The organism is Stenotrophomonas sp. DDT-1 (assembly GCF_001580555.1).
Lineage (GTDB): Bacteria > Pseudomonadota > Gammaproteobacteria > Xanthomonadales > Xanthomonadaceae > Stenotrophomonas > Stenotrophomonas sepilia.
In genome coordinates, this window is the sequence record NZ_LEKR01000025.1 from 1 (window position 1) to 56713 (window position 56713).

Here is a 56713-nt window from a genome sequence, read left to right on the forward strand (position 1 = left end):
GTGCAGGCCGCCGCGTTCTACCAGGGCCAGATGCTGGCCGCGAAGCCGACCATCGCCACGTTCACCGCGCAGTCGCTGCTCAGCCGCCGCAGCGATGCGTTGCTCAGCTGCGTGGGCAAGAAGGGGCTGGTGCTGCGCCTGGAAGACGACGGCCCGCGCGAGGGAACGCGTGCGGTGTTCAACGTCGACATCTTCCAGCCGTGCTGGCGCTGGCCGCAGGCGCAGCTGGACGGCATCGGCAGCGTGGAGGTCCGCGCGGGGCGTATTCCGTACTACTTCCAGCTGGCCCACGACGAGCCCAAGCGTCGCTTCGAAAAAGCGAGGCGCGCGCATGGCGAAATGCAGGTGCGTCACGGCGATTGCAGCGGCAAGGTGCTGGCTGAAGTACCGCTGCCGGCCACGCCCGATGCCGATGGCTTCGTGACCCTGCGTGCGGCGCTGCCGAAGGGCACGCAGGGCACGGGTGACCTGTGCATCAACTTCACCGGCGATACGCGCCCGGCGATGTGGGTGCTGGATGAGGTCACGCTGAAGAAGTAACCGCAAGCCTGTCCTGGCGCAATCCATCCACGCATGGCGTGGATCTACTGTAGAGCCGAGCCCATGCTCGGCTGCCTTTCGGGAGGAAGCCGAGCACGGGCTCGGCTCTACAGGAACCTCAGCCCCGCCAGCGCACCAGCAGATCGCGCAACGGGGTCAGTGCCGTGGCCATGCCGGCCAGCACGCCGATCGTGTTGGCAATGGCGTCCATCGGGTCGGCAGTGCGGTTGCTGGTCAGCGCGCCCTGCGCGAACTCGATGCCGACGCCCATCAGCACCAGCCCCACGCCCACCCACAGCAGCGGGCGCCCCGGCCGGAACAGCTGCACCGCGCTGCCGGCCAGGATGAAGTAGGCGAGGAAGTGCTCGCCCTTGTCGCTGTTTTCCGGCAGTGGAATCGGCGGCGGCGGGATCAGGCAGACCACGACCACCAGCAGTACCGCCAGCACCCACAGCACAGTCCACAGCCGCGGCCGCCGCAGCGGCTTGATCAGCGGCAACGCACTGCTCACAGGCGCCAGCTCAGGTCGCCCAGTTCGAACGCCGGCTCGAAGTCGACGCCGCGCTGCAGGCCGATGGCCTGGAAGCGCTCGCCCATCTCGGTCGGCAGGGTCAGCTTCTTCACCTGGTCACGCAGCTGGATACGGCCGACCTCATCCGTACGCTCTTCGGCCAGCAGCAGCACCTGGTCCAGGCCGTTGCCGAGCAGGAAACTGGCCTGGCTGCAGTACCCCGCCAATTCGAAACCACCGTGCATGCCCGCCTCGGCCATCGCGGTGAAATCCACCGACGCGGTGATGTCCTGCAGGCCGGGCCAACGATGCACGTCGTTGTGCACGTGGTGGCGGTAGAACGCGCGGACTGTGCCATCGTCGCGGTCGTGCTGGTAGAACTCGCTGCGGCTGTAACCGTAATCGACAAACAGCATCGCACCACGCTGCAGGCCGCCAGCCACTGCCTGCAGCCAGTACGGCAGCTGCGGCAGCACCTCGGAGCGGTAACCGTCGGCAAAGGGCTTTTCCAGGTAGCGCTCGATGTGGCGCACCGCACCGTTGAGCAGGATGTCAGCCGGCTGCGCGCCACGGATGAAGTTGCCTTCGCCATCAAGCTCGACGGTTTCCTCATAGACCTCGCCGTCCCGGATCAGGAAACGCGGGGTCGGCAGCGCGTCGATCACCTCGTTGGCGAACACCACGCCCTCCCAGTCCTCCTCGAACGGGCGGTCGATCCAGTCCACGCGCGCGGCCAACTCGGCCGGCAGGTTCTGCTGCAGGCGCTGCTGCTGGCGCTCGCGCAGGTCGGCGCTGGGTTCGAGGATGGCGTAGCGCGATGGCAGCGCGTCCAGTTCGGCCAGGCGCAGCAGCACGGCCTCGGCGAAGGCGCCGGTACCGCCGCCCAGTTCCAGCATGCGGGCCTGCGCGCCCAGCTGGGCGAACACTGGCGCCAGCGCATTGGCCACGCTGCCGGCGAACAGGCTGCCGAGCTCGGGGGCGGTGGTGAAGTCGCCGCTGCCACCGAACTTGCTGGCGCCGGCGCTGTAGTAGCCCCAGCCGGGGGTGTACAGGCACAGCTCCATGAAGCGCGAGAACGGCATCGCCCCGCCCTGCGCAAGGATTTCGGCGCGCAGGGCGGCCGCCAGCTGGTCGCTGTGGGCCAGGGCATCGGCTTCGGGCAGGGGGAAGGTGGGCTGCATGGCGTCTTCGAATGCGGTGACAATGGTGCACAGGATAGCCGAGCCTTGGAGGACCCTCGATGAGCGATACCCACCCCGTGGTCCTGATCACCGGCAGCGCGCGCCGGATCGGTGCGGCCATCGCCCGCCAGTTCCACGCCTGTGGCTGGTCGGTGGTACTGCATGCCAACACCTCCAGCGCCGAACTGCAGCAGGCCGCGTTCGATTTCGACAACGTGCGGCCCGGAAGCGTGCTTGCGCTGCAGGCCGACCTGCGTGACGCCGACGCCCTGCCCGACCTGGTGGAACAGGCCGTTACCCACTTCGGCCGCCTGGACGCGCTGGTCAACAACGCCTCCAACTTCTATGCCACCCCGCTCGGCCAGGTCACCGCCGAGGCGATGGACGAGCTGTATGCGGTCAATGCGCGCGCGCCACTGCTGTTGTCACAGGCGGCCGCGCCCTACCTGCGCCGCCAGCAGGGCTGCATCGTCAACCTGACCGACCTGCACGGCACCGACCCGATGCGCGACCACATCGCCTACACGATGGCCAAGGCCGCGCTGGAGATGGCCACCCGTTCGCTGGCGCTGGAGCTGGCGCCGAAGGTGCGGGTCAATGCGGTGGCGCCCGGCGCGATCCTCTGGCCGGAACAGGGCAAGGACGATTTCGCCCGCGAGGCCCTGCTGGCGCGCACGCCTTTGGCGCGGATCGGTACGGTCGAGGAGATCGCCGAAGCGGTGTACTGGCTGGTGGCCGAAGCCAGCTTCGTCACCGGCCACACGCTGCGCGTGGATGGCGGGCGCACGGTCAGCTGAGAGGTTGCCGGCCAGCGGCCGGCGCTACCAGTCATGCCGGCCGCTGGCCGGCAACCTCCATCAATCCAGGTCAACCACCTCGAACGCCTCGCCAAACTGCGCGTGCGCGCGCCACAGCGTCGCCAGGTCCAGCCCGCTGACCGGATCGATGAAGTCGGGCGCGATATCGGCCAGCGGCTTCAGCACGAAGGCATGCTTCAGTTCGGGACGGGGAATGCGCAGGTGGCCGGGACCTTCCACCACCAGGTCGCCGTAGAACACCACGTCGATATCCAGGGTCCGGTCGGAGAAGCGCGGCCCACTACGGTCGCGGCCGTGCGCGTCCTCCAGCGCATGCAGCCAGTCGTCCAGTTCCTGCAGCGGCAAGTCCGTCTCGATCGCCACCGCGTTGTTGAGGAAGGCCGGGCCGTCGAAGCCGACCGCGGCGGTACGGTAGGCCGGCGAGACCTGCAGCGCGCCGAAGCGCTCGCGCAGGGCCGCCACCGCGGCGTGGAGGTAGCGGCGGGGCTGGACATTGCTGCCCAGGCTCAGGAGCACGGTCGTCATGCGGTTCAGGTGGCAGCGATGGGGGGCGTGGACATGCCGTCGTCACGGCGGCCTGCCTACAATCCGGGACGCACATGATAGGGCACCGACATGACCTATTGCGTTGGAATCGAGGTGGACGAGGGCCTGGTCTTCGCTGCCGACACCCGGACCAATGCCTCGCTGGACGATGTACGCGTGCATCGCAAGCTGCACGTGTTCGAATATCCCGGCCAGGCAGCCTACGTGCTGATGGCGGCTGGCAACCTGGCCACCACCCAGCTGCTGGTGTCGCGCCTGGGCCGCGATGCCGCAGAGCGGCGCGTGCCCAACCTGCGCGACATGACCCACCTGTTCGAAGCCGCCGCGTATGTGGGGCAGCTGCTGGTGGACAGCCAGGTGCACAGCAGCCACAGCGAACACGGCCATGACGGGGTCAACACCCAGGCCACGCTGATCTTCGGCGGCCAGATCGCCGGCGAGCGGCCCGGGCTGTACATGATCTACCCGCTCGGCAACGCCATAGCCGCCTCGCCGGAGACGCCCTACCTGCAGATCGGTGAATCCAAGTACGGCAAGCCGATCCTCGACCGCATCCTCAGCCCCGCCACGCGCCTGGAGGATGCCGCCCGCACGGCGATCGTCTCGTTGGACTCCACCATCCGTTCCAACCTGTCGGTAGGCCTGCCGATCGACCTGGCGCTGCTGCGCGACGGTGAACTGCGCATCGGCCAGCAGCTGCGGCTGGGCGCGGATTCCACGCTGTATGCAGACATCCACCAGAACTGGTCGCGGCGGCTGGAACAGGCGGTGGACGCGCTGCCGCGGTTCCCCTGGGAAACCGCCCTGTAGAGCCGAGCCCATGCTCGGCTGTCGAGGTCAATGCGAACAGCAGCCGAGCATAGGCTCGGCTCCACAGAACCCCAGCGGCATCAGCCCAGCGCCTCGGCCACTGCCCGGAACACCTGCTGCATCTGCAGCGGCTTGCGCAGTACATGGACGTCCACGCCGGCCGGGAAGGCATCGGCAGGCACCGCCACCGCCGCGTCCTCCAGCACCAGCGCCGGGCCGCGATAGCCCAGCGCAGCCATCTCGCCCAGCAGCTGGCTGGCCGGCAGCAGCTTTGAGCCGGCGTCTGCAATCACCAGCGCCGGCATCGCCTCCTGCTGCATCCAGCGCAGCGCCGCCGGGCCATCGGAGGCCAGCTGCAGCTGATACCCCTGGCTGGACAGCGCGTTGCCGAGCAGCGACAGGCGCGTGGCTTCGCCGTCGACCACCAGGATCGACTGGCCACTGCCCAAGGCCACCAGCTGCTCGATCGGCTCGCTGCGGTCGCTGGCTTCGTGCATCGGCAAGCGCAGCTCGAAGCAGGTGCCCTGCCCCAGTTGGCTGCTGACATGGATGCTGCCGCCGGCGCCTTCGACGATGCGCTTGCAGGAAATCAGGCCCAGGCCGGTGCCATCGGCCTTGGTGGTGAAGAACGGATTGAACAGGTGCGACAGCGTGTCCGCATCCATGCCGATGCCTTCATCGGACACGCAGATCTGCATCCAGTCCACGCCATCGCGCTGGCCGGCATGGCTGGCGGTCAGGCTTAGGCGGCCACCGTTGGGCATCGCCTGGATCGCGTTGAGCGCCAGGTTCAGCATTACCTGCTGCAGTTCGGTGTAGTTGGCGTCGACCACCAGGCCTTCGTCCTGCACCTGCAGTTCCAGGCGCACGGCATCGGGCACGTTGCTGCGCAACAGCAGCGCCACCGCATCGAACAGGCCCTTGATCTCGATGCGCTCGCTCGGCTTGCGCGAACCACGCACGAACGACAGCATCGACTCGGCCATCTCATGGCCGCGGCGGCCGCACTCGGCGATGACGTCGGCCAGGTGGTGCAGCTGCGGATCCTCGGTACGGGCCTTCAGCAGGTCCGGCATGATCAGCAACGGCTGCAGGATGTTGCGCAGGTCGTGGCTGAGGCCGGCGGCGAGCAGTGAAAGGCTTTCCAGGCGCTGCGCACGCATCAGTTCGGTTTCCACGCGTGCGCGCTCGACCGCACTGCGTGCATCGCGGATCGCACGTGCGACCGCCGAAGGCAGGCGCGCAGGCTGGTGCTTGATGATGTAGTCGTTGGCGCCCTTCTGCAGCGCCGCCACCGCATTCTCCTCACCCATCGTGCCGGAGACGAAGATGAAGGGCACCTCCGGCGAGGTCTCGCGCACGATGCGCAGCGCGTCGTCACCGGAGAACCCCGGCATGCTCAGGTCGGACAGCACGATGTCCGGCTGGAACACCGCCAGTGCCTGGCGCAGTTCCGCCTCGCTCTCGACACGCTCGAAACGGGCCTCCAGGCCCGCGTCGAGCATCTGTTCGGACATCAGCTCGGCATCTTCCGGTGAGTCTTCCACCAGCAGGATGCGCAGCGCCCCCAGGGCGGGACCGGTCAGGGGCATGGGCTCACTCGAGTTCCGGTGCCTGGTTGATCAATGCCCAGAACTTGCCCAGGGTCTGCACCGCGCCGAAGAACTGGTCCACGTCCACCGGCTTGACCACGTAGGCGTTCACGCCCATGTCCCAGCTGCGGGCCAGGTCGCTTTCCTCGCGCGAGGACGACAGGATCACCACCGGCAGGCGCTTGAGTTCTTCGTGCTCGCGGATCTGCCGCAGCACTTCCAGGCCATCCATGCGCGGCATCTTGATGTCCAGCAGCAGCACCGCCGGCAAGCCTTCCTCGCGGTTGGCGAAGGCACCGCGGCGCAGCAGGTAGTCCATCACTTCCACGCCGTCCTCGACGTGCACGATGGGATTGGCCAGACGCGCTTCCTCCAGGGCGTCGATCGCCATTTCGGCATCCGCCGGGCTGTCTTCAGCGAGAAGAATGGTGCGCAGAGTCGTCATGCAGAAGGACCTTGTTTGTCCGCGTCGGTCGCGGGGGGCAGGTAGAAGTGGAAGGTGGCGCCGACGTCCGGTTCGGCCTCGGCCCAGATACGGCCACCATGGCGGGTCAGCACGCGGCGCACGCTGGCCAGGCCGATGCCGGTCCCCGGATAGTCACTGGCCTTGTGCAGGCGCTGGAACACACCGAACAGCTTGCCGGCGTAGGCCATGTCAAAGCCTGCACCATTGTCGCTGACCGTGAACTGATGGCCGCCGTCGGGCTGCTGCTGGTAGTCAACGCGGATCTTCGCCGGCTCGCGGTTCCCCGAGTACTTCACTGCGTTGCCGAGCAGGTTGAGCCAGACCTGGCGGATCATGTTCTCGTCGCCCACCACGATCGGCAGCGGCGCGATGCTCCACTCCACCTGGTGCGCATGGCCGCTGTTCTCGGCCTCGGCCTGCAGGTTGGAATCGAGCATGGCGCGGGTGTCGGCCACCAGCGACTGCATGTCCACCGCCTGCTGCCGCATCGCCGCACGGCCAAGGCGCGAGTAGACCAGCAGGTCGTCGATCAACGCTGCCATGCGCCGGGCCGAACTGGAAATCACGTCCAGATAGTGGCGGCTCTTGTCATCGGCCTGATCGCCGAGGTGGCGCGACAGCTTGTCGGAGAATCCGGCCACGTGGCGCAGCGGTGCACGCAGGTCATGCGAGACCGAATAGCTGAAGGCCTCCAGCTCGCGGTTGACCTCGGATACCTGCGCAACCTTGCCTTCCAGCTGGCGGTTCAGCTCTTCCACGCGCAGCTGCACTGCGCGCTGCATGGTGACGTCGCTGATGGTCAGCAGCACCACCTCGTCATCGCTGTCGGGCAGCGGCATGCGCCGCGCGTTGAGCAGCATGTAGCGCACCATGCCGTCAGCGGTGCGCTGCTCGTGCTCGAAGTCCCACAGTTCGCGACCGCGCGACAGCACGTCGGCCAAGCGCTGCCGGACCACCGGGTCCTGCCATGCATTGTCGCCAACGTTTTCCAGCAGCAGGCCGTCGGCGCGCTCGTCCTGCAGGCCGTACAGCTCAGCGAACGCTGGATTGTGCAGCTGCACGCGCAGGTCGCGGTCGAGCAGCACGATCGGTTCGCGCACGGTCTGCAGCACCGACGCCGCACGTGCAGCCGAGCGCAGCGATTGCCGCTCGGCATGCAGGCGACGGCCGATCTGCCGCTGCAGCAGCCACAGCACCAAGCCGAGCAGCGCCAGCTGGATCACCAGCGAACTCCACGACACCAGTTCGGTCTGCTTGCGTTGGCGCGCCGCCTGCTCGGCGCGCAGCGCCAGCAGCTTCTGCTCGCTGGCCTGCAGTTCTTCCACCAGCCCGCGGATGGGATAGCGCGTACTCAGGTCCTGCACCAGCTCGCGCTGGTCGCTGTTCGGCTCGGACCTGGCCAGCTCGCGGGCGAGTGTCATGCGGCCTTCCAGCATCGATTCGATCCGACCGATGCGGATCAGCTGGTCGGGATTGTCGCGGGTCATCCGGCCCAGCTCGGCCAGGCGCCCGGGAATTTCATCGGCGCGGGCCATGCGCTCGCGCAGGCCGGGGGCATCCACGCCCTTGGACAGGGTCAACGCGGCCGATTCAACATCGCGCACATCGGCCTGCAGTTGCTGCAGTGCCACGCCCACGGCCTGGGTGTGGTTGACCCAGGCCATCGCTTGTTCGCTGTCCTGCTGCAGTTTACGCAGGGTCAACCACGGCACCACGATGATCGCGGCGGCGGCCAGCGCCAAGGCCGGCAACCGCCAGCGGTCCCAGATGTCGTCACTGAAAACCAGCGCCATAGTTCCTCGTCAGCTCTGCCGCGACGCGTTGGCCGGGCCGAACCCGGTTGCGGCGGAACCGGCAATATAGCGCAGGCGGTCACAACTCTGGAATTTCCAGCGCGGCCAGCTGAACGGGTTGGCAATCAGACCTGTAGGGCCAAGCCCATGCTCGGCTGCCTTGGAGTTCCAGCCGAGCGTGGCTCGGCTCTACAGGTCAGCGGGCGCCCCACGCGGGGGCGCCCAACCGGTTCAGCGCTTGGCGGCAGCGCTGACCTTCAATGCGGCGGCATCGACGCGGGTCACGCCCTTGATGCCCTTGGCGGTGGTGACCGCCTTGTCCTTCTCGGCCTGGGTGGCCACGGTGCCGCTCAGGCTGACCACGCCGTTCACCGTTTCCACCTTGATCTCGGTGCCCGGGACGTTGCTGCTGGTCAGCAGGTCCGCCTTCACCTTGGTGGTGATCCAGCTGTCGGTCACCGGTTCGTTGGAATCATGGCGATCCGCATGGGTAGCCGGATGTGCGCTGGTGGTCGGCGGGCTCTTCGCGGCCGGGTCCTTGGCGAAGGCGGCCGAGGAGGACAGTGCCAGGCCCAGCGTCAGGGCAGAAGCAATCAGCGTGCGAGTGGTATTGCTCATCGTGTCGTTCTCCTTCGGGATGTGCTGCCAGTCTGGACAAGCGCACGTAGAGCAGGCGTGGCGTCGCGGTCATGCCGCCGTGAATCGAAGCGTTTCCAACGGCAACGGTTCAGTTTTGGGCTGTCCGCATCCGTCGTTTACCCTGCCCTTCCCCCCCCTGCCGGAGCTCTGCCATGCGCCCCGACCTGCACCTGGCCCTGATCGGCTACGGCCTCGCCGGCCGCGTCTTCCATGCGCCGCTGATCCAGCACACGCCCGGCCTGGTCCTGCACAGCATCGTCAGCTCGCAGCGCGACACGTTACTGCGCACGTTCAGCAACGTACACGTGCGTGCAACGCCACAGGACGTGTTCGACGATCCAGCGGTGGATGCGGTGGTGATCGCCACGCCGAACGAACAGCACGCGCCACTGGCGATGGCCGCGCTGGCCGCCGGCAAGCACGTGCTGGTCGACAAACCCTTTGCGCTGGATGTGGCCGAAGCGGAAACGGTACTGGCCGCAGCACGCGACGCCGGCCGCATCGCCACCGTGTTCCAGAACCGGCGCTTCGATGCCGACTTCCTCACGCTGCAGGCGCTGCTGTCCGAAGGCACGCTGGGCGAGGTGGCCGAATGCCATGCGCATTTCGACCGCTACCGGCCGCAGGTGCGCGACCGTTGGCGCGAACAGGACGGGCCAGGCAGTGGCCTGTGGTACGACCTCGGCCCGCACCTGCTGGACCAGATGCTGGTGCTGTTCGGCTGGCCCGACGCCATCGATGCGGATCTGGCCGTGCAGCGCCAAGGTGGCACCGGCATCGATTACTTCCACGCCGTACTGCACTACCCGCGGCATCGCGCCATCGTGCATGCCGGTTCACTGGTGGCTGCCCCTGCCCCGCACTTCAGCGTGCATGGCAGCAAGGCCAGCTGGATCAAGTACGGCCTGGATGTGCAGGAGGCCCAGCTGCGCCGCGGCGTAGCACCGGGTGCGCCCGGTTGGGGCATCGATCCCCGGCATGGCGAACTGGTGCGCTGTGATGCAGAAGACAATGTTCTGCGCAGCACCGTCGACAACCTGCCCGGCGACTATCGTCGGTTGTATGCGCAGTTCGCAGCGGCGATGCACGGCGACGGCGAAGCGACGGTCAGCCCGATGCAGGCATTGCAGTTGATGCGGCTGCTGCAGGCCGGCATGGACAGCGCGCGCGAAGGGCGGCGGATCGCGTTGGACTGACCAGTAGATCCACGCCATGCGTCGATGACGTGGCAACGATCGGAGACGGCTTTTGTAGAGTCGAGCCATGCTCGACTGGTTGCATGGGATCAGAACCCTTTCCTGCGGAAAGGGATCCGACCCTGATCTGCCCGGGGTCGGATCCCTTCGGCAACGCCGAAGGGCTCTGACCCCACCGCAGTGCTTACGACTTCTTGATGGCGTGGCCGCCGAATTCATTGCGCATCGCCGACAGCAGGCGGTCGGTGAACGAATTCGATTCGCGCGAACGCAGGCGTTCCAGCAGCGACAACGTGATCACCGGTGCCGGCACGTCCAGCGCGATGGCTTCGGCCACGGTCCAGCGGCCTTCGCCGGAATCCTCCACGTATGGCGCGATGCCTTCCAGCGACGGATTGCGCTTGAGTGCTTCAGTACTCAGGTCCAGCAGCCACGAACGCACCACGCTGCCGTGGCGCCAGACTTCGGCCACCTGGGCCAGGTCCAGCGCCATCTCCTGCTTGCGCTCCATCAGCGCGAAGCCTTCGGCATAGGCCTGCATCATCCCGTACTCGATGCCGTTGTGGACCATCTTGGTGAAATGGCCGGCGCCGGATGGACCAACACGCGCCCAGCCGCGATCCTCCGCCGGTGCCAGCGTGCGCAGCAGCGGTGCGATCTGCTCCACCACCGGCGCTTCGCCACCGACCATCAGGCTGTAGCCTTCCTGCAGGCCCCACACGCCGCCGCTGGTGCCGCAGTCGACGTAGCCCAGATCGTCCTCCGCCAGCGCCTTGGCGCGACGGATCGAGTCCTGGTAGTTGGAGTTGCCGCCGTCGATGACGATGTCACCCTCGGCCAGGTGCGGGGTCAACTGGCCCAGCGTCTGGTCGACGGTTTCGCCGGCCGGTACCATCAGCCACACCACGCGCGGCACCGGCAGCGCGGCCACGGCGGCGGCCAGCGAATCAACCACTTCCAGGCCGGCCTCTGCAGCGCGCTGGCGCGCACTTTCGCCCGGGTCGTAGCCGACCACGCGGTGGCCGCCGCGATGCAGGCGCTGGGCCATGTTGGCGCCCATGCGGCCGAGGCCGATCATTGCAATATCCATTGTTTCACCTTCAGTTGGGGTCTAGGGTCAGGCTGCCTGGCCTGCCGGTAGCCGCGCAGTGGCGCAGCTGCGCCTCGCGCCAACGCCGGTAGAGCGTGGTATGCAGATTGTGCACCGCCAGGTCGATCGAAAACGGCGTTCTCGGGTTGCGATCGAGCAGGCGGACGATGTGGTAGCCGATAGGACGTATACCGCGCGGATGCACGTAGATCACGAACTGCTGGTAGAACGGATCGTCCAGCAGCTGATCCATGCGCACAAGAGCCGCGTGGTAGCGCGGCGCCAGGCGTGCGCGCAGCTGTGGATCGCGCTCGAACAGCAGGCGCTCGAAATAGCGCTGGCCGATGCGCGGGATGTCCTGCGCCAGTTTCCAGAGCTCGGCATTGCGCTGGTCGTACCAGGCCAGGCCGGCATGCAGCGCCAGCGCCTGCGCAGCGCCCTCGCCCACCTCGACCACCACGAAGTTCTCGGCCTGGTTGCTCAGGTCGTCCAGCGTGCCTTTGTCGTACACATGTTCGATGAAACCGGGCACGCCCACGAACGCCTGCCGCCCCATCGCCGAGGTGCGCACCGCCTTGCCATCGGCGAAGAGGTCGCCCGCATGCGCGCCGAGCAGGATGCTGTCGGTGTCGTGCAGCGCGAGGAAGGTGCCGATCGACAGTTCCTCCGCTGCGAACCCGGTGTCGAACGCAGCATCGCCATACAGCTCGCGCTGGGTGGCCAGCTGTGCGACCTGGCGGCCGACACCGCATTCGGCACGCACGGCACCACTGTAGAACGCCTGCAGCGCATGGCTGTTGCCCGCGCGGGGCACGAAGCCACGACCGAAACTGCGCGTACGCTGCCAACCCTGTGCCGGTGCGCCCTGCAATCCGAAGCCGATCCATCCCAGCTGCGGGCCGGAGAAGCGGAACGTGGGATTGCCCTGCAATGCCGAAGTCGCGCGCCGCGTGGCCGCCCCCAGCTCAAAGGCATAGGCGCAGACGGTGGCGGGGTCATCCAGCAGCTGCTGCAGCAGTGCCTGCCGAGCGGCAGCGGGCAGCGCCGCCGGCCACCGCACCTGCAGGTCGCCGGCCGCTTGTGAATCAGCCAGCGAGGCACGCGTACATACGGGACCACCGCGCACCTGCGGCGCGGTGAAGGACGCTTCTTCGAAGCGCCACCCCAACCGCTGCAGCAGGCCCTGCGTACAGTCCGGGGATGGCGCTGCCACGACCCACGCGGGCGCCAGCAGCAGGGCTGCAATCAGCCACCTGCCGCGCACACTCAGCCCTGGTCCGTGACCGCCGGTGCGGGTTCCGGCGCCGCTGCCGGCGATGGCGATGGCGTGCCAGCCGCGGCCGGCAGATACTGCTGCAGGCGCTGGAAGAAGCGACGATAGAACTCGGCATCCGTGACCGTGCTGCTGGCCACCTTCACCAGCGAGTCGTCGTTGCTGCCGAACGGCAGCGACACCGAGCCCAGCGCACCCACGCCGACACTGGCCGAGGTCGGGCTCTTCTTCAGCGCGTAGCGGTCCTGCACGGCACTGACGAACACCAGCGTCTGGCTGCCGCGCGGGGCGCAGGAGATGCGCAGCACCAGCTGCTCATGGTCATCCTCGCGCGGCTGGAAGTTCTTGTTGCCCTCCACCTGCGCATCATCGGAACGGGCGATGGCATAGCCTTGGCTGAGCAGCGTGCGGCGCGCGGCCTCGCAGGCTTCGCCGGGGCGTCCCTCAACGGTGCGCGAGAAGGTATCGCCGGAATCGAAAGACTCGCGCAGCACGGTGCTGTCGGCGGCGCGGCCACCACAGCCCGAAAGGATCAAGGCGCTGGCGCACGCCACGGCAGCGCGGGAAAGACGGGAGGCCCGCATGGGTACTCCTGCGAGAACGGAAGCACCAAGGGTAGTCCCGCCCCCGTGTGCGGCAGGTCGATATGGCCCCCCACGTTGCTCCCGGTTCATGCACGTAAAAGGGGACGGAGGGGATCAAGTCGTTTGCGGCACTTCACTGGCCCGGGCATGGCCCGGCGCGACCGGGAATGGGCTTCCCAAACAGAAAGGGGCCGGCAATGCCGGCCCCTGCGGATGTCGCGCGCCGTCTCCGGCTCAGTCCGCCCAACGCCCCGCGCCGGTGGACTGCGGCAGCACCTGGGCCGACAGCGGACGGTCATTGGCCAGCAGGTTCACCGCGTCGGCCAGGATCGAGGCCGACTCGCGCAGCAGCGGGTCCGGACGCTTTTCGGCGGCCTTCTCGCGGGCGGCATCCTTCACGATGTCGCGTTCGTTGCCGGTCAGGCCATCATCACTGCTGTCATCGGCCAGCGGGTCCAGGGCCAGGCCCAGCTCCTTGCGCTGCAGCTGGCGTTCCTTGCGCTGGGCGTCCTGGCGCTCGCGTTCGGCGCGACGGGTGGCCTCGTTGAGCGAGATGTACTTCTTCGCCGCCTCGGTCCGGAACTGCTGCACGTCCTCGTTCCACCACTGGAATTCCTTGTCGGTGGCGATTCGCGCGTCGTGGCGGGCCTCCAGCTTCGGCAGCAGCGGCGCGAAGTTGCCGTACTGGGTGTGCGGCACGGCGGCGATGCGGGTCCACGGCAGGGCGTTATCGTAGGTGCTCTCGCCGAACTCGGTGGCATCGACGCTGGCCGGGAAGGCCAGGTCCGGCACCACGCCCTTGTGCTGGGTGCTGCTGCCGCTGATGCGGAAGAACTGGGCGATGGTCAGCTTGACCTGGCCGAAGCGCTGGGTCTCGCCACTCGGCCAGCGGTCGAGGTCGACGATGTTCTGCACGGTGCCCTTGCCGAAGCTGGTTTCACCGATCACCAGGCCACGACCGTAATCCTGGATCGCGCCGGCGAAGATCTCCGAGGCCGAGGCCGAACCGCGGTTGATCAGCACCGCCAGCGGGCCATCCCACGCCACGCCCTGGTTGCGATCGCTGTTGACGGTGACGCGGCCACCGGACTCGCGCACCTGCACCACCGGGCCCTGCTCGATGAACAGGCCGGTCAGTTCGATGGCTTCATCCAGCGAACCGCCGCCGTTGTTGCGCAGGTCCAGCACCACGCCGTCCAGCTTGTCGTTCTTGAAACCAGCCAGCAGCTTGGCCACGTCACGGGTGGCCGAGGCATAGTCGGCCGCGTTGCGGCGGCGGCCTTCGAAATCCTGGTAGAAGGTCGGCAGCTTGATCACGCCGATCTTCCGTGCCGGCTCGCCGTTGGCGGCCGGAATGGTCATGGTCTCGCCCTTGGCGGCCTGTTCGGCCAGGCGCACCTTCTGCCGGGTCAGCACCAGGGTGTGGTGCTTGCCATCGGCACCTTCGGCAGCTGGAATGAACTCCAGCTTGACCTGGGTGTCCTTGGCGCCGCGGATCTTGGCCACCACATCGTCGATGCGCCAGCCGATCACGTCCTCGACCTGGCCAGACTTGCCCTGGCCAACGCCGACGATGCGGTCACCCGGCTTCAGCGTGCCGTCCACCGCAGCCGGGCCGCCGGCGATGATCTCGCGGATCACCACCACGTCGTCCTGGCGCTGCAGCTGCGCACCGATGCCTTCCAGCGACAGCGACATCGCCTGGTTGAAGTTCTCGGCCGTGCGCGGGGTGAAGTAATCGGTGTGCGGATCAACCGCGCTGGTGTACGAATTCATGAAGAACTGGAAGACGTCTTCGCCCTTCAGCTCGTTGACCGACTTCTCCAGCGTCGCGTAGCGCTTGTCCAGCGTCTTGCGGATATCGTCCGGCTTCTTGCCTGCCAGCTTCAGGCGCAGCCAGTCGTTCTTCACCGACTTGCGCCACAGCTCATCCAGCTCGGCGCTGCTGGCCGCCCACGGCACCTTCTTGCGGTCGTACTCGAAGCGCTCGTCGGTGGTGAAGTCCGGCTCCTGCTTGAGCAGCTTGCGCGCAAAGGCCACACGTTCGCCGACACGCTGCTTGTAGACCGCGAACACCTGGAACGCCGGCTCAAGCTCGCCGCCACGGATGGCCGAGGAGATGTTGGCTTCGAAGGGCGCAAAGCGCGCCACGTCGGCCTGGGTGAAATACTGCTTGGCGCCGTCCAGCGTCTCCAGATAGCGCTTGAACACGTCCTTGGAGGTGGCCTCGTCCAGCGCACGCGGGCGGTAGGCGTAACGACTGTCGGACAACAGGCCATACACCAGCTTGGAGGTGGTCACCTGATCGGCAGTTGCCGCAGCGGGCAATGCAGGCGAGTCGGCCTTGGCCGCCAGCGCCAGCGGCGCGACCAGCGCCAGGGCCATCAGGAATGCGGGGGCTTTGAATTTCATTGACGTGCTCGAAGGCGCCTTGCCAAGGGAGAGACTGCAGGGTGTTCAGACACCCCGACAGTGCCGAAAGTTGCCGGGTTTGTCACCCGGCCGCGCTCGGTGGAAAACCAGCCTAGCCGGGCCGGTGTAGCAAATTGTGAATGCATGTAGAGCCGAGCCCATGCTCGGCTGGCCGGCAGCAAGCAGCCGAGCATGGGCTCGGCTCTACGGCAGGCAGAGGTGTGCGGTCCGCACCCACAGGAGAAGCAGCTCCCACCCACCGGCAGGATGTCAGGAAACGCCGGCGCCCTTGGCCTGCACGTCGGCGTGGTACGACGAGCGCACCATCGGGCCGGAGGCCACGTGGCTGAAGCCCAGTTCGTAGCCGTAGACTTCCAGCGCCTTGTAGTCCTCGGGCGTCCAGTACTTCAGCACGGGGTGGTGGTGCGCGGTCGGCTGCAGGTACTGTCCGATGGTGATCATGTCCACGTCGTGCGCGCGCAGGTCACGCATCGTGGCCTTGATCTGTTCGAAGTCCTCGCCCAGGCCCAGCATGATGCCGCTCTTGGTCGGCACGTCCGGATGCTGCGCCTTGAAGTTCTTCAGCAGGTTCAGCGACCACTGGTAGTCCGCACCCGGGCGCACGTTGCGATACAGGTCCGGCACGGTCTCGATGTTGTGGTTGAACACATCCGGCGGGTTCTGCGCCAGGATCTCCAGCGCACGTTCCATGCGGCCCTTGCCGCGGAAGTCCGGGGTCAGCACCTCGATGCGGGTACCCGGCGACTTCTCGCGGATGGCGGTGATGCAGTCAACGAAATGCTGGGCACCCCCGTCGCGCAGGTCATCGCGGTCGACGCTGGTCACCACCACGTACTTCAGGCCCATGTCGGCCACGGTCTGGCCGAGGCTGGCCGGCTCGTTGGCATCCGGCGGCTTCGGGCGGCCATGGGCCACGTCGCAGAACGAGCAGCGCCGGGTGCAGACCTCACCGAGGATCATGAAGGTGGCGGTGCCATGACCGAAGCACTCGTGGATATTCGGGCAGCTGGCTTCCTCGCATACCGTCACCAGGCGGTTCTCGCGCAGCTTGGCCTTCAGGTTCTGCACGGCATTGCCCGAAGGAATACGCACGCGGATCCAGGACGGCTTGCGCAGTACCGGCGCATCGGCGAACTGCACCGGCGAACGGTTGATCTTGTCACCGCCCAGCTGCTTGACCCCGGCCTGCAACGGCGCGGTGGACGGAGAATCGCCCTGCACGATCTGCAGGGGAATGGAACGGGCGGTGGTTTCAGTCATGGCAGTTCCGGGGAGCGGTCAGGCGGCCGCAGAAAGATCGGGCAGTTCGGGCGTGTGCTGCAGCAGCAGGCCAAACTGGCGGGCCAGGTGGTCCAGCAGCACCGGCTTGACGGCGTCCATCCCGGAGGGGCCGCCCAAGTCCAGCACCGAGGTCACCTGCAACCCCTGATAGCCACAGGGATTGATGCGGTGGAAGGGTTCCAGGTCCATGGCCACGTTGAAGGCCAGCCCATGGAAGGTGCAGCCGCGGCGCACACGGATGCCGAGTGCGGCGATCTTGGCACCACCGACGTAGACGCCCGGGGCGCCCTCGCGGCGTTCGGCGCCGATGTTCCACTCGGCCAGGGTATCGATGAGCGCCTGCTCGATGCGGCACACGTAGTCGCGCACACCGATACCCAGCCGTGGCAGGCGCAGCAACGGATAGATCACGATCTGGCCGGGACCGTGATAGGTCACCTGGCCGCCGCGGTCCACGTGCAACACGGGGATGTCGCCCGGCGCCAGCACATGCTCGTCCTTGCCGGCCTGGCCCAGGGTGAACACCGGATCGTGCTCGACCACCCACAGCTCGTCGGCATCGGCGTCGCTGCGCTGGTCGGTGAAGCGCTGCATGGCGCGCCACACCGGTTCATACGGCTGGCGGCCGAGGTCACGGACCAGCGCCGGACGCGGCGCACGGTCCTCCGGGGCGGCTTCGGCCGGGCAGGAGTCGGCTACAGCGTCCACTTCACTTCCGGGTGGTCACGCAGCGCCTGGTGCGCCAGGTCGTACTGTTCGCGGCTCTCGGCCTTGAACACGATGCGGACGGACACGTACTTGCCGTTGGAGGAGTGCTTCCAGCTGATGCGTTCGTTCACCACATCGATGCCGGCGGCCAGCAACAGGCGGGGAAGCTCATGCTCCAGGCCGCGGTTGGCCGGGCCCATGGCGCTGAGCTCGAACTGGCCGGGGAACTGGAAGCCGTGGTCGGGGTTGTCGGACTTGATTTCCATGGCCCCATTATCGGGCCGCAGGGCAACAAACCCAAGAGTATTCATCAACGCCAGGACCGCACCGGCGGTCTGCTGCGTTGCAGGCGGCCCAAAGGGACGGGCCTGAGGCCCAACGGCAGCTGACTGCAATCTCCTGACCGTCACCAGCGCGAACATCGTACGGGCGGCCCGCGACCGCCTTCACGCCCGGCCTGCGGCGCGTACGCGGGTAACAAATTGTGCCCCCCGGACAATGTTGTTTTCGGAACAGACAAGTGATCTGGACGTGCTCGTTCCGACGCGCGGGCACGAGTAACGTAGCGTTGCAGAAAACGACTGAAAACCGCCCCCTTCCCCATGAGCATTCCATCCATGCGTAGTGTCGCAGCTCTCGGGCTCGCCGGCCTGCTGGCCTCTGCCCTCCCGCTTGCCGCCCAGGCGGCCGAACAATGTGGCCCGGACGCCATGCGCGACCACCCGCCGCAGGTCAATTTCCGCGTCGACAACGACCTGTTCGGCGGCCGCCACCAGGATCAGGGCTATACCAACGGTGCGCTGTTGACCCTGGTCTCCCCCAATCTGGTCGATTACACCGACGACCCCTGCCTGCCGCGCATGGCGCGCTGGGTGAACCGGTACCTGGAAGGGCTGCATCCGGGCAAGTTCGAACAGCAGAACATGATCTTCAGCATCGGCCAGGGGATCTTCACCCCGACCGATTTCACTCGCAGGGACCTGATCGAGGACGACCGCCCTTACGCCGGCGTGCTGATCGCGAACTTCGGTTTCAATGCGCGCAGCGGCGACCGCCTGCAGACCACCCAGCTGACACTGGGCGTGGTCGGTCCGTGGGCACAGGGCAAGCAGGTGCAGAATGCCGTGCACGACGTGCTGGGCGACGAAAAATTCAAGGGTTGGGACAACCAGCTGCACAACGAACCACTGTTCATGCTGACCCATGAGCGCATGCGCCGCTGGCCGGGCGATGCCAGCGTCAATGCCGACGGTTGGGGTTGGGACGCGATCAGCCACTACGGCGGGTCGATCGGCAACCTGGAAACCAAGGCCAATTTCGGCGGTGAAGTGCGCTTTGGCTGGAAGCTGCCGGACGACTTCGGCAGCACGCCGCTGCGCCCGGCCGGCGAAAACACCGCGCCGACCCGCCGCGGCCGCCCCAGTGGGTGGTCCTGGCACCTGTTCGCGACCTCGGACGCTGCCTGGGTGATCCGCGATATCACCCTGGATGGCAACACCTTCCGCAACAGTCACAGCGTGGACAAGCGCCATGTGGTGGCCTACGGCGGGTACGGCGTGGCGGTGATGTACGGCCGCTGGAAGTTCGCCGCCGCGCGCTACCACAGCACGCGCGAGTTCAACGGCCAGCGCGAGGCGCCGGTGTTCGGCAGCTTCACCATCAGCCGGTCGCTGTAGGCGAGGGGCTGATGGTGAAGCGGGCAGGTGCCGACCGTTGGTCGGCACACCGGTTATTGCATCGCTCGCTGCAAGCGAGCGGGTGAGGGTAGTGCCGGCCGCTGGCCGGCTGTTGGCACATCCGGATGGGTTCAAGCGGAGCCGGCCAGCGGCCGGCACTCCCCGCATCCGCACGCAACCGGCATCCCGAAACAGAAAAGGCCGGCATTCGCCGGCCTTTTCGTTCACCACGCCGGGGCGTGGATCATTCCGATTCCCACCACATCCAGAAGCTGTCCCACAGGCGCTTGAAGAAGCCGGCCTGCTCGACGGCGGCCACGGCCACCAGCGGCGCTTCGGCGACGACCTTGCCATCCAGGGTGACCTTCACGGTGCCGATCTGCTGGCCGGCGGTGAACGGTGCTTCCAGGGTCTTGGGCACATCAATGCTCGGCTTCAGGTCGTTGTAGCGGCCGCGCGGCACGCTCACCAGCATCGGCTGGGCCACGCCCAGCTGCACCTTGTCGGTGGTGCCCTTCCAGACCTTGTGCTCGGCCACGGCCTTGCCCGGCTCGTACAGGCGGTGGGTCTCGAAGAAGCGGAAGCCCCAGTTCAGCAGGGCCAGGCTGTCATCGGCGCGCTGCTTTTCCGACGCACCGCCCAATACCACGGCGATCAGGCGCTGGTCGCCGCGCTGCGCCGAACTCATCAGGCAGTAACCGGCTTCGGAGGTGTGGCCGGTCTTGATGCCGTCCACGCTGCCGTCGCGCCACAACAGCAGATTGCGGTTCGGCTGCTTGATGTTGCCGACCTGGAATTCCTTGATCTTGTTGTACGCGTAGGTTTCCGGGTAATCACGCACCATCGCGCGGCCCAGCAGCGCCAGGTCGTAGGCAGTGCTGTGGTGGCCTTCGGCAGTCAGGCCGTGGGCGTTGACGAAGTGGGAGTTCTTCATGCCGATCTTGGCGGCGTAGCTGTTCATCAGCGACGCAAAGGCTTCTTCGCTGCCGGCCACGTGCTCGGCCAGGGCGATCGCGGCGTCATTGCCGGACTGGATCGCCATGCCCTTTTCCATGTCTTCCAGGCGTGCGGTCTGGTTGACCGGGAAGCCGCTGTAGCTGCCATCGGTGCCGGCGCCGCCTTCGCGCCAGGCGCGCTCGCTCATCATCACCTGGTCATCCGCACGGACCTTGCCGTTCTTGACCTCGGCGGCAACCACGTAGGACGTCATCACCTTGGTGATGCTGGCCGGCGCGAGCTGCTCGTGGATGTTTTCGCCAGCCAGCACCTGGCCGGTGGCGTAGTCCATCAGCACCCAGGCCTTGGATACGCTCGGCACCGGCGCCGGCGGGGTGGCAACGGTGGCCGGGGCGGCAGCGGCGGCGGCGGGCGCCGGCGTGGCCGGGGTCGGCAGCGGGGTCTGGGCGGAAGCCAGGCCCACCACCAGGGTGGCGGCCAGGGCGGTGGCGGCGGAACGGAAATTCATTGGACAGCAGGCTCCAGGGGACGGCCAGGAATGGAGGGTGGAACGTGGCCATTGTAAGGCCGGGGCAGCATGGGCCGGCAGCACCGGCCCGGGCGGGTCAATCCTTGACGATCTGCGGCGAACCCAGGCCCAGACCGGCAATGCGGCCGACAAGTTCCGCGGCACTGGCATGGTCGCTGGCGGGAACGCGCAGGCGGAACAGGGTGCGGCCACCGGCGGCGATGTCGCTGATGGTCGCGCCGACGATGCCGGCGGCGTTGAGCTGGCCCATTGCGCGGGTGGCATTGTCGCGGCTGGAGAAGCTGGCGACCTGCACCATCACCGCGCCCACCACCTGCTGCGACAGGCTGGGGGCCGTCGGTGTGGCCGGCGTCGTACGCGCCGGCGCCGGCGTGACCGCGCGCGGCGCGGCGCTGGCGACGGCAACCGGTGCCACAGGGGCGCTGCGCGCCGGCGGTGCGCTCGGCGGCAGGCTGCTGACCGCCACGTCCGGCACGGCGCTGGCCACGCCCTGGGTGGTGGCCGGCTGGCCACGCGCAGGCATGGCGTCGGTCGGCAGGCGCTTGACCAGGCGATCAATGTCGCTGTCGGCGGTGGCACCCGCAGCCGTTACCGGGCGCGTACTGGCCGCCGCGACAGCCGTTTCGGCGGCACGGCGCTCGCGGCGCGACGGCTTTTGGGCCAGCAGGTTGCTCTCGCCCGGTTGCAGCGCACGCACTTCCACGTTGCCGGTACCGCGCTGGGTGATGCCCAGGCGTACCGCGGCGGCATAACTGAGGTCGACCACGCGACCATCATGGAACGGGCCACGGTCGTTGACGCGCACGATGACCGATTCGCCGTTGTCCAGGTTGGTGACGCGGGCGAAGCTGGGCAGCGGCAGTGTCTTGTGCGCAGCGGTGAACTGGTACATGTCGTAGACCTCGCGGTTGGAGGTCAGGCGGCCGTGGAACTTGGCGCCGTAGTACGACGCCGTACCGCGCTCGACATAGTTGCGGGTGTCGTCGAGCACCTTGTACGACTTGCCCAGCACCACGTACGGCGACTTGTTGCCGATGGCCGAACGCTCTTCGGCGGTCACTTCCGGCTCGGGAATGCAGGCGACGTTGGGAATGTAGTCCGGGGTGCTGTCACGCACGCCTGGCTTGTACAGCCCCCCGGCGGTGTAGTTGCCGCGCGTGTTCGGGTCTTCCTTGGCCGCGGCATAGGGCGAGCCCTCCGGGCAATGCGCCGGGCGCGAGCCGCGACCCTGCACCACCGTGCCGCTGGGCTTGCCACCGTGGCCGGCCGTGGCCGGCTTCTTCGGCGCACTGCTGCAGGCAGCGAGCGCGAGGACGATCAAGCTCGGGACCAGCCATCTGATGTTCATGCCGGGGGCAGCTCCTGTCCGGCGATGGCCTGCGACAACTGGAACACGGCCATCGCGTACATCTTCGAGAGGTTGTAGCGGGTGATCGCGTAGTAATTCTGGAAGCCCAGCCAGTACTGCTTGCCGGTGCTGCCCTCAAGCGTGATCGGCGTTGCGGTGGCGCCCGGCTGCACCGCAGCGCTGGGCTGGTAGCCGCGCTGTGCCAGGTCGGCCAGCGACCAGGTCGGCATCCATTCGGTGGGGTTGAACTCCTCGCGCCCCGGCGCCAGCGTGGCCGGTACGGCCACCTGACCACCACGGACCCAGCCGCCCTTCTTCACGAAATAATTGGCGATGGACGAGAACACATCGTCGTAGCTGGTGAACAGGTCGCGACGGCCATCGCCATTACCGTCCACGGCGTAATCGAGATAGCTGGACGGCATGAACTGGCCCATGCCCATCGCACCGGCATAGCTGCCCTTGAGCGTGGTGATGTCCAGCTTTTCCTCACGGCCCAGCTCGAACAGCTTGGCCAGCTCATCGCGGAAGAACAGCTCGCGGCGCACTTCGCGTTCCAGCTTGGCCGGGTCGCCACTGCGCGGGTAGTAGAACGCCAGCGTGTACAGCGCATCGAGCACGCGGTGGTTGCCGGCATTTTTCCCGTAACTGGTCTCCACGCCGATGATCGCCACGATCACTTCGGCCGGCACGCCGGTGCGCTGCTGCACGCGATCCAGTTCTGCACGATGCTGGGCCAGGAACGCGCGGCCGCCATCGATGCGTGCCTTGCTGATGAACATCGGCCGGTATTCGTTCCACGGTTTGACCCGTTCGGCCGGGCGCGACATGGCGGCGATGATCGGCTGGCGCACCTGCGCCTGGTCGAGCACGCTGCTGATCTGCTCTGGCTTCAGGCCATAGCGCTTGGCCGTATCGGCAACAAAGCGGGCCCGTGCGACCTCGAACGGCACCGGGGTGAGATCGACCGGCGGCGCTGTAGCAGCGGCCGCTTCGGGCGCGGCCTCGGCCGGGCCGTGGGCCTTGGTGGCGGGCTGGCGCGGCGTACTGCTGGCCTGGGGCGGAGACGGTGGGGACTTCGGCTGGGTCGCGCAGGCGACCAGGCCGAGGGTGAGCATGCAGGCCAGAGTGCGTCGAATCATCGTCGCAGGTTAGCAGGTCATGGATGAATTAAAACCCCTAACACCATGAATCACAACGATTTGCCCGCGTTCAGCGGGAAATGTGAAGACGTCGTGATCGAGCTTCCCCATTCAGATAGAGGTGGCCGGTTGCGTCCCCATCCCCGCAGACGCAACCGGCGACCGGATCCGGTCGGTACCTGCGCGGCTGCCGCTCCCCAGTGGCAGTTCCCCGCGCTCCCTGTACCCGTTGGATCAGTACTGCTCCCGCCCGACGCCCCCTCGCGCTGCATCGATTGACGGCGCGCCGTGCCGAACGGGCCGCCATTGTGCAGGCCGATTACGACAAGTCCATTGATCAAGATCAACGCGGTGTAAAAATGTGAACCAGCTAACGTTTTTTGCGGACTTTCGTCGGGGAGCGTGTTGCGTCGCATTGTTGTGAGAACGCTTCCACAACGGGCAATGCGCAGCGCCAGGAAGTCTTCGGCCAACGGCGCCGCCCCTCGGGGGTGGTCGCGAAAAGCGGTTCGCGGGTGGGGCCGGGGAGCTGGGCTGCGCAGGGGGCGCTGCAAGTACGTCCATGTAGCTCGGTCGCCGCATCCATGCGGCTCACGCCCCTGCGCAGCCCAGCTACCCGGCCACGGACAGGTTCCGGGCGCGTTCCCCCATGGAAAAGAAAAGAAAATTCAAAAGCGGGTCGCGGCGCTGCGCTTGCTCGTGAGCCGAGCATGGCTCGGCTCTACAGGAAGCAATGAAGCAACCGGCCAAGCTGCTTTTGCCTTTGATCTTCTTTTTCTTCTCCGTGGATGGAGAACACCCGTGAACTGTCAGCGGCCGGGTGGGTGGGTAGTGCGGGGTGTCCGCGGCATGGATGCCGCGGCCAAGCCCCATGGACGGGTTTACGGCGTCCCCGCACTACTCACCCACCCGGCCAGCCCTCAGCAATCCGGTTATAAGCGACCAACCCAACCACCCACGAGGGGCGGCGCCGTTGGCTGGAAACCCTATCCCCCGTGCACGGGCCGGTGCCCGCGTACCGCCATCACCAACCCGACGCCGGCCAGCAACGAGACAGCGGATGTCCCGCCATAACTGATCAGCGGCATCGGAATGCCCACCACCGGCAGCAGGCCGGAAATCATTCCGCCGTTCACCAGCACGTAGACGAAGAACGCCAGCCCCAGGCTACCGGCCAGCAATCGCGCGTGCGTGTCGCGCGCGTGCACCGCAATCCACAGGCAACGCCCCACCACGAACAGGTACAGCGCGAACAGCGTCGCCACGCCGATCCAGCCGAATTCCTCGGCCAGCACCGAGAACGCGAAGTCGGTGGTGTACTCGGGCAGGAAATCCAGCGTGGCCTGCGTGCCCTGCCCCCAGCCGCGTCCTTGCCAGCCCCCGGAACCGATCGCGATGCGCGATTGCAGGATGTTCCAGCCGGTACCAAGCGGATCGGCCGCCGGGTCGAGGAAGGTCAGCACACGATCCTTCTGGTATTGCCGCAGCAAGCCGAACCACGCCAGGGGGGCAGCCACTGCCAGCCCTGCTGCCCCGGTCGCCAACCAGCCCCAGTGCAGGCCCGCCAGCAACAACGCGAACACGCCACTGGCAGTGACCAACGTGGCGGTGCCGAGGTTGGGCTGCATGAGGATCAGTACCGCCGGCATGCCGATCAGCAGCGCGGCAGTCAATACCGTGCGCGGCGAGGGCGGCAGTGGTTGCCGATGCAGGTACCACGCCACCATCAGCGGCAGGCTGAGCTTGAGCAGCTCGGACGGCTGCAGGTAGAACACGCCGAGGTTCAGCCAGCGCTGCCCGTACTTGCCGGTGCCGATGACGTACACCGCCATCAGCGGCAGCATCGACAGCGCGTAGATCGCAGGAGTCCATGCACGCAATCGCAGCAGCGAAACACGCGACAGCAGCCACATCGCCAACAGCCCACCAGCAAAGCGTGCCGCCTGCCCGGCCACCGGGCCGGACACGCTGTGCAGCACCGCCAGGCCGGCGCCCATCAGGATCAACAACGCGCCCAGCAACGGCAGATCGATCGTGCGCAGCGCCTCACGGCAGCCGCCAAGCAGTCGTTTCCATTTCACGCGGGCACGGTAGCAACGGGTGCTTGCGTGAAGCTGTCATTGTGGTCCTGCGTTTGTAGAGTCGAGCCATGCTCGACTCTACAGAAGCGCGCAGCCGATGTTACCCGTAACCCCCGTGCACCGGGTTGTGGCTGCGCACCGCCATTACCAGGCCGAAACCGGCCAGCAGCGACACCGCCGAAGTACCACCGTAGCTGATCAGCGGCATCGGCACGCCCACCACCGGCAGCAGGCCGGAAATCATCCCGCCATTCACCAGCACGTAGACGAAGAACGCCAGGCCGGTGGCACCAGCCAGCAGGCGCGAATAGGAATCGCGTGACTGGCTGGCGATCCACAGGCAGCGCCCGATCACCACCAGGTACAAAGCCAGCACGGTGGCCACGCCGATCCAGCCGAACTCCTCGCTCAGCACCGAGAACGCGAAGTCGGTGGTCTGCTCGGGAATGAAGTTCAGGTGCGACTGCGAGCCTTCGCCCCAGCCCTTGCCATCGAAGCCGCCGGAACCGATCGCGATCTTCGACTGGATGATGTTCCAGCCGGCGCCCAGCGCGTCCATCTCCGGGTCCAGGAACATCATGATGCGGTCCTTCTGGTACGGCCGCAGCAACCAGAACCAGGCTACCGGCGCAACCGCTGCCACGCCGCCCACGCCCAGCCCAACCCACCACCACGGCAGGCCCGCCAGCAGCAGCACGAACACGCCGCTGGCGGCGATCAGCACGCCGGTACCGAAGTCCGGCTGCAGCATCACCAGGCCGGTGGGTACACCGATGATGATCAAGGCCACGAGCACGGTATTGAAGCGCGGCGGCAGCGGCATCTTGTGCAGGTACCACGCCACCATCATCGGCAGGCTGACCTTCAGCAGCTCGGCCGGCTGCAGGTAGAAGAACTTCAGGTCCAGCCACTGCCGGCCATATTTACCGGTGCCCAGCGCGAACACCGCCAGCAGCGGGATCATCGAGATCGCGTAGATCATCGGCGTGGCCGAGCGGATGCGCAGGATCGGCACCCGCGAGATGCCCCACAGTGCGGCCATGCCCACCGCGAAACGCGCGCCCTGCGCCATCACCAGGCTGTCGCCACCAGCGCTCTTCAGGGTCGCCAGGCCAATCACCATCAGCGCGCCCAGGGCCAGGCACAGCACCCAGTCCAGCGTGCTGAAAAAGCGGCTCAGCATGTCGCCGGCCCAGCGCAGGAACACTCTCATCGTGCGGGCTCCGCAGGGGTCGGGCGGGGCGTGGCTGGCAGCGCGGCGGTCGGCGCACCCGGCTGCGGCGCAGGCGCCGGCTCCGGTGCGGGTGCACCGATCAGCACCGGATGCTCTCCCACCTGTGCAGCGGCGAGGTCACCGGCCTGACGTGCGCCCGCGTCTTCGTTGTCGAACGCGGTGGCGCCGATGGCGGTGGTGCCGCGCTCGCTGTCCAGCGGCTGCATGCCTTCGGGCATCTTGCCCAACAGGTAAGCGTCGAACACCTTGCGCGCAATCGGCGCCGCGGCCGAACCACCATAGCCACCACCTTCCACTGCCACCGCAATTGCGATGACCGGGTTTTCGACCGGCGCGAAGCCAACGAACAGCGCGCGGTGGCGCAGGTGCATCGGCAGGCTCTTCGGGTTCACTGCAGCAGTGCCCTTGCGGCTGATGACCTGTGCGGTACCGGTCTTGCCGGCCATCACGTACGGCGCACCGACCGCTACGCGCCAGCCGCTGCCGCCGGGCCGCATGGTCGCCATCATGCCCTCGCGCACGGCCTGCACGTTGCTGGGGTTGGGGCTGACCGGCTTGCTTTCGCCGGCCGGCATTGCCGTCCAGTCGCTGTCGAAGCCGTCGCGCTGCTGGATCACCAGGTGCGGGGTGCGCAGCTGGCCGTCGGCCAGGCCGCTGACGCCGCGCGCCAGCTGCAGCGGGGTGACCTTCCAGTCACCCTGGCCGATGCTGATGTTGACCGTATCGCCGGGATACCAGGCTTCCTTGCGGGTCTTCCGTTTGTAGGCCGGCGACGGCAGGATGCCGCCGATCTCGCCGGTGAGGTCGATGCCGGTCGGCTGGCCGAAGCCGTAGTACTCCATGTAATGGTCGAAGCGCTCGATGCCCAGGTCCAGCGCCAGCTTGTAGTAATAGGTGTTGACCGATTCGGCGATGGACTTGCGCAGATCCGTCCAGCCGTGGCCGCCACGGTGGGCGTCACCCCAGCCGCGCGAGGTGCCCGGCAGGTAGAACATGCCGGTGGACAGCACCTTGTCTTCCGGGCGGCGCACGCCGGAGTCCAGTCCCGCCAGGCCGATCAGCGGCTTCAGCGTGGAACCGGGAGCGACGCCACCGAGCACCAGGCGGTTGAACTGTGGCCGCGACGGGTTTTCGTTCAAGGCCTTGAAGTCGGCATGGGAAATGCCGTTGACGAACAGGTTGGGGTCGTAGGACGGCAGGCTGACCATCGCCAGCACTTCGCCAGTGCGCGGATCCATCGCCACCGCCGAACCCTCCTGGTCGCCGAACGCGGCCACCATCGCGCGCTGCAGGTCGGCGTCGATCGACAGCCGCAGGTCGGCGCCGGACTGCGCGGCGACGCGGCCGATGGTGCGGATCGCGCGGCCCTGCACGTTGGTCTCAACCTGCTCGTAGCCGACCTTGCCGCGCAGCTGCTGCTCGTAATAGCGCTCCAGGCCGGACTTGCCGATGTGGGTCAGCGCGGCATTGCCTTCGCCGAGGATCTCCAGATCCTTGTCATCAACGCGGCCGACGTAGCCGATGATGTGCGCGAACAGGTCGCCATAGGGATAGCGCCGGGTCAGGTAGGGTTCGAGCTCGACGCCGGGGAAACGCCAGCGGTCGACGGCGAAGCGCGCCATCTCCTCGTCGCTCATGCGCAGCTTCAGCGTGACCGGCAGGAACTTGCGGCGCGCCTTGCGCGACTTGTTGAACGCTTCCAGCTCTTCCGGGCTGATGCTGATGATCTTCGCCAGCCCTTCCAGGGTGGCCTCCATGTCCTTGACCTTGTCCGGGGTCACGTCCAGGCGGAACGCCGGCACGTTCTCGGCCAGCAGGCGGCCATTGCGGTCGTAGATCATGCCGCGCCCGGGCACCACCGGCCGCGGCTTGATGCGGTTGGCTTCCGAGCGCGTGGCATAGACGTCGTGGTCCAGCACCTGCAGCTTGAAGTACCAGCCGCCCAGCCCCAGCAGGCAGACCAGCACGCCCAGGAAACCGAGCGCCGCGCGACGGCGGAACTGCTCGGCTTCGGCGTGCGGGTTCTTGACCTGGCGGCGCGGGATCATGGCTCAGCGCCCGCGCTTGCCGAAGCGCACCGCGTCCAGCAGCACGAACACCAGCGGCCACAGGCCCATGCCCAGCAGCGGCGCCCACCAGTACGACCACGGCAGCGTTGGCTCATCCACCACGATGTGCACCAGTGCGCTGACGATGCGGTCGTTGAACAGCAGGCCGCCGATGGCCAGCATCTGCTGCGACATCGGGAAGAAGCGGATGCGCGCGCGGAAGCGCTGCAGGATGAAGGCCAGCATCACCAGCCGCAGTGCCTGTTCGCCGAGGACACCGCCGTACAGCAGGTCGGCGATGACGCCGCTGGCGAAGGCGATGCCCAGGCCGACGCGCTCGGGCGCTTCGATGACCCAGTACGCCAGCACCAGCGCCAGCCAGTACGGGCGCAGCGGCTGCAGCAGCGCCGGCAGCGGCAGCAGGCCCAGCAGCAGCGCCACCACCAGGCTGGCCGGCAGCACCCACGGGTTGTCGCGCAGGCGGCTCATCGCTGGCCCTCCGGCGCGGTCGGTTGCCGGCCAGCGGCCGGCACTACCGTAGCGCCGGCTGGGGTGGAGCCCCCTTGTTGTTCAAGGGGGCGCGCCAACGGCGCGGGGTTAAGGGAGGATGCGGGGGCAACAGTCCTCGTTTGCGACGAGGGCTGTTGCCGGCCAGCGGCCGGCACTACCGGGGACCCGGCGGGTGGAGAGCCCCCCTCTTGTTGAGGGGGGCGCGCCAACGGCGCGGGGGTAAGGGAGGATGCGCGGGCCGGTTGCGCCGAAGGTGCAGTCGGCTGCGGTTCGCTGGCCGCAGGCAAGCGAATCGCCGCGCCCGGGCGCAGCAGCAGCACGTCGCGGCCGCGGTCGAGCTGTGCGGCCGGCTTCAGTTCGCCGACCAGGAACGCATGGGTGTCGTCCGGGCGCAGGCCGGTGATGGTGCCGACCGGGAAGCCGGCCGGGAAACGCCCACCAAGACCGGAGGTGACGATCTCATCGCCCACTTCCACCCCGGCGCTGAGCGGAATATCGCGCAGCTCCAGCGTGTCGCCGCGGCCGTAGACGATCAGGCGCACGCCGTTGCGGGCCACGGTGACCGGCACCGCGTGGTCGGGATCGGTCAGCAGCAGCACGGTGGAGGTGCCGCCGGTCACGCTGATCACCTGCCCCATCAGGCCGCCGGCGTCGATCACCGCCTGGCCGACGTGCACGCCCTCGCGGCTGCCTGCGTCGAGCACCAGGCGCTGCTTCACCGGGTCCAGGTCGATGTCCAGGATCGGCGCCAGCTGCACGTCCAGGCCACTGCGCTCGGCCACGTTCAGCAGTTCGCGCAGCTGGGCGTTGTCCAGCGCGGCGGTCTGCAGGCGGGTCAGGCGCGCGTTGGCCAGCAGCAGCTGGTTGCGCAGCTCACGGTTTTCGGCGACCAGCTGGGTATGGCTGGCGGCGGAATCCTTGACCTGGTTGCCGAGCTTGCCGGGCAGGCCAGCCAGTGCCCACACCGGCTGTACCAGGCTGTTGGCCTGCTCGCGCAGGCGTGCCAGCCAGCCGGCCTGGTCATCGAGCACGATCAGGGTGATGGCCAACGCGAGATAGGCCAGCAACCGCAGGGGACTGGCGGCATCACCGGATCGGGAGGCGACGGGAGGACCGGCGTAGGGCGGCACGGCAACGATTCAACTGGCAGAAGGCGGAAGGGAAACACGCGGGCGCCCCGCCGGTGCCGGCCCGCCATCACGGCGGGCCGCACCCCGGAAGGGCGCGGCGGGCAGGAACGGCCGGGACGGCTTATTCCGGCGCAAAGAACTCGTTGCCGTGCATGTCCACCAGCTCCAGCGCACGGCCGCCACCGCGGGCCACGCAGGTCAGCGGATCGTCGGCCACCTGCACGTGCAGGCCGGTCTCCTCGGAGATCAGGCGGTCCAGGTCGCGCAGCAGGGCGCCACCACCAGTCAGCACGATGCCGCGCTCGGCGACGTCGGCGCACAGTTCCGGCGGGGTCTGCTCCAGCGCCAGCTTGACCGCGCTGACGATGCCCGACAGCGGCTCGTGCAGGGCCTCGAGCACTTCGTTGGAGCTGATCTTGATCATCTTCGGCACGCCCTCGGCGAGGTTGCGGCCGGAGATTTCCATCTCGATCACTTCCGCCTGCGGGTAGGCGCAGCCCAGCTCGACCTTGATGCGCTCGGCGGTGGCTTCACCGATCAGCATGCCGTGGTTGCGGCGCACGTAGTTGGTGATGGACTCGTCGAAGCGGTCGCCGCCGATGCGGACCGAGGCCGAATAGACGATGCCGTTGAGCGAGATGACCGCCACTTCGGTGGTGCCGCCGCCGATGTCGATGACCATCGAGCCACGGGCTTCGGTGACCGGCATGCCGGCGCCGATCGCGGCGGCCATCGGTTCTTCGATCAGGAACACGTCACGGGCACCGGCTTCCTCGGCCGATTCCTTGATCGCGCGGCGCTCGACCTGGGTCGAGCCGGCCGGCACGCAGACCAGGACGCGCGGGCTCGGGCGCAGCACGCGCGACTTGTGCACCTTCTTGATGAAGTGCTTGAGCATCGCCTCGGTATAGGTGAAGTCGGCGATGACGCCGTCCTTCATCGGGCGGATGGTGGTGATGTGGCCCGGGGTACGGCCCAGCATCTGCTTGGCTTCGGCGCCGACGGCTGCCACCGAGCGGGTGCCACCGATGGCACGGTCCTGGCGCACGGCCACGACCGACGGCTCGTTCAGCACGATCCCCTGCCCGCGCACGTAGATGAGGGTGTTGGCCGTGCCCAGGTCGATGGACAGGTCGTTGGAGAACATGCCACGGAGTTTCTTGAACATCTGAGGAAGGAGTCCTGAGGGGTGTCGTGCCCGCCGCGGGATGGCGAAAAAATGGGCAGAAATCGAGGCCGACAAGCCTAGCAACCCGCCTGCCGCCGAGCAAGGAAAAAACTAGCTGAACCCGCGTCTTCACAGGCTTTCGGCCTGATCGGGTCTCACCCGGTTCTGGCCCTGAGCGGCACCAGCGGGTAACCTTTGCGCCGTCGGGCGCCCAAGGGCGCCGTTTGCTTGCCCGCTGAACCGGGCCGGCCCACCCCAAAATTCACCGCATAGGCTTACATCGATGTCCGCTCTGATCTGTGGTTCTCTTGCCTTCGACACCATCATGGTGTTTCCGGACCAGTTCAAGAATCACATCCTGCCGGACAAGGTGCACATCCTGAACGTGTCCTTCCTGGTGCCGCGCATGCGCCGCGAGTTCGGCGGCTGCGCAGGCAACATCGCCTACAACCTGCACCTGCTGGGCGGCCAGCCGATCCCGATGGGCACCGTGGGTTCGGACTTCGGCCCGTACCGCGAATACTTCGAAGGCCTGGGCATCGACCTGTCGCGCGTGCGCGTGATCGATGAGCTGTTCACCCCGCAGGCGTTCATCACCACCGACCACGACAACAACCAGATCACCGCCTTCCACCCGGGCGCGATGATGCGTTCCTACGAGAACCACGTGCGTGGGGTGCCGGGCGTGACCCTGGGCCTGGTCGGCCCGGACGGCCGCGAAGGCATGATCCAGAACGCGCAGGAATTCCACGAAGACGGCATCCCGTTCATCTTCGACCCGGGCCAGGCCATGCCGCTGTTCAACGGCCCGGAACTGCGCGCCTTCATCGAGCAGGCCGACTACGTGGTGGTCAACGACTACGAGTCGAACCTGCTGCAGGAGCGCACCGGCTGGGACGAAAAGGAGATCGTCAGCCGGGTCAAGGCCTACATCACCACCCGTGGCCCGAAAGGCGCGGTCATCCACACCCCGGAAAAGAGCTATGACATCCCGCCGGCGCACGAGCGCCGCGTGGTCGACCCGACCGGCTGTGGCGACGCCTTCCGCGCCGGCCTGATCTACGGCATCCAGAAAGGCTACGACTGGCTGACCATCGGCCGCATGGGCAACCTGATGGGCGCGCTGAAGGTCGAGCATCCGGGCACGCAGAACCAGCGCTTCACCTTCGATGAGTTCAACGAGCAGTTCAAGCAGCAGTTCGGTTACGCGCTAAGCGCGTAAACCGAACTGCCCGCACATCTGATCGGTGGGTGTCGACCTTGGTCGACACTGCCGGCCAGCGGCCGGCACTACCGGAACCTCCGACTGACACGTGGCCTGCTCTCTGTAGAGCCGAGCCATGCTCGGCTTGCGCGCGCCAGCGCGATCTGACCGGAGAGCAGCCGAGCGTGGGCTCGGCTCTACATCATCAGGCGCCCTGCCAGGCAGCCAACAAGGCGCGGCAATCGGCGAAATGCCAGTCGGCACGGCCCGGCCACGGATTTTCCGGCAGGTTGACCAGCACGGTGTGCGTGCCTGCGGCACGGCCGCACTCCAGGTCATAGGCGTGGTCGCCGACCATCACCGCCTGCGCAGGCCCGATGCCCCATCGCCGGAGATGCTGCTGCAGCCCCTCCGGCGAGGGCTTGGGCACCGCTTCATCGCGACCAATGATGTCGGCATCGTCGAACAACGCCCCGACCCCGATCGCCTCCAGCGTCAGCTTCGCCAGCGCATGATCATTGCGGGTCAGGATGCCCAGCCGGCACCCGGCCGCCGCCAGCGCGCGCAGCAGCTTCACCGCACCCGGTGCCGGCAGTGCGTCCTCGGCCAGCGCGCGCTCATGATCCAGCAACCACTCACGCTTGGCCTGCGCCGGCGCATCCGGCAACGCCGCGATATGGTCGAGGATGTCTTCCTCGGCCGTAATCTGCAATGCGCGGCGGATCGCGGCGAAATCATGCACGGCCACAGTCAGCGTGCCATCCATGTCGAACACCCAGTGCCGGATCGCGGACAACGCGTGCACTGCGCTGCCCGCCGCCCCCGTCACTGCCACCACTGCGGCATGCGGCTGGCGTCGACGCCACCCGTTTCGAACACCGCCGTGCGGGTGCCGCCGGCCTTGACCGGGAACTCGATGCTGATCGACCTGCCCTTGCGCGCCAGCTTCCACAGCGCCTTCTGGTCGGTGATGAACAGGGCGATGGCCTCATCGGTCTTTGGGCGCCAGGCCGCCATCGACACCGGCTTGCCATCGTCCACGGTCACCTTCACCGTGCACTGCGGGCAGCGGAAATCGCCAGCCTGCAGCACCAGGTAGGCGTGCCGCTTCCACTCCGGATGATCGCGGAACACCAGCTGCACCGGCTTGGCACCACTGCCGTCCACGTCCACCCGTTCCTTGCTGTAGATCGACGCCGAGACCTGGCTGCCCTTGCTGCCGACCGGAATCTGGTTGTACTGCCACAGCCCCTGCATGCGGCGCAGGTCGCGCGCGGCATCGCCCTTGGCCTTTACTTCATCGAAACCGGCGGCGATGCGCTCGGCGGCGGCGGTGTCCTTGTACTGGTCCAGCAGCGAGGCACCATGCAGGCGCGCGCGTTCCCAGTCCTGCGCGGCCACAGCCATGTCGTACTGCTTGGCGACGTCCTCGGCCTTGCCTTCCTTCTGCGCCTGCACGGCGGCCGCGGCGGCTTCCTGCGCCTTGCGTTCCTCTTCCGGGTTGCTGCAGGCGGCCAGGGCCAGGGTGCAGACGGTGAGCAGGATCAGTCGTTTCATGGCGGAGGTCCTTTGCGAGTGCATCCCGATTCTATCGGCAGCGAAAAGCGGATACACCAACGGCGGGTTTCCCCGCCGTTGGTGGTGAAGCAGTGACCGGTTGCCGGCCAGCGACCGGCACTACCGCTTACTTGGCTTCAGCCTTGGCCAGCATGTCCTGGACCGAGGCGGTCGTGATCGGGTGGTAGCCCGGCTTGGCCTTTTCGAAGGCCTGCTTGGCCAGCTCCAGCCCCTTCGGCGTCTTCACCAGTTCGGCATAGATCGGCAGGATCAGCTTGCGACGGCCGACGCGCTCGATGAATGCCGCCGCGCCTTCATTGGCCTGCTCGTAGCCGCTGCGGATCGCCAGCGGGTACCAGCGCATGGCGATCTCGCCATTCGGGGTGCCGGTGAAGTGGAAGGCCTTGTCCAGCGTGGCCAGCTTGTCCAGCGGCTGGGTCGCGCCCAGGCCATCGATGAAGCGCACCCATTCCTGCGTGCTCCAGTCGGCGATGACCTGGCTGCTCGGCACGGTGCCGGCGCTGGCGAAGGCGATGCGCGCGGTATCGACGCTGCTGAAGTTGCGCGACTGCGCCTTGGCCGCGAACGCCGGAATGCCCGGCTCGTCCAGCCATGCCTTCAGTTCGGCCTCGGTCACTGCCGACGGATTCTTCGGCAGCAGGTTCTTCTTCATGTAGTCGACGAACTGGTCGGTGTTCGCGCTCTGGAAAGCATGGTCATCGAACCAGCCACGCAGGAACGGATCGAAGGTCTCGCGGCCGAAGCGCTGTTCCAGGAACTCCAGGAACCACGCACCCTTGACGTAGGCCACCTGGCTGAGGGCTTCGTCGGGATCACGCTCGTTCAGCGGCGGCAGCGCCAGCGCCTGGTCGGCCGGGCTCATGTCCTTCACTTCGGCCAGCAGGTCGGTCTGGTCGATCTGCTTCTCCATCTCGGCCATTTCCTTGCCGTACAGGGCTTCGGTGATGCGGCCCTGGACGTAGGTGGTGAAGCCTTCATTGAGCCAGATGTCCTTCCAGCTGGCGTTGGTCACCAGGTTGCCCGACCAGCTGTGCGCCAGTTCGTGGGCGACCAGCGAGACCAGCGACTTGTCGCCGACGATCACGGTCGGGGTGGCGAAGGTCAGGCGCGGGTTCTCCATGCCACCGAACGGGAACGACGGCGGCAGCACCAGCATGTCGTAGCGGCCCCAGCGGTATTCGCCGTACAGCTTCTCGGCGGCACCGATCATCTTCTCGGTGTCCTCGAATTCCTTGGCGGCCTTGTTGACCATGGTCGGCTCGGCCCAGACGCCGGAGCGGCCGGAGATCGGCTCGAACACCAGGTCGCCAGCGGCGATGGCCAGCAGGTAGGACGGAATCGGCTGCGGCATCTTGAAGGTGTAGTCACCATCACGCGCGGCCTTCGGATCGTTGTCGGCGCTCATCAGCACCATCACGTCCGGGCGCGAGACCACGTGCGCGCTGTAGGTGAAGCGCACGCTCGGGGTGTCCTGCAGCGGCACCCACGAACGGGCATGGATGGCCTGCGACTGGCTGAACATGAAGGGCAGCTTCTTGCCCTCGGTCATCGACGGCGCCAGCCACTGCAGGCCCGAGGCGGTCGGTGCGGTGTGGTAGGTCACTTCCACCTTGGCCGGCTGTTCCGCAGCCTCGATGGTCAGCTTGCTGCCGAACACCTTGTCGGCCGGGGCCAGCTCGAACTTCAGCGGGCTGCGCGCGCCATCGGCGGCGACGGCCTCGACCTTGGACACGGTCAGCTCGCGAGTGTCGAGCACCAGCTGCCTGGCGTCCTTCTGTTTCCATTCCAGGGTGTAGGTGGCGGTACCGCCGATCTGCTTCTGGTCGAAGTCCAGCTTCAGATCCAGCGCGATGTCCTTGATGACGACCTTGTCCGGCTCGGCGTACGAGCTCTCGTCGTGGCTGCGGTTCTCGGCGTTCACGGGGGCGGCAGGGGCCTTTGCGGCAGTCGGGGCGGCGGCGGGCGTGGCCGCCTCCTGGGAGCAGCCGGCGGCCAGGGCCACGGCCAGCGGAAGGAGCATCAGCGGATTACGCATGAATCGGGACCGTTACGGGGATCAAACCCCAATGGTACCTCCCTCGGGCCCGGCAGGCGTTGCGCGGTGCGAGGTAATGGCCGGCACAGCGCCGGTAGTGCCGGCCAGCGGCCGGCACTACCGGAACACCGGGCTTACAGCTTGTAGCCGGAGTGGATCGAGACGATGCCGCCGGTCAGGTTCTTGTAGTGGCAGCGCTCGAAGCCGGCCTGCCCCATCATCGCCTTCAGTTCGTCCTGCGGCGGATGCTTGCGGATGCTCTCGGCCAGGTACTGGTAGCTGTCCGAATCGTTGGCGAACAACTTGCCCAGCCTGGGCAGGATCTTGAACGAGTGGAAGTCGTAGATCGGCTTGAACCAGTCGGCAGTGACTTCGGAGAACTCCAGCACGCGGGCCTGGCCGCCCACCTTCAGCACGCGGTACATCTCGCGCAGGCCGGCGTCCTTGTCGGTCACGTTGCGCAGGCCGAAGGCAATGGTGACCAGGTCGAAGCTGTTGTCCGGGAACGGCAGGGCTTCGGCGTTGCACTGCACGTAGTCCAGGCCAAGCACCAGGCCGCGGTTGGTCAGGCGGTCCCGGCCGACCGACAGCATGCCGGCGTTGATGTCGCCCAGCACCACCGAGCCCTCGGCGCCGACGCGTTCCTTCAGCAGGGCGGCGATGTCGCCGGTGCCGCCGGCCAGATCGAGCACGCGGTCGCCCGGCTTCACCTGCGCGGTCGCGACGTAGTAGCGCTTCCACGCCCGGTGCACGCCCAGGCTCATCAGGTCGTTCATCAGGTCGTAGTTGCGCGCGACCGAGGTGAACACCTGGCCGACCAGCTTCTGCTTGTCCTTGGCGGCGACGTCGCGGAACCCGAAATGGGTGGTACCGGCTTTATAGGGGGATTCGCTCATGGCCCCGATTATCGCACCGCCGGGGGCCAGCGGCACCCCCTGCCCGTATGATGGCGGGCCACGACTGACCGGAGCCCCCGCATGATCACCACGCCCGACTACCAGGCCCTGCTGCAGACCGCCATCGCCGAAGCCCGCCAGGGCCTGGCCGAGGGCGGCGTGCCGATCGGCGCGGCGCTGTACCACAACGACGGCCGCCTGCTCGGCTGCGGCCACAACCGCCGCGTGCAGGAAGGCGACCCGTCGGTGCACGGCGAAACCGACGCCTTCCGCAAGGCCGGCCGCCAGCGCCGCTACCAGGACACCATCATGGTCACCACCCTGGCGCCGTGCTGGTACTGCTCGGGCCTGGTGCGCCAGTTCAACATCGGCACCGTGGTGGTGGGCGAATCGCGCACGTTCCAGGGCGGCATCGACTGGCTGCGCGAGAACGGCGTCAACGTGATCGACCTCGACAACCAGGAATGCGTTGACCTGCTCGGCGATTTCATCAGCCGCCATCCGGACATCTGGAACGAAGACATCGGTGAATGAGCCACACACCGTCATCCGTTGAACCCGTTTAATGAACGCTTCAGTGCCGCCACCTCTTAGTGCGGACAGCGTTTGCGGCCATTGCCGTGACCGCGCGCACAGTCAGCTGGACTGCGTGCACACACTGCGGTAACACCCCACCCGGCTGACACGCCTAGGGTGGGGTTACCGGGGCTCGTTTCCCCGGCGGAGCCAGCCATGTGCGCGCACGCCGTACGACCTACGCCCGACCCGATCCTCGAATCCATCCGCGAACGCCTGCAGCAGCACTTCGCGCTGCACCGGCGCAGTGCGTCGTTCTGGAGTGCCTACCAGGGCCTGCAGCTGGAACTGGTGCGCGGCCAGCCGCGCGATCACGAGCGACTGTGCAACGCGATGGCCACCATGGCCGAGCAGATGGGGGCGGTCGAGCACGCGCAACTGATCAGCAATCGCCACACCGGCTCCACATCCCGCTGACGCGGCATGCACCGGCAGATACGCCACACTCCGATGAACCCCCACTCCCTTCCCACTCAACCGAACTGGATTGTCATGCACGCTGAAGTCCCCACCATTCCCCCGGTCATCAACGTAGACGCCGAGCTTGACCACTGGCGCCGCCAGCATGCCGAGGGCGCACTGCCGCACAACTCGTTCGGCTCCTACGTGCCGTGGATCAAGTTCGCCTGTGATTCGCTGATCACCCAGCCGCGCGCCAGCGAGGCCGAACGTGACGAAATGTTCCAGACCCAGTACGCCCTGCAGATCATGCCGCGGCTGAGCGAAGCACAGGCCCGCGAGTTCGTCGACCTCTGCTGGCAGCACGTCTATCAGAGCAGCCCGGTGCGCAGCCTGCAGGCGCCACGACTGCAACGCATGCGCGCCTGACGGCCGCTGCACGGCGCCTCCACGCGCCACTGCCGATCATCCTCGTCACCTGAGTGGGACGACGACGATGAAAGCACGAAACCTGTTCAATACGATCGCCAAGAAGGCCGCGGCCGCCACGGGCTCGCCGTGGACCTTCCTGGCTGCAGTGGCGATCGTGGTGATCTGGGGCATCAGTGGCCCGGTGTTCGGCTTCAACGACACCTGGCAGCTGGTGATCAACACCGGCACCACCATCATCACCTTCCTGATGGTGTTCCTGATCCAGCACACGCAGAACGCGGACACCGCCGCGATGCAGATCAAGCTGGACGAGCTGATCCGGGCAACCGCCGAGGCCAACAACGAGCTGCTGGATCTGGAAGAACTGGACGAGGCACGCCTGGAAGAGATCCGCGCCGAGTACGAGCAGATGGCGCGCGAAGCCGGCGATGCGCTCGCGCGGGTGCGCGCCTGCCATGCAGCGCGGCGCGACGATGAAGCGATCTGACGGTAGCGCCGGGCCATGCCCGGCGAGCGCGATACCCGGAAGAATCCCACACGGGCCATCGCCCTCGGCTGATAACGGCGGACATCCCATCAGTGCAGACTGGCGCCATGTCCAGCCGTCAGCTGGAACGCGGCCGCCACTCCCGTATCGGGGGCTACTACGTCCTCACCACGGTCGTACGCCACCGGCGTCCGGTCTTTGAAGATCCACGTTGTGCAACGTGTCTTGTGGGTGCATTGAGGTATGTTGAACGCACGGGCCTCAGTCGGTCCTTTGCTTGGGTCGTCATGCCTGACCATCTGCACTGGCTGATGCAGCTGCGCGACGGATCACTGGCGCGCATGATGGGAACGGTGAAATCCCGCAGCAGCCGGTTGCTGGGGCAGCAGTTCGGCATACAGACGCCTTTGTGGCAGCCGAGCTATTTCGATCACGCGGTACGCAGCGAGGAAGCCTTGAGGCGCCATGCGTTGTACATCCTGGGCAACCCCATCCGAGCAGGGTTGACCCTGCATCTCGATGAATATCCGTTTGCATGGTGCCGTTGGCCCATGCGGTAGCGCCTGGCCATGCCCGGCGAGCACGAAGTGCGGTCCGCCCAGACGTCAGGCATGCAGGAACGAAAAGCCGCCGGGCGTGGCCCGGCGCTACCGGTATCGAATTGCTGCTCAGCCGCGCTCGTGCCAGCCGCCGCCCAGTACCTTGTACAGGGTGATGCGGTTGGCCTGCTGGGCCAACTGCGCCTGCAACTGGGTCTGCTGCGCGTTGTAGGCAGTACGTCGTGCGTCCAGCAGGGTCACGAAGCTGTCCAGGCCGGCGTCGTAACGTGCCTGCGACAGGCGGTTGGCCTGTTCGGCCGCTTCCACCAGGCGCTGCTGTGAACTCACCTGTTCATCCAGGCTGACATTCAACGCCAGCGCATCGGCGGTTTCGCGGAAGCCCACCTGGATCGACTTCTCGTACTGCGCCAGTGCGATATCACGATCAGCGTTGGCGACGGCCAGGTTGGCGCGCAGCTTGCCGCCCTGGAAGATCGGCAGGGTGATCTTCGGCAGGAAACTCCATACGCGAGTGCCGCTGTCGAACAGGCTGGACAATTCGCTGGAGCCACTGCCAATGCTACCGGTCAGCGAGATGCTCGGGAAGAACGCGGCACGTGCCGCGCCGATGTTGGCATTGGCGGCCAGCAGCTGGTGTTCGGCGGCCATGATGTCCGGGCGCTGCAGCAGCACATCGCTGGGCAGGCCGGCCGGCGGAGGCGCCAGTGCCAGCAACTGCGGTTCGATGCCGTCCGGCAGCAGCGCCGGATCCAACTGGCCACCGGCCAGCAGCGCCAGCGCGTTGCGGTCCTGGGCCAGCTGGCCACGCAGGCGCGCTGCATCAGTGCGCGCGGTCTCGACCAGCGTGCGGGTCTGGGTCAGTTCCAGTGCCGAACTGCCACCACGCTCGTGGCGGGCCTCGGCCAAGCGCAACGAATCCTCGTAGGTCTTCAGCGTGGCATCGGCGATCTTCAGACGCTGGGCATCGGCACCGTAGGTCAGCCACGCCGTCGCTGTCTCAGCCACCAGGCTCAGCTGCGCGTTGCGACGATTGGCAGCTACGGCAAAGTACTGCTGCAGTGCCGCTTCGCTGAGGTTGCGCACGCGGCCGAACAGGTCCAGCTCGAACTCGGCCACGCCGACACCGGCGGTGAACTGCTCGGTGACGCCAGCGTCGGTGCCCTGGCGCTGCATCTGGCCGGTGACGGCCACGCCGGGCACGCGGTCGGCGCGCTGCACGCGGTACTGGCCGCGCGCGCGTTCAACGTTGAGCACGGCCACGCGCAGGTCGCGGTTGTTCTGCAGCGACTGCTCGATCACCTGCTGCAGGCGCGCATCGGTGAAGAAATCGCGCCAGCCGACGGCGGCGACATCAGCCACCTGGCCCTGTGCAGCCTCGGCCGGCCACTGCGCCGGGATGGCGGGCGCAACGGCGGTGTTCTTCGGCACCAGAGTGGAACAGCCGACGAGCGCGAGCACGCCGGCCAGGGATACAGCAAGAGAAGAGAATTTCATGGCGACACCTTGGGGGTCACGGTGGTAGCGCCGGGCCATGCCCGGCGGCTACGCGGTGAGGCATCCGCCGGGCATGGCCCGGCGCTACCGGATTTCATCACTCGGCGGTCTTGCGCTTGAACACGCGCTGCACCACCACGAAGAACAGCGGTACGAAGAACACGCCGAGCACGGTGCCGACGATCATGCCGCCGAGCACGCCGGTGCCGATCGCCTGCTTGGCGCCGGAGCCGGCACCGGTGGAGATCGCCAGCGGTACCACGCCCATGCCGAAGGCCAGCGAGGTCATCACGATCGGGCGCAGGCGGTCGCGCACCGCATGCATGATCGCCTCGATCAGGCCCGCGCCCTTCTCCAGGTTTTCCTTGGCGAACTCGACGATCAGGATCGCGTTCTTGCTGGTCAGGCCTACCGTGGTCAGCATCGCCACCTGGAAATAGATGTCGCGCTCCAGGCCCTTGAAGGTATTGGCCAGCACTGCGCCGAGGATACCCAGCGGGGCCGCCAGCAGCACCGCCGTCGGCACGCTCCAGCTTTCGTACATCGCGGCCAGGCACAGGAACACGATCATCAGCGACAGCGTGTACAGCAACGGCGTCTGCGAGCCCGCCTGGCGTTCCTGGTAGGACATCGCCGTCCACTCGATGCCGAAGCCCGCAGGCAGCTGCTTGGCCAGTTGCTCGATCTCGGCCATGGCATCGCCGGAGGCAACACCCGGGGCCGGTTCGCCCTGGATCTCCATCGCCGACACACCGTTGTAGCGCTCCAGGCGCGGCGAACCGTAATCCCAGTGCTTGGTGGCGAACGCGCTGAACGGCACCATCTCGCCCTTGTCGTTCTTCACGGACCAGAGGTCGAAGTCCTCCGGGACCATGCGGAACGGCTGGTCGGCCTGCACGAACACGCGCTTGACGCGGCCACGATCGACGAAGTCGTCGATGTACGAGCTGCCCCACGCAGCGGCCAGCGTGCCGTTGATCTGGTCGATCGACAGCCCCAGCGAGGTCGCCTTGGCCGCGTCGATGTCGATGCGGAACTGCGGCGTGTCCTCCTGGCCGTTCGGGCGCACGTTGGCCAGCTTCTTGCTGCCGGCGGCCAGGCCGAGCAGCTGGTTGCGTGCGGCCACCAGTGCCTCGTGGCCCTGGCCGCTGTTGTCCTTCAGGAAGAAGGTATAGCCCGAGGCGGTACCCAGTTCCGGAATGGCCGGCGGCGGGAAGGCGAAGATGAAGGCATCCTTGATCTGGCCCAGGGCTGCCATCGCACGACCGGTGATCGGCATCACGCCATTGTTGGCGTCACGCTCGCTCCAGTCCTTCAGCTTGACGAACGCCATGCCGGCGTTCTGGCCCATGCCGGCGAAGCTGAAGCCCTGCACGGAGAACACCGAATCCACCGCATCCTTCTCGTTCTGCAGGAAGTGGTTCTCCAATGCCGCGATCGATTCCAGCGTGCGCTCCTGGGTGGCGCCGACCGGGGCCTGCACCAGCGCCATCAGCACGCCCTGGTCTTCGTTGGGCAGGAACGAGCTGGGCAGGCGCACGAACAGCACGCCCATCAGCACGAACAGTGCCGCCACGATGCCCATGAAGCGCCACGGACGATGGATGATGCCGCGCACACCACGCTGGTAACTTTCGCTGGTGCGGTCGAAGCCGCGGTTGAAACCGTTGAAGAAGCGACCGGCCAGGCCGCGGTGGGCAACATGATGCTCGCCCTTCTTCAACGGCTTGAGCATGGTCGCGCACAGTGCCGGCGTCAGCACGATCGCCACCAGTACCGACAACGCCATTGCAGAGACGATCGTGGCCGAGAACTGCCGGTAGATCACGCCGGTGGATCCGCTCATGAAGGCCATCGGCACGAACACCGCCGACAGCACCAGGCCGATACCCACCAGCGCACCGGTGATCTGGCCCATCGACTTGCGGGTCGCTTCAAGCGGCGACAGTCCTTCCTCGGACATGATGCGCTCGACGTTCTCCACCACCACGATGGCGTCGTCCACCAGCAGGCCGATCGCCAGCACCATCGCGAACATGGTCAGCATGTTCACCGAGAAGCCCAGCATCGCCAGCACGCCGAAGGTACCCAGCAGCACCACCGGCACGGCGATGGTCGGGATCAGGGTGGCGCGGAAGTTCTGCAGGAACAGGTACATCACCACGAACACCAGCACGATCGCTTCGAGCAGGGTCTGCACCACGCCCTTGATCGACACGCGCACGAAGGGGGTGGTGTCGTACGGGATCTCGGCCTTCAATCCGGCCGGGAAGAAGCTCTTCATGTCGTCCAGCGCAGCATCCACGCCGGCAGCGGTATCCAGCGCATTGGCGCCGGTCGCCAGGGTGACCGCCAGGCCGCTGGCCGGCTGGCCGTTGTAGCGGGTGACGAAGTCGTAGGACTCGGCACCCAGTTCGACGCGGGCAACGTCGCCCAGGCGCAGCTCGGCACCGTCCTGCGCGCCGCGCACGATGATGTTGCGGAACTGTTCCGGGGTCTGCAGGCGCGACTGCGCGTTGATGGTGGCGTTGAGCTGCTGGCCCTTCACCGACGGCGCACCGCCGAGCTGGCCGATCGCCACCTGGGCGTTCTGCGCCTTGATCGCCGCAGTCACTTCCGCGACGGACAGGCCATAGGTATGCAGCTTGTTCGGGTCCAGCCAGATGCGCATGGCGTACTTGCCACCGAATACCTGGATGTTGCCCACGCCCGGCACGCGGCTGAGGCGGTCGACGACATTGGAACCGACGTAGTCGGCGATGTCGTTGGCGTCCATGCTGCCGTTCTCGGACACGAACGCGATGACGTTCAGGAAGCCCGAGCTGGACTTGGCCACGTTGATGCCCTGCCGCTGCACTTCCTGCGGCAGCAGCGGCATGGCCAGCTGCAGCTTGTTCTGCACCTGCACCTGGGCGATGTCCGGGTTGGTGCCGCTCTCGAAGGTCAGGGTGATGGTGGCCTGGCCGTTGGACGAGCTGTTGGAGGAGAAGTAGATCAGGCCATCAAGGCCCTTCATGTTCTGCTCGATGATCTGCGTCACCGAGTCTTCGACCACCTTGGCCGATGCACCCGGGTAGGTGGCGCTGATTTCCACCGCCGGCGGCGCGACGTTGGGGTACATCGAGACCGGCAGCTTGAACAGGGCCAGGCCGCCGGCGAGCATGATGATGATGGCGATCACCCACGCGAAGATGGGTCGATCGATGAAAAAGCGTGCCATGGGGTTCTCCGCTTACTTCGCGTCGCCGGCCGGGGCGGCAGGCTGGGCGGCGGCCGCCGGCTTGGCCGGTACGTCGCCCTTTTCGGTGGCCTTGACCGGCATGCCGGGGCCGATCTTCTGCAGGCCTTCCACGATGACCTTGTCACCGGCCTTCAGGCCGTCCTCGACCAGCCACTTGTCGCCAACCGTGCGGCTGACCTTGACCGGGCGTACTTCGACCTGGTTGTCCTTGCCGACCACCATCGCCGTGGTATCGCCCTTCGGATCGCGGGCGATGCCCTGCATCGGCACCAGCACGGCATCACTGCGCACGCCGCCGCCGATCACCGCACGCACGTACATGCCCGGCATCAGCAGGCCGTCCGGGTTGTCCACCTTCACGCGCAGGCCGAAGCTGCCGGTGGTCGGATCGACGCTGACTTCGGAGAACTCCAGCGTGCCCTTGTGCTCGAAGGTGCTGCCGTCTTCCATCAGGATGCTGACCGGCAGGGTCTGGTTGTCCTGCAGGCGGCCGGCAGCCAGTTCGCGGCGCAGCTGCAGCAGCTCGGCCGAGGACTGGGTCAGGTCGACATAGATCGGATCCAGCTGCTGCACCGTAGCCAGTGCATTGGCCTGGCCGGCGCTGACCAGCGCACCCTGGGTGACGCTGGACTTGCCGATGCGGCCGCTGATCGGCGCGGTGATGCGGGCGTAGCCCAGGGTGACGTTGGCTGCGTCCAGCGATGCCTTCGCGGCACCGACATCCGCCTCGGCCTGCTTCTGCGCGGCCACGGCATTTTCCAGGTCCTGCTGGCTGACCGCATCGACCTTGGCCAGCTCGGTGATGCGCTTGGCGCTCAGCCGGGCGGCGTTGGCGGTGGCCTCGGCGCGGGCCAGCTGGGCGCGGGCACTGTTGGCCTGGGCGCGGTAGCTGGCGTCCTCGATCTGGTACAGCGGCTCGCCGGCCTTGACCATGCCACCTTCGGTGAACAGGCGCTTGGCGACGATGCCATTGACCTGCGGCCGCACTTCGGCGACCAGGAAGGCGTTGGTACGGCCCGGCAGTTCGCGGGTCAGGCCCACGGTCTCGGACTTCAGCGTGACCACAGTGACGTCACCCGGGCCCTGCTCGGGGGCCTGGGGTTGGCCGCCGCAGGCAGCCACGGTCGCGGCGATCGCCAGCGACAGCGCAAAGGGTCGGATTCGGCTCAGCAACATGACGGAAAGGCTCTTAGGGGAAGGAATCTCAAATCGCGCTGATACAGGCCGAAAGCGCCAGCAGGCAACGCTCACCAGCGGGGAGTGGGAGCCGGACCGGCCTGCCACGCACACGACGGGAATGATGGGAGCGAAATATACATACATGCTTGTTTGTTTGTAAACCGGTACAATTCAGCCACGTTTCACCCGCACTCGTACCCATCCATGGCCCGCAAGACCAAAGAGGACACCCAGGCAACCCGGGAAGGCATCCTTGACGCCGCCGAAGCCTGCTTCCATGAACACGGCGTGGCCCGTACCACGCTGGAGATGATCGGTGCCCGCGCCGGCTATACCCGCGGTGCGGTCTACTGGCACTTCAAGAACAAGAGCGAGGTGCTGGCCGCGATCGTCGAGCGCGTGCATCTGCCTTTCATGCAGGAGCTGGAGCGCACCTCGACCGACCAGCGCGACACGCCGGTGCACGACCTGCGCGCGGTGATGATCCACTCGTTCATCGAACTGTCCGAGGACGAGCGCCTGCGCAAGACCATGGAGATCATGCTGCGCAGCGATGCGTCGGCTGACACCAAGGTGCTGACCGAACTGCAGCAGGCCGGTTTCCGCGATGCGTTGGACCGGATGGAGCGCGCCCTGCGCCGCGCCCGCGATCTGGGCCAGCTGCGCGAGGGTGCAGACCCGAAGATCGCCGCACGCATGCTGCACGCCACCGTGCTGGGCGTACTGCACGGTGCGATGGTCGAACCGGAACTGATGGACCTCAAGCGCGATGGCATGCTCGCACTGGACATGACCCTGGCCGCCTACGTGAAGGACGGCGTGTTCGTTCCCGGCACCGTGCCCGAGCCGCTGCCCGAGGCATGAGCGGGGTCGCTGTGGCCATCGCAGCCCCAATGTGAGGACAGACGCATGATCCTGGACAACGTGGTGTGGGGCTTCATCGGCTGCGGCAGCGTCACCGAGAAGAAGAGCGGCCCCGCCCTGGCCAACACACCCGGCTCACGGGTGGCGGCGGTCATGCGCCGCAATGCCGCATTGGCCGAAGACTATGCGCGGCGCCACGCGGTGCCACGCTGGTACACGGATGCCGACGCGCTGATCGGCGATCCGGACGTGAACGCTGTGTACGTTGCAACACCGCCCTCCACGCACATGCAGTACGCATTGCAGGCGATCGCCGCGGGCAAGCCGGTCTATATCGAGAAACCCATGGCCCTGGACCTCGCCGAATGCGAGCGCATCCTGGAAGCCAGTGCACGCCGTGGCGTGCCCGTGTTCGTCGCCTACTACCGCCGCGCCCTGCCCCGATTCGCGCAGGTGAAGCAGCTGCTGGACAGCGGCGCGATCGGTACACCGCGCAGCGTTCGCGCCACCCTGCATCGGCCGCATTCGGTGAATGCCGCATCGCCGGACTTCTGGCGGACCAATCCCGCGATCTCCGGCGGCGGGCTGTTCGTCGATCTGGGCTCGCACACCTTGGACCTGCTCGATCATCTACTGGGGCCGCTGAGCGATGTGCGCGGCCTGGCCAGTTCATTGGCCGGCGCTTACGCCGCCGAGGACAGCGTCTCGATGTGCTTCCGCATCGGGCCAGGCGTGCATGGCATCGCGCAATGGAGCTTCTGCGCGTTCCGCCGCCAGGATGAGATCGAGATCACCGGCGACCGCGGCCAGCTGCGTTTCGCCACCTTCGAGGATGTACCGGTGGTGCTGGAGACCGAAGCCGGTGTGCAGACATTCGACATCCCCAACCCGTCGTCGATCCAGCAACCGTTGATCGCGCATCTGGTGGACGAGCTGCGCGGCAGCGGCCGTTCGCCCTCGACCGGCGTAAGTGCTGCCCGCACCAGCGCGGTGATCGACCAGGTGCTGCAGGCCTACCGCGCCCGGCAATCGTGCTGAGCGCCAACGCAAAAGGCCGCCCTGCGGCGGCCTTTTCTGTTGCAGTGGATGGAGTCAGGGCCCTCGCCGTGGCGAGGGATCCGGCCGGATCGGGCGTTACAGGATGTAGCGGCTCAGGTCCGGGTCCTGCACCAGCTCACCCAGGTGTGCATCGACGTAGGCGCTGTCGATGGCCAGGGTTTCGCCATCGCGGTCCGGTGCCTCGTAGCTGAGCGAATCCAGCAGGCGCTCCAGCACCGTATGCAGGCGGCGCGCGCCGATGTTTTCCTGGCGCTCGTTCACCTGGAAGGCGATCTCGGCCAGGCGCTCGATGGCATCGGCGGTGAAACTGACCTTGACGCCCTCGGTGGCCAGCAACGCTTCGTACTGCTTGGTCAGCGCAGCCTTCGGCTCGGTCAGGATACGCACGAAATCACCCTTGCTCAGCGCACCCAGTTCCACGCGGATGGGGAAACGGCCCTGCAGCTCCGGAATGAGGTCGCTGGGCTTGGCCAGGTGGAACGCGCCCGACGCGATGAACAGGATGTGGTCCGTCTTGATCGTGCCGTACTTGGTGGACACGTTCGAGCCTTCCACCAGCGGCAGCAGGTCGCGCTGCACGCCTTCGCGGGAGACATCGCCACCGCCCACGTTGTCGCCGCGCTTGGCAACCTTGTCGATCTCGTCGATGAAGACGATGCCGTGCTGCTCGCAGGCCTCGATCGCCGCGGTGCGGATATCGTCTTCGTTGACCAGCTTGCCGGCTTCTTCCTCGATCAGCAGCGGGCGCGCAGCCTTGATGGTCAGCGTGCGCTTGTGCGCCTTCGCGCCGCCGCCGAGGTTGGCGAACATCGACTTCAGCTGCTGGCCCATTTCCTCCATGCCCGGCGGGGTCATGATGTCCATGCTGACATTGGCGGCCAGGTCGAGCTCGATCTCACGCTCGTCCAGCTCGCCGTTGCGCAGCATCTTGCGGAACTTGATGCGGGTCTCGTTGTCCTGCGCCGACGGCTCGTTGCGGGCGGCTTCCGGATCGAAACCGATGCCACCGCTGCGGCGCGGCAGCAGCGCATCGAGGATACGGTCTTCGGCGCGTTCCTCGGCCTGGGTACGCACGCGCACCTTGGCCTGTTCGCGGTACAGCTTGACCGCGGTATCAGCAAGGTCGCGGATGATCTGCTCGACGTCCTTGCCGACGTAGCCCACTTCGGTGAAGCGCGTGGCTTCGACCTTCACGAACGGCGCGTTGGCCAGCGTAGCCAGGCGGCGCGCGATCTCGGTCTTGCCGACACCGGTCGGGCCGATCATCAGGATGTTCTTCGGCATCACTTCATTGCGAAGCTCCGGCGCCAGCTGCATGCGGCGCCAGCGGTTGCGCAGGGCGATGGCCACGGCACGCTTGGCGTCGTGCTGGCCCACGATATGCCGGTCCAGTTCCTGCACGATCTCGCGCGGGGTCATGGTGGCGGAGGAAACTTCGATCTTCGACATGGATGTGCTCACGGATTCAGATGCATGTAGAGCCGAGCCATGCTCGGCTGACGGGCAGCCCTGCCGAGCATGGCTCGGCACTACAGAAGAGCGGTCACAGCTCCTCAACCACCACGTTGCGGTTGGTGTAGATGCAGATGTCGCCGGCGATGCCGATCGCCTCGCTGGCGATGGTGCGTGCATCCAGTTCGGTGTGCGCCATCAACGCGCGCGCGGCCGATAGTGCATAGGAACCACCGGAGCCGATGGCGATGATGCCGTCCTCCGGCTCGATCACATCACCGGTGCCGCTGATGATCAGCGAGGTTTCCTTGTCAGCCACTGCCAGCAGAGCTTCGAGCTTGCCCAGGCGGCGCTCGGTGCGCCAATCCTTGGCCAGCTCGACCGCAGCGCGCTGCAGCTGGCCGTGCTTTTCCAGCTTGGCCTCGAACAGCTCGAACAGGGTGAAGGCATCGGCGGCGGCACCGGCGAAACCGGCCAGCACCTGGCCGTCGCGGCCAAGGCGGCGCACCTTGCGCGCGTTGCCCTTCATCACGGTGTGGCCCAGCGTGACCTGGCCGTCGCCGGCAATGGCCACGTGCTCGCCGCGACGGACGCAGACGATGGTGGTGGCGTGGAAAACGTTGGGGTTCTGACTGGGGTCCATGATGCCTCCGGGGTGACAGAACCAGAGGTGGGGACTGCGCTGCGCCCTTCAAGCCACCCGCGACCGGCTGACGCAGGGGCAACGTTCAGCTTTCTCCGCTGCCCTCATTGCTGCGTCGACGCTTGGCGCGCGGATGCGCGGCGTCGTAGACCTTGGCCAGGTGCTGGAAATCGAGGTGGGTATAGATCTGCGTGGTGGCGATGTCGGCATGGCCCAGCAGCTCCTGCACACCACGCAGGTCGCCGGACGATTCCAGGATGTGGCTGGCGAAACTGTGCCGCAGCATGTGCGGATGCACCTGCTTGAACAGGCCCTGGCGCTGCGCCAGCTGGCGGATGCGGATCTGCACCGCACGCTGGCTGATTGGCCCGTTGCGACCGGGGAACACCGGCGATGCCGGACCACCGCCACTTTCCGCGCGCCACGCCTGCAGCGCTTCGCGTGCCGGCCGCCCGAACGGCACCCGGCGCTGGCGGTTGCCCTTGCCCAGCACGTTGACCAGCCCGCTGTCGAAATCCAGGTCGCGCCAGGTCAGCGCGCAGACTTCGCTCAGGCGCAGGCCGGAGGAATAGAACAGTTCCAGCAGCGCACGGTCACGGCGGCCGAGGTCACCTTCCGGCTTCAGTTCGACCAGCTGCACCGCCTCATCGGCGTCAAGGACCTGCGGCAACCGGCGCGGCGCGCGCGGTGCCTTCAGCGTCGCTGCCGGACTGACCTCGATGCGCCCGTGCTTGAGCAGCCAGGCATAGAAGCTGCGGCAGGCCGACAGGCGGCGTTGCAGGCTCTTGGCCGACAGGCCGCGGCGATGCTCGTCGGCGACGAACTGGCGCAACGCATCGGCATCGAGCGCCTCCACCGCTACGCCACGCGGTTCGGCCCAGACCGCTAGCGCGTCCAGGTCGCGGCGGTAGGCGTCAAGCGTATGCGCCGACATCCGCCGCTCCACCTGCAGGTGCTGCAGGAAGGCCTGTACCGCGCTCATCGTCGTCCGGTCCTGCTCAGTCGTGGAAGCGCTTCAGGCCAGTGGCCAGGGCGTCGCCCATCATGCGCAGGAACAGCGTGCCCATGCCCGGGTAGAAGCGGTTCGGGTCGTGGCTGCCGACCGCGATCAGGCCGACGCCCGGCAACGGCAGCAGCGCGGTGGTCTGCACTTCCTCGCTGCGCACGCCGTACAGGACGGCATTCTTTTCCGGCTGCAGGCGGCCGCAGATCGGCTCGCCGTCGTTCAGGCAATCGCGGAACGGGCCCAGTTGCGGATCATCGGCAGCAATCACCTGCAGCCAGTCGGCCTGTTCCAGCCCGGCCACCGGCGCATGCACCACCAGCCGCACCAGGTCGCCGGCGAAGTCTTCCTGCAGCGATGCGGCCATCGCGCGCAGGGTATCGGCCGCGTTGTCCTGCTTCATCAGTGCCAGGGTCAGCTGGTGCGTGCGCACTGCCAGGCGTTCATTGACCTGTGCGGTGGCGCCCAGGTCGGCCAACCGTCGTGCCAGCTCGCGGTTCTTCTCGCGCAGCACTTCCAGCTGGTAGCTGGCCAGCGATGCGGTCGGGCCGTCATCGCGCGGCACCACCAGGGTCAGGGCCAGGTCCGGGAACTGCTTGAGGAAGCCGGGATGCCGCCGCAACCAGGCAGCGACTTCATGGGCCCCGAGCTTGTCGACGGTTTCGCTCATGCCATCCACTCCCCTTCGAAGACGAATGCGGTCGGGCCCGCCATCACCACCGGCTGGCCATCGCCCGGCCACTGGATGCGCAGGTCACCTCCGGGCAGGCTGATGCGCGCATCGCGCTGCAGGCGGCCGCGCTGCATCAGGGTCACGGCGGCGGCGCAGGCGCCACTGCCGCAGGCCAGGGTCTCGCCGACACCGCGCTCGAACACGCGCAGGCGGGCGTGCGCCGGGCCCATCACCTGGGCGAAGCCCACGTTCACCGAGCGCGGGAACGACGCGTGCTGCTGCAGCAGCGCACCGACGCGCTCGACCGGTGCAGCATCGATCAGGCCCACTTCGATCACCGCATGCGGGTTGCCCATCGACACCGCAGCAAAGCGGACGCTCTCGCCCTGCAGCGGCAGCAGGTATTCCTCGCGCGGGTGGGCGAAGCCCATCAGCGGCACGTTGGCCGGCTCGAAAGCAGGCACGCCCATCGTCACCGCAAACTGCCCTTCGCCCAGCACCCGCACCTCATGGCTGGCCAGCGGGCTGTCGATGACGAACGCATCGCCCTGCGCACTGCCCTCGCGCACCAGCCAGGCCGCGATGCAGCGCGCGCCATTGCCGCACTGCTCGGAATTGGAACCGTCGGCGTTCCAGATGCGGTACGAGGCCACCGAGCCTTCCGCACGCGGCGCCTCGATGGTCAGGATCTGATCGCAGCCGACGCCGGTATGGCGGTCGGCCAGGCGCGCGGCCAGTTCAGGCGTGGGCGGCGCAGTGCCGTCACGCAGGTCGATCACTACGAAGTCATTGCCCGCGCCATGCATCTTGCTGAAGCGCAAGGCCCTGGAACCGGCCTTACTCATTCCCGCTGCCCGCCTTCTTCGCTGGCGCGGGTGCCGGCTGGGTGGTCGTTGCAGCCGGGTCGACGGTCGTGGCCGGGGCAACGGCGCCTTGGGCCTCGGCCGGGGTCGCCTCGGTGGCGGGCTCGGCGGCCGGTTCGACGGTTTCTTCCACCGGCACCGGCTTCTGCGGCAGTACCAGCGGGCCCTTGTTGCCGCAGGCGGCGAGGAGCAGCAGCGAGGCCGCTGCCAGCGGAATCAGGATGGCGTTTCGATGGGGGATCTTCATGCCCCGAGTATAGCCATTGGCGGCTGAGCGGTTCGTGCAGGGGATCGGGTTGCCGGCCAGCGGCCGGCACTACCGCAGGCGCTCAATCCGCGGGCGGTGGCAACGGCCGCGTCCACAGCCAGATCGCCACCACGGTCATGCTGCCGATCGAGAACCACTTCACCCAGGCGACCGGCACGCACCACAGCATGATGCAGGCGCACACCGCCATGGTGATCGTGGCCATCCACTTGCCGTAGCGGCTGACCGCACCATGTGCCTGCCAGTTGGCGATGGCCGGGCCGAAGCGCGGGTGCTGCAGCAGCCAGGTGTGCAGGCGTTCGGACCCACGTGATGCAGCCCACGCCGAGATCAGGATGAATACGGTGGTCGGGAGGCCCGGCACGAAGATGCCGACGATGCCGGTGCCCAGGCTGACGTAGGCCAGCAGCCACCACGCCCAGCGGAAACGCACCACGCGCGGTGGCGTGGCGGTATCGCGGGATGCGGAGGGCTCGGGCAGGCTCATGGCCGCAAGGATAACGGTTCGGGGTGCCCGGCAACGCCCGGCACCCCTTCGCCGTTACGGCTGGGCGATGCCCAGCTGCTGCAGCACGAACGCGTACGACTCGGACAGCTCGCGGTAGCGCTGGAAGCGCCCCGACTTGCCGCCGTGGCCGGCTTCCATGTTGGTGCGGAACAGGATCGGGTAGGGGCCGGTGTTGTGATCACGCAGCTTGGCCACCCACTTGGCCGGCTCCCAGTACTGCACCTGCGAATCCCACAGGCCGGTACCCACGAACAGCGCCGGGTACGCCTGCTGCTTCACGTTGTCGTAGGGCGAGTAGGACAGCATGTAGTCGTAATACGGCTTCTGCTCCGGGTTGCCCCACTCATCGTATTCGTTGGTCGTCAGCGGAATGGTCGGGTCGAGCATGGTGGTGACCACGTCGACGAACGGGACCTGCGCCACCATCACCCGGTAATCCTGCGGGGCCTGGTTGGCCACCGCGCCCATCAGCAGGCCACCGGCGCTGCCGCCGGACGCGGCGACACGATCCTTCGCCGCCCAGCCCTGTGCGACCAGGCCGCGGGTGACGTCGATGAAGTCGTTGAAGGTGTTCTGCTTGTGCAGCAGCTTGCCGTTCTCGTACCAGTCGCGGCCCATTTCCTGGCCGCCGCGGATATGGGCGATGGCATACACCACGCCGCGGTCGAGCAGGCTCACCGCCGTCTGGTTGAAGTACGGGTCCATCGACATGCCGTAGCTGCCGTAGGCGTACTGGAACAGCGCGCCCTTGCCGTCCTTCTGGTAGCCCTTGCGGTAGACCAGCGACACCGGCACCTTCACGCCATCGCGTGCGGTGATCCAGACGCGGTCGGTTTCGTACTTCGAGGCGTCATAGCCGATCACCGGCTGCACCTTCAGCTGGCGACGCTCACCGGTGGCGGTGTTCAGCTCGAACACGGTGGTCGGGGTTGTCATCGAGGTGTAGACGTAGCGCAGCCACGGCGTATCGGCCTCGGTGTTGTCGCCCAGGCCCATCGAGTACGCCGGCTCATCAGCCTTCACGTAGTCGCTGCGGCCATCCTTGAACAGCAGGCGGATGCGCTCCAGGCCCTCGGAACGTTCGGCGATGGCGGTGTAGCTGTCGAACAGCTCGAAGCCTTCGATGAACACCGCATCGTCATGCGCGATCCAGTCCTTCCACTGCGCACGCGAGGTGGCATCGGTCGGTGCGGTGACCAGCTTGAAATTCTTCGCACCGTCGTTGGTGCGGATCACCCAGCGGCCGTCGTAGTGGTCGGCGTCGTACTCGACATCGCGCTGGCGCGGGGCCAGCACGGTGAAGGTGGTCGGATCGCTGGCCGGTGCGTAGCGCTCTTCCGAGGACACCGTGCTGTGCACGCCGATGGTGATGAAGCGATCGTCGCGGGTGCGGCCGATGCCCATGTAGAAGCTGTCGTCCTTCTCTTCGTAGACGACGGTGTCGGCGCTGGCTGGAGTGCCCAGCACGTGCTTCTTCACGCGCACGGTGAGCAGCGTTTCCGGATCGTTCTCGACATACAGCACGGTGCGGTTGTCGTCGGCCCAGACCAGGTCGCCGGAGCTGCCGGTGATCACATCGGGCAGCACCTTGCCGGTGGCCAGATCCTTGAAGCGGATCGTGTACTGGCGGCGGCCGACATCATCATCGGCCCAGGCCAGCAACTGGTTGTCCTGGCTGACATCCATCGAGCCGACGCTGAAGTAGCCCTTGCCCGCAGCCATCGTATTGACGTCCAGCAGGATTTCCTCGGCGGCCTCCATGCTGCCCTTGCGGCGTGCGTGGATGGGGTAATCCTGGCCGGTCTCGAAACGGCTGTAATACCAGTAGCCGCGCTCGCGCGCCGGCACGCTGGAATCGTCCTGCTTGATGCGGCCGACGATCTCCTTGTACAGGGTGTCTTCCAGTGGCTTCAGCGGTGCCAGCAGCTGATCGGCGTAGGCATTCTCGGCCTGCAGGTAGGCCAGCATGTCCTTGTCCGTGCGCTTGTCATCGCGCAGCCAGTAATAGTCATCGTTGCGGGTCGCGCCGAACGGCGCCTTGACCACGTGCGGATGCCTGGCGGCGTCCGGCGGAACGGGCGGAGTGGCGGCGGTAGCAGTCGTGGTCATCAGGCTGGCGAGCAACAGGCAGAGGGTGGACTTCATGAAGTAGGGTTCCTGGCGCATCAATGCAATGGTCTTCGGCGGGGTCAGATCCCTTTTCCCGAAAAGGGATCTGACCCCAATCGCAGCCAAGCGGCAACCCTGCAGATCGTCATGGGCCATGCCGACCGGCGTACCATGGATCCATGAGTACCCTGCCCCACACGCCGGGCTACAGCCGGCGCAGCCATGAAATCGCCCCGTTCCATGTGATGTCCCTGCTGGCCCGCGCGCAGGCGCTGGAACAGGCCGGCCACGATGTGATCCACCTGGAAATCGGCGAACCGGACTTCACTACCGCCGAACCGGTCGTGCGGGCCGGCCAGGCCGCACTGGCCGCCGGCCATACCCGCTACACCGCCGCACGTGGCCTGCCGGCCCTGCGCCAGGCGATCAGCGGTTTCTATCGCAGCCACTACGGTCTGGACATCGATCCTGAACGCATCCTGGTCACCCCGGGTGGGTCCGGTGCGTTGCTGTTGGCCAGCAGCCTGCTGGTCGATCCCGGCCGCCACTGGCTGCTGGCCGACCCCGGCTACCCCTGCAACCGCCACTTCCTGCGCCTCGTCGAAGGCGGCGCACAGCTGGTGCCGGTCGGCCCGGACACTGCGTACCAGCTCACGCCGTCCCTGGTGGAACAGCATTGGAATGCCGACAGCGTCGGCGCGCTGGTTGCCTCACCGGCCAACCCGACCGGCACGGTGCTCTCCGCCGACGAACTGGCTGCACTGTCGCAGACCCTGCACGCGCGGGGCGGCCACCTGGTGGTGGACGAGATCTATCACGGCCTGACCTACGGCCTGGACGCGCCCAGCGTGCTGCAGGTGGACGACAACGCATTCGTACTGAACAGTTTTTCCAAGTACTTCGGCATGACCGGGTGGCGGCTGGGCTGGCTGGTGGCGCCGCCGTCCGCAGTACCGGATCTGGAGAAGCTGGCGCAGAACCTGTACATCAGCGCCTCAAGCATCGCCCAGCACGCCGCGCTCGCCTGCTTCAGCGAGGAATCCATGGCGATCTTCGAGCAGCGCCGCGACGCGTTCCGCCAGCGTCGCGACTTCCTGCTGCCGGCACTGCGTGAGCTGGGCTTCCGTATCGAAGTCGAGCCACAGGGCGCGTTCTACCTGTACGCCGACGTCAGTGCATTCACCGACGACGCGCAGGCATTCTGCGCGCATTTCCTGGAAACCGAGCACGTGGCGTTCACCCCGGGCCTGGATTTCGGCTTCCATCGTGCCAACCAGCACGTGCGCCTGGCCTATACCCAGGAGGTGCCGCGATTGCAGGAGGCGGTGGCGCGGATCGCGCGTGGGTTGAAGCATTTCCGGTAGCGCCGGGCCATGCCCGGCGGCATCCTGCCGCGCTACGCGCGCGCCGGGCATGGCCCGGCGCTACCCGATAACGGAAAACGCCGCCCTGGGGCGGCGTTTTCCGTTCTGCTTACTTGCCGCCCAACCGCTCCCACAGGAAGCTGTAGGCCAGCGCCGACATGTGCGCGGCCTGCGCGTTGTTGGCGGCGCCGCCGTGCCCCCCTTCGATGTTCTCGTAGTAGGTCACGTCCTTGCCGGCGTCGATCATCTTCGCCGCCATCTTGCGGGCATGCCCCGGGTGCACGCGGTCGTCGCGGGTCGAGGTCGTGAACAGCACCGGCGGGTAGTTCTTCTTCGCGTTGAACAGGTGGTACGGCGAGAAGGTCTTGATGAACTCCCAGTCACTGGTATCCGGGTTGCCGTACTCGGCCATCCATGAGGCACCCGCCAACAGGTGGCTGTAGCGCTTCATGTCCAGCAACGGCACCTGCACCACCACCGCACCGAACAGCTCCGGGTACTGGGTCAGCATGTTGCCGGTCAGCAGGCCACCGTTGCTGCCG

General features: G+C 67.0%; 52 protein-coding genes and 1 pseudogene (1 of these 53 cut by a window edge). 14 read left to right on the top strand and 39 right to left on the bottom strand.

The genetic code is table 11. From position 1 onward, the window contains the following. A pseudogene (locus AB839_RS12880) lies at positions 1-540 on the top strand (carbohydrate-binding protein); the annotation flags it as partial. 118 nt (positions 541-658) lie between these two features. Here AB839_RS12880 and AB839_RS12885 read toward each other — a convergent pair. Next, the gene (locus AB839_RS12885) at positions 659-1051 is read right to left on the bottom strand and encodes a VanZ family protein (protein WP_061479675.1); all 393 of its coding nucleotides are present in this window, start codon (positions 1049-1051) and stop codon (positions 659-661) included. Next, the gene (locus AB839_RS12890; RefSeq protein ID WP_061479676.1) at positions 1048-2232 is read right to left on the bottom strand and encodes an SAM-dependent methyltransferase; all 1185 of its coding nucleotides are present in this window, start codon (positions 2230-2232) and stop codon (positions 1048-1050) included. Before AB839_RS12890 ends, AB839_RS12885 begins: the two co-directional genes overlap by 4 nt. A 59-nt stretch (positions 2233-2291) precedes the next feature. On the opposite strand from AB839_RS12890, the gene AB839_RS12895 reads away from it, so the two are divergent. Next, the gene (locus tag AB839_RS12895; RefSeq protein WP_005419347.1) at positions 2292-3029 is read left to right on the top strand and encodes a pteridine reductase; all 738 of its coding nucleotides are present in this window, start codon (positions 2292-2294) and stop codon (positions 3027-3029) included. Positions 3030-3089: 60 nt separating this feature from the next. Here the strand turns inward: AB839_RS12895 and folK are convergent, their stop codons facing one another. Beyond that, positions 3090-3575, bottom strand: a complete 486-nt coding sequence (folK, locus tag AB839_RS12900; protein WP_053498221.1) for a 2-amino-4-hydroxy-6-hydroxymethyldihydropteridine diphosphokinase — start codon at positions 3573-3575, stop codon at positions 3090-3092. A 90-nt stretch (positions 3576-3665) separates the two neighbouring features. Here folK and AB839_RS12905 point away from each other — a divergent pair, with 90 nt between their 5' ends. After that, complete coding sequence (locus tag AB839_RS12905) at positions 3666-4406, top strand: 20S proteasome subunit A/B (protein ID WP_061479677.1); 741 nt, start codon at positions 3666-3668, stop codon at positions 4404-4406. 80 nt (positions 4407-4486) lie between these two features. Here the strand turns inward: AB839_RS12905 and AB839_RS12910 are convergent, their stop codons facing one another. From AB839_RS12910 to AB839_RS12925, 4 genes are all read right to left on the bottom strand, one after another. Then, complete coding sequence (locus AB839_RS12910) at positions 4487-5998, bottom strand: ATP-binding protein (protein WP_061479678.1); 1512 nt, start codon at positions 5996-5998, stop codon at positions 4487-4489. Positions 5999-6002: 4 nt separating this feature from the next. Then, entirely contained in the window at positions 6003-6443 is a 441-nt protein-coding gene (locus AB839_RS12915) for a response regulator (RefSeq protein WP_005411057.1), read from the bottom strand. Further along, complete coding sequence (locus AB839_RS12920; protein ID WP_061479679.1) at positions 6440-8257, bottom strand: ATP-binding protein; 1818 nt, start codon at positions 8255-8257, stop codon at positions 6440-6442. The genes AB839_RS12915 and AB839_RS12920 overlap by 4 nt, the downstream gene beginning before the upstream one ends. A gap of 231 nt (positions 8258-8488) precedes the next feature. Next, on the bottom strand, positions 8489-8875 hold the full coding sequence (locus AB839_RS12925; RefSeq protein ID WP_053498227.1) for a BON domain-containing protein: 387 nt from the start codon (positions 8873-8875) through the stop codon (positions 8489-8491). Positions 8876-9048: 173 nt separating this feature from the next. On the opposite strand from AB839_RS12925, the gene AB839_RS12930 reads away from it, so the two are divergent. Next, on the top strand, positions 9049-10092 hold the full coding sequence (locus tag AB839_RS12930) for an oxidoreductase (RefSeq protein ID WP_061479680.1): 1044 nt from the start codon (positions 9049-9051) through the stop codon (positions 10090-10092). 184 nt (positions 10093-10276) lie between these two features. On the opposite strand, the gene gnd is transcribed toward AB839_RS12930, so the two are convergent. The 7 genes from gnd to AB839_RS12965 all read right to left on the bottom strand — a co-directional run bounded on the left by gnd (position 10277) and on the right by AB839_RS12965 (position 17727). After that, entirely contained in the window at positions 10277-11182 is a 906-nt protein-coding gene (gnd, locus tag AB839_RS12935) for a phosphogluconate dehydrogenase (NAD(+)-dependent, decarboxylating) (RefSeq protein WP_061479681.1), read from the bottom strand. A gap of 10 nt (positions 11183-11192) precedes the next feature. Then, positions 11193-12431 (bottom strand): hypothetical protein, encoded by a 1239-nt coding sequence (locus AB839_RS12940; protein WP_061479707.1) that lies wholly within the window; start codon positions 12429-12431, stop codon positions 11193-11195. 17 nt (positions 12432-12448) lie between these two features. Beyond that, on the bottom strand, positions 12449-13039 hold the full coding sequence (locus AB839_RS12945; protein WP_061479682.1) for a DUF2242 domain-containing protein: 591 nt from the start codon (positions 13037-13039) through the stop codon (positions 12449-12451). 234 nt (positions 13040-13273) lie between these two features. Further along, positions 13274-15451 carry a carboxy terminal-processing peptidase gene (locus AB839_RS12950; protein WP_005419368.1) on the bottom strand — a complete coding sequence of 726 codons (2178 nt, stop codon included), beginning with the start codon at positions 15449-15451 and terminating at the stop codon, positions 13274-13276. A 270-nt stretch (positions 15452-15721) separates the two neighbouring features. Then, positions 15722-16732, bottom strand: coding sequence for a lipoyl synthase (gene lipA, locus AB839_RS12955; RefSeq protein WP_061479683.1), 1011 nt, complete (start codon positions 16730-16732; stop codon positions 15722-15724). A gap of 18 nt (positions 16733-16750) precedes the next feature. Continuing rightward, the gene (gene lipB, locus AB839_RS12960; protein ID WP_005419373.1) at positions 16751-17461 is read right to left on the bottom strand and encodes a lipoyl(octanoyl) transferase LipB; all 711 of its coding nucleotides are present in this window, start codon (positions 17459-17461) and stop codon (positions 16751-16753) included. Then, positions 17449-17727, bottom strand: a complete 279-nt coding sequence (locus AB839_RS12965; protein ID WP_005411067.1) for a YbeD family protein — start codon at positions 17725-17727, stop codon at positions 17449-17451. Before AB839_RS12965 ends, lipB begins: the two co-directional genes overlap by 13 nt. Positions 17728-18078: 351 nt before the next feature. Between AB839_RS12965 and AB839_RS12970 the strand changes: the two genes are divergently transcribed. Further along, on the top strand, positions 18079-19137 hold the full coding sequence (locus AB839_RS12970) for a lipid A deacylase LpxR family protein (protein WP_080376906.1): 1059 nt from the start codon (positions 18079-18081) through the stop codon (positions 19135-19137). A 244-nt stretch (positions 19138-19381) separates the two neighbouring features. Here the strand turns inward: AB839_RS12970 and AB839_RS12975 are convergent, their stop codons facing one another. From AB839_RS12975 to AB839_RS13015, 9 genes are all read right to left on the bottom strand, one after another. Further along, a complete protein-coding gene (locus AB839_RS12975; RefSeq protein WP_061479685.1) occupies positions 19382-20602 on the bottom strand; it encodes a D-alanyl-D-alanine carboxypeptidase family protein in 1221 nt (406 codons plus the stop codon). A gap of 97 nt (positions 20603-20699) precedes the next feature. Further along, on the bottom strand, positions 20700-21971 hold the full coding sequence (locus tag AB839_RS12980; RefSeq protein WP_061479686.1) for a septal ring lytic transglycosylase RlpA family protein: 1272 nt from the start codon (positions 21969-21971) through the stop codon (positions 20700-20702). Next, positions 21968-23113, bottom strand: coding sequence for a lytic murein transglycosylase B (gene mltB, locus AB839_RS12985; protein WP_061479687.1), 1146 nt, complete (start codon positions 23111-23113; stop codon positions 21968-21970). The genes AB839_RS12980 and mltB overlap by 4 nt, the downstream gene beginning before the upstream one ends. Positions 23114-24099: 986 nt before the next feature. Continuing rightward, positions 24100-25194, bottom strand: coding sequence for a rod shape-determining protein RodA (gene rodA, locus AB839_RS12990; protein WP_061479688.1), 1095 nt, complete (start codon positions 25192-25194; stop codon positions 24100-24102). A 100-nt stretch (positions 25195-25294) separates the two neighbouring features. Then, the gene (rodA, locus tag AB839_RS12995) at positions 25295-26407 is read right to left on the bottom strand and encodes a rod shape-determining protein RodA (RefSeq protein ID WP_061479689.1); all 1113 of its coding nucleotides are present in this window, start codon (positions 26405-26407) and stop codon (positions 25295-25297) included. Next, positions 26404-28476, bottom strand: coding sequence for a penicillin-binding protein 2 (gene mrdA / locus AB839_RS13000; RefSeq protein WP_061479690.1), 2073 nt, complete (start codon positions 28474-28476; stop codon positions 26404-26406). The genes rodA (AB839_RS12995) and mrdA overlap by 4 nt, the downstream gene beginning before the upstream one ends. 3 nt (positions 28477-28479) lie before the next feature. After that, positions 28480-28965, bottom strand: a complete 486-nt coding sequence (gene mreD / locus AB839_RS13005; protein ID WP_006392642.1) for a rod shape-determining protein MreD — start codon at positions 28963-28965, stop codon at positions 28480-28482. Beyond that, on the bottom strand, positions 28962-30116 hold the full coding sequence (gene mreC, locus AB839_RS13010) for a rod shape-determining protein MreC (protein WP_061479691.1): 1155 nt from the start codon (positions 30114-30116) through the stop codon (positions 28962-28964). Before mreC ends, mreD begins: the two co-directional genes overlap by 4 nt. 121 nt (positions 30117-30237) lie before the next feature. Continuing rightward, entirely contained in the window at positions 30238-31284 is a 1047-nt protein-coding gene (locus AB839_RS13015) for a rod shape-determining protein (protein ID WP_005419402.1), read from the bottom strand. Positions 31285-31567: 283 nt separating this feature from the next. Between AB839_RS13015 and AB839_RS13020 the strand changes: the two genes are divergently transcribed. Continuing rightward, entirely contained in the window at positions 31568-32506 is a 939-nt protein-coding gene (locus tag AB839_RS13020) for a carbohydrate kinase family protein (RefSeq protein WP_061479692.1), read from the top strand. 187 nt (positions 32507-32693) lie between these two features. Here the strand turns inward: AB839_RS13020 and AB839_RS13025 are convergent, their stop codons facing one another. From AB839_RS13025 to ubiE, 4 genes are all read right to left on the bottom strand, one after another. After that, complete coding sequence (locus tag AB839_RS13025) at positions 32694-33326, bottom strand: HAD family hydrolase (protein WP_061479693.1); 633 nt, start codon at positions 33324-33326, stop codon at positions 32694-32696. Further along, complete coding sequence (locus AB839_RS13030; RefSeq protein ID WP_061479694.1) at positions 33314-34045, bottom strand: hypothetical protein; 732 nt, start codon at positions 34043-34045, stop codon at positions 33314-33316. Before AB839_RS13030 ends, AB839_RS13025 begins: the two co-directional genes overlap by 13 nt. 127 nt (positions 34046-34172) lie before the next feature. Continuing rightward, complete coding sequence (locus tag AB839_RS13035; protein WP_061479695.1) at positions 34173-36101, bottom strand: M1 family metallopeptidase; 1929 nt, start codon at positions 36099-36101, stop codon at positions 34173-34175. Between the two features lie 134 nt (positions 36102-36235). After that, on the bottom strand, positions 36236-36997 hold the full coding sequence (ubiE, locus tag AB839_RS13040; RefSeq protein ID WP_005419407.1) for a bifunctional demethylmenaquinone methyltransferase/2-methoxy-6-polyprenyl-1,4-benzoquinol methylase UbiE: 762 nt from the start codon (positions 36995-36997) through the stop codon (positions 36236-36238). A gap of 81 nt (positions 36998-37078) precedes the next feature. Between ubiE and AB839_RS13045 the strand changes: the two genes are divergently transcribed. The 5 genes from AB839_RS13045 (at position 37079) to AB839_RS21210 (ending at position 39451) form a co-directional block, all read left to right on the top strand. Next, positions 37079-37531, top strand: a complete 453-nt coding sequence (locus AB839_RS13045) for a nucleoside deaminase (protein ID WP_005419409.1) — start codon at positions 37079-37081, stop codon at positions 37529-37531. A gap of 198 nt (positions 37532-37729) precedes the next feature. Further along, positions 37730-37990 (top strand): hypothetical protein, encoded by a 261-nt coding sequence (locus tag AB839_RS13050; RefSeq protein WP_021203905.1) that lies wholly within the window; start codon positions 37730-37732, stop codon positions 37988-37990. Between the two features lie 75 nt (positions 37991-38065). Next, positions 38066-38401, top strand: coding sequence for a hypothetical protein (locus tag AB839_RS13055; RefSeq protein ID WP_021203904.1), 336 nt, complete (start codon positions 38066-38068; stop codon positions 38399-38401). A gap of 67 nt (positions 38402-38468) precedes the next feature. Further along, entirely contained in the window at positions 38469-38891 is a 423-nt protein-coding gene (locus AB839_RS13060; RefSeq protein ID WP_019660693.1) for a low affinity iron permease family protein, read from the top strand. A 107-nt stretch (positions 38892-38998) separates the two neighbouring features. Then, complete coding sequence (locus tag AB839_RS21210; RefSeq protein WP_082783342.1) at positions 38999-39451, top strand: transposase; 453 nt, start codon at positions 38999-39001, stop codon at positions 39449-39451. 108 nt (positions 39452-39559) lie between these two features. Here the strand turns inward: AB839_RS21210 and smeF are convergent, their stop codons facing one another. The 3 genes from smeF to smeD all read right to left on the bottom strand — a co-directional run bounded on the left by smeF (position 39560) and on the right by smeD (position 45362). Beyond that, complete coding sequence (gene smeF, locus AB839_RS13070) at positions 39560-40945, bottom strand: multidrug efflux RND transporter outer membrane subunit SmeF (RefSeq protein WP_061479696.1); 1386 nt, start codon at positions 40943-40945, stop codon at positions 39560-39562. A 97-nt stretch (positions 40946-41042) separates the two neighbouring features. Next, positions 41043-44165 carry a multidrug efflux RND transporter permease subunit SmeE gene (gene smeE, locus AB839_RS13075; protein WP_061479697.1) on the bottom strand — a complete coding sequence of 1041 codons (3123 nt, stop codon included), beginning with the start codon at positions 44163-44165 and terminating at the stop codon, positions 41043-41045. A 12-nt stretch (positions 44166-44177) separates the two neighbouring features. Continuing rightward, on the bottom strand, positions 44178-45362 hold the full coding sequence (gene smeD, locus AB839_RS13080; protein ID WP_061479698.1) for a multidrug efflux RND transporter periplasmic adaptor subunit SmeD: 1185 nt from the start codon (positions 45360-45362) through the stop codon (positions 44178-44180). A 207-nt stretch (positions 45363-45569) separates the two neighbouring features. Here smeD and smeT point away from each other — a divergent pair, with 207 nt between their 5' ends. After that, on the top strand, positions 45570-46229 hold the full coding sequence (smeT, locus tag AB839_RS13085; RefSeq protein ID WP_061479699.1) for an efflux transporter SmeDEF transcriptional repressor SmeT: 660 nt from the start codon (positions 45570-45572) through the stop codon (positions 46227-46229). Positions 46230-46274: 45 nt separating this feature from the next. Next, on the top strand, positions 46275-47267 hold the full coding sequence (locus tag AB839_RS13090; protein WP_061479700.1) for a Gfo/Idh/MocA family oxidoreductase: 993 nt from the start codon (positions 46275-46277) through the stop codon (positions 47265-47267). Between the two features lie 96 nt (positions 47268-47363). Here the strand turns inward: AB839_RS13090 and hslU are convergent, their stop codons facing one another. From hslU to AB839_RS13130, 8 genes are all read right to left on the bottom strand, one after another. Then, positions 47364-48737 (bottom strand): ATP-dependent protease ATPase subunit HslU, encoded by a 1374-nt coding sequence (hslU, locus tag AB839_RS13095; RefSeq protein WP_061479701.1) that lies wholly within the window; start codon positions 48735-48737, stop codon positions 47364-47366. A 94-nt stretch (positions 48738-48831) separates the two neighbouring features. Then, positions 48832-49383: an ATP-dependent protease subunit HslV gene (hslV, locus tag AB839_RS13100; protein ID WP_005411093.1), complete on the bottom strand. Its 552-nt coding sequence runs from the start codon at positions 49381-49383 to the stop codon at positions 48832-48834. Between the two features lie 85 nt (positions 49384-49468). Beyond that, entirely contained in the window at positions 49469-50365 is an 897-nt protein-coding gene (gene xerC / locus AB839_RS13105) for a tyrosine recombinase XerC (RefSeq protein WP_061479702.1), read from the bottom strand. 16 nt (positions 50366-50381) lie between these two features. Further along, complete coding sequence (locus tag AB839_RS13110; protein WP_049414366.1) at positions 50382-51056, bottom strand: DUF484 family protein; 675 nt, start codon at positions 51054-51056, stop codon at positions 50382-50384. Then, positions 51053-51904: a diaminopimelate epimerase gene (dapF, locus tag AB839_RS13115; protein ID WP_061479703.1), complete on the bottom strand. Its 852-nt coding sequence runs from the start codon at positions 51902-51904 to the stop codon at positions 51053-51055. The genes AB839_RS13110 and dapF overlap by 4 nt, the downstream gene beginning before the upstream one ends. Then, on the bottom strand, positions 51897-52169 hold the full coding sequence (locus AB839_RS13120) for a lipoprotein (protein WP_061479704.1): 273 nt from the start codon (positions 52167-52169) through the stop codon (positions 51897-51899). Before AB839_RS13120 ends, dapF begins: the two co-directional genes overlap by 8 nt. A gap of 82 nt (positions 52170-52251) precedes the next feature. After that, on the bottom strand, positions 52252-52677 hold the full coding sequence (locus AB839_RS13125) for a YbaN family protein (RefSeq protein WP_061479705.1): 426 nt from the start codon (positions 52675-52677) through the stop codon (positions 52252-52254). A 54-nt stretch (positions 52678-52731) separates the two neighbouring features. Next, positions 52732-54843: a S9 family peptidase gene (locus AB839_RS13130; protein ID WP_061479709.1), complete on the bottom strand. Its 2112-nt coding sequence runs from the start codon at positions 54841-54843 to the stop codon at positions 52732-52734. A gap of 143 nt (positions 54844-54986) precedes the next feature. On the opposite strand from AB839_RS13130, the gene AB839_RS13135 reads away from it, so the two are divergent. After that, positions 54987-56171, top strand: a complete 1185-nt coding sequence (locus tag AB839_RS13135; RefSeq protein WP_061479706.1) for a pyridoxal phosphate-dependent aminotransferase — start codon at positions 54987-54989, stop codon at positions 56169-56171. 109 nt (positions 56172-56280) lie between these two features. Here AB839_RS13135 and AB839_RS13140 read toward each other — a convergent pair. Beyond that, positions 56281-56713, bottom strand: part of the annotated coding region (locus tag AB839_RS13140) for a prolyl oligopeptidase family serine peptidase (protein WP_156476659.1) (this coding region is incomplete at its 5' end). The annotated region continues 778 nt past the right edge of the window; 433 of its 1211 annotated nt are in view.

What these genes read in the sequence shown, in the direction of transcription:
- AB839_RS12890 (WP_061479676.1), bottom strand. Translation starts at nt 2,232, where the DNA reads ATGCAGCCCACCTTCCCCCTGCCCGAAGCCGATGCCCTGGCCCACAGC.
- AB839_RS12895 (WP_005419347.1), top strand. Translation starts at nt 2,292, where the DNA reads ATGAGCGATACCCACCCCGTGGTCCTGATCACCGGCAGCGCGCGCCGG.
- folK (WP_053498221.1), bottom strand. Translation starts at nt 3,575, where the DNA reads ATGACGACCGTGCTCCTGAGCCTGGGCAGCAATGTCCAGCCCCGCCGC.
- AB839_RS12905 (WP_061479677.1), top strand. Translation starts at nt 3,666, where the DNA reads ATGACCTATTGCGTTGGAATCGAGGTGGACGAGGGCCTGGTCTTCGCT.
- AB839_RS12910 (WP_061479678.1), bottom strand. Translation starts at nt 5,998, where the DNA reads ATGCCCCTGACCGGTCCCGCCCTGGGGGCGCTGCGCATCCTGCTGGTG.
- AB839_RS12915 (WP_005411057.1), bottom strand. Translation starts at nt 6,443, where the DNA reads ATGACGACTCTGCGCACCATTCTTCTCGCTGAAGACAGCCCGGCGGAT.
- AB839_RS12920 (WP_061479679.1), bottom strand. Translation starts at nt 8,257, where the DNA reads ATGGCGCTGGTTTTCAGTGACGACATCTGGGACCGCTGGCGGTTGCCG.
- AB839_RS12925 (WP_053498227.1), bottom strand. Translation starts at nt 8,875, where the DNA reads ATGAGCAATACCACTCGCACGCTGATTGCTTCTGCCCTGACGCTGGGC.
- AB839_RS12930 (WP_061479680.1), top strand. Translation starts at nt 9,049, where the DNA reads ATGCGCCCCGACCTGCACCTGGCCCTGATCGGCTACGGCCTCGCCGGC.
- gnd (WP_061479681.1), bottom strand. Translation starts at nt 11,182, where the DNA reads ATGGATATTGCAATGATCGGCCTCGGCCGCATGGGCGCCAACATGGCC.
- AB839_RS12945 (WP_061479682.1), bottom strand. Translation starts at nt 13,039, where the DNA reads ATGCGGGCCTCCCGTCTTTCCCGCGCTGCCGTGGCGTGCGCCAGCGCC.
- AB839_RS12950 (WP_005419368.1), bottom strand. Translation starts at nt 15,451, where the DNA reads ATGAAATTCAAAGCCCCCGCATTCCTGATGGCCCTGGCGCTGGTCGCG.
- lipA (WP_061479683.1), bottom strand. Translation starts at nt 16,732, where the DNA reads ATGACTGAAACCACCGCCCGTTCCATTCCCCTGCAGATCGTGCAGGGC.
- AB839_RS12965 (WP_005411067.1), bottom strand. Translation starts at nt 17,727, where the DNA reads ATGGAAATCAAGTCCGACAACCCCGACCACGGCTTCCAGTTCCCCGGC.
- AB839_RS12970 (WP_080376906.1), top strand. Translation starts at nt 18,079, where the DNA reads ATGCGTAGTGTCGCAGCTCTCGGGCTCGCCGGCCTGCTGGCCTCTGCC.
- AB839_RS12975 (WP_061479685.1), bottom strand. Translation starts at nt 20,602, where the DNA reads ATGAATTTCCGTTCCGCCGCCACCGCCCTGGCCGCCACCCTGGTGGTG.
- AB839_RS12980 (WP_061479686.1), bottom strand. Translation starts at nt 21,971, where the DNA reads ATGAACATCAGATGGCTGGTCCCGAGCTTGATCGTCCTCGCGCTCGCT.
- mltB (WP_061479687.1), bottom strand. Translation starts at nt 23,113, where the DNA reads ATGATTCGACGCACTCTGGCCTGCATGCTCACCCTCGGCCTGGTCGCC.
- rodA (WP_061479689.1), bottom strand. Translation starts at nt 26,407, where the DNA reads ATGAGAGTGTTCCTGCGCTGGGCCGGCGACATGCTGAGCCGCTTTTTC.
- mrdA (WP_061479690.1), bottom strand. Translation starts at nt 28,476, where the DNA reads ATGATCCCGCGCCGCCAGGTCAAGAACCCGCACGCCGAAGCCGAGCAG.
- mreD (WP_006392642.1), bottom strand. Translation starts at nt 28,965, where the DNA reads ATGAGCCGCCTGCGCGACAACCCGTGGGTGCTGCCGGCCAGCCTGGTG.
- AB839_RS13015 (WP_005419402.1), bottom strand. Translation starts at nt 31,284, where the DNA reads ATGTTCAAGAAACTCCGTGGCATGTTCTCCAACGACCTGTCCATCGAC.
- AB839_RS13020 (WP_061479692.1), top strand. Translation starts at nt 31,568, where the DNA reads ATGTCCGCTCTGATCTGTGGTTCTCTTGCCTTCGACACCATCATGGTG.
- AB839_RS13030 (WP_061479694.1), bottom strand. Translation starts at nt 34,045, where the DNA reads ATGAAACGACTGATCCTGCTCACCGTCTGCACCCTGGCCCTGGCCGCC.
- AB839_RS13035 (WP_061479695.1), bottom strand. Translation starts at nt 36,101, where the DNA reads ATGCGTAATCCGCTGATGCTCCTTCCGCTGGCCGTGGCCCTGGCCGCC.
- ubiE (WP_005419407.1), bottom strand. Translation starts at nt 36,997, where the DNA reads ATGAGCGAATCCCCCTATAAAGCCGGTACCACCCATTTCGGGTTCCGC.
- AB839_RS13045 (WP_005419409.1), top strand. Translation starts at nt 37,079, where the DNA reads ATGATCACCACGCCCGACTACCAGGCCCTGCTGCAGACCGCCATCGCC.
- AB839_RS13050 (WP_021203905.1), top strand. Translation starts at nt 37,730, where the DNA reads ATGTGCGCGCACGCCGTACGACCTACGCCCGACCCGATCCTCGAATCC.
- AB839_RS13055 (WP_021203904.1), top strand. Translation starts at nt 38,066, where the DNA reads ATGCACGCTGAAGTCCCCACCATTCCCCCGGTCATCAACGTAGACGCC.
- AB839_RS13060 (WP_019660693.1), top strand. Translation starts at nt 38,469, where the DNA reads ATGAAAGCACGAAACCTGTTCAATACGATCGCCAAGAAGGCCGCGGCC.
- AB839_RS21210 (WP_082783342.1), top strand. Translation starts at nt 38,999, where the DNA reads ATGTCCAGCCGTCAGCTGGAACGCGGCCGCCACTCCCGTATCGGGGGC.
- smeF (WP_061479696.1), bottom strand. Translation starts at nt 40,945, where the DNA reads ATGAAATTCTCTTCTCTTGCTGTATCCCTGGCCGGCGTGCTCGCGCTC.
- smeE (WP_061479697.1), bottom strand. Translation starts at nt 44,165, where the DNA reads ATGGCACGCTTTTTCATCGATCGACCCATCTTCGCGTGGGTGATCGCC.
- smeD (WP_061479698.1), bottom strand. Translation starts at nt 45,362, where the DNA reads ATGTTGCTGAGCCGAATCCGACCCTTTGCGCTGTCGCTGGCGATCGCC.
- smeT (WP_061479699.1), top strand. Translation starts at nt 45,570, where the DNA reads ATGGCCCGCAAGACCAAAGAGGACACCCAGGCAACCCGGGAAGGCATC.
- AB839_RS13090 (WP_061479700.1), top strand. Translation starts at nt 46,275, where the DNA reads ATGATCCTGGACAACGTGGTGTGGGGCTTCATCGGCTGCGGCAGCGTC.
- hslU (WP_061479701.1), bottom strand. Translation starts at nt 48,737, where the DNA reads ATGTCGAAGATCGAAGTTTCCTCCGCCACCATGACCCCGCGCGAGATC.
- hslV (WP_005411093.1), bottom strand. Translation starts at nt 49,383, where the DNA reads ATGGACCCCAGTCAGAACCCCAACGTTTTCCACGCCACCACCATCGTC.
- xerC (WP_061479702.1), bottom strand. Translation starts at nt 50,365, where the DNA reads ATGAGCGCGGTACAGGCCTTCCTGCAGCACCTGCAGGTGGAGCGGCGG.
- AB839_RS13110 (WP_049414366.1), bottom strand. Translation starts at nt 51,056, where the DNA reads ATGAGCGAAACCGTCGACAAGCTCGGGGCCCATGAAGTCGCTGCCTGG.
- dapF (WP_061479703.1), bottom strand. Translation starts at nt 51,904, where the DNA reads ATGAGTAAGGCCGGTTCCAGGGCCTTGCGCTTCAGCAAGATGCATGGC.
- AB839_RS13120 (WP_061479704.1), bottom strand. Translation starts at nt 52,169, where the DNA reads ATGAAGATCCCCCATCGAAACGCCATCCTGATTCCGCTGGCAGCGGCC.
- AB839_RS13125 (WP_061479705.1), bottom strand. Translation starts at nt 52,677, where the DNA reads ATGAGCCTGCCCGAGCCCTCCGCATCCCGCGATACCGCCACGCCACCG.
- AB839_RS13130 (WP_061479709.1), bottom strand. Translation starts at nt 54,843, where the DNA reads ATGAAGTCCACCCTCTGCCTGTTGCTCGCCAGCCTGATGACCACGACT.
- AB839_RS13135 (WP_061479706.1), top strand. Translation starts at nt 54,987, where the DNA reads ATGAGTACCCTGCCCCACACGCCGGGCTACAGCCGGCGCAGCCATGAA.